This window comes from Streptomyces sp. NPDC001904, assembly GCF_040297005.1.
In the GTDB taxonomy this organism is placed as follows: domain Bacteria; phylum Actinomycetota; class Actinomycetes; order Streptomycetales; family Streptomycetaceae; genus Streptomyces.
On the sequence record NZ_JBEOYI010000032.1, the window covers coordinates 1 to 56,557 of the forward strand.

At 72.2% G+C, this 56,557-nt stretch carries 51 protein-coding genes (1 of these 51 cut by a window edge); 35 read left to right on the forward strand and 16 right to left on the reverse strand.

From position 1 onward, the window contains the following. Positions 1-144 precede the first annotated feature (144 nt). On the reverse strand, positions 145-1,665 hold the full coding sequence (locus ABT127_RS34260; RefSeq protein WP_351458810.1) for an esterase: 1,521 nt from the start codon (positions 1,663-1,665) through the stop codon (positions 145-147). 189 nt (positions 1,666-1,854) lie between these two features. Beyond that, a complete protein-coding gene (locus ABT127_RS34265) occupies positions 1,855-4,137 on the reverse strand; it encodes a (Fe-S)-binding protein (RefSeq protein ID WP_351458813.1) in 2,283 nt (760 codons plus the stop codon). 304 nt (positions 4,138-4,441) lie between these two features. Here ABT127_RS34265 and ABT127_RS34270 point away from each other — a divergent pair, with 304 nt between their 5' ends. The 10 genes from ABT127_RS34270 (at position 4,442) to ABT127_RS34315 (ending at position 14,056) form a co-directional block, all read left to right on the forward strand. After that, positions 4,442-5,545, forward strand: coding sequence for an NAD-dependent epimerase/dehydratase family protein (locus tag ABT127_RS34270; RefSeq protein ID WP_351458816.1), 1,104 nt, complete (start codon positions 4,442-4,444; stop codon positions 5,543-5,545). 1 nt (position 5,546) lies between these two features. Further along, complete coding sequence (locus ABT127_RS34275) at positions 5,547-6,614, forward strand: MraY family glycosyltransferase (RefSeq protein WP_351458819.1); 1,068 nt, start codon at positions 5,547-5,549, stop codon at positions 6,612-6,614. Beyond that, a complete protein-coding gene (locus tag ABT127_RS34280) occupies positions 6,608-7,078 on the forward strand; it encodes a hypothetical protein (protein ID WP_351458821.1) in 471 nt (156 codons plus the stop codon). Before ABT127_RS34275 ends, ABT127_RS34280 begins: the two co-directional genes overlap by 7 nt. Beyond that, complete coding sequence (locus ABT127_RS34285; RefSeq protein ID WP_351458822.1) at positions 7,075-8,004, forward strand: glycosyltransferase; 930 nt, start codon at positions 7,075-7,077, stop codon at positions 8,002-8,004. The genes ABT127_RS34280 and ABT127_RS34285 overlap by 4 nt, the downstream gene beginning before the upstream one ends. After that, entirely contained in the window at positions 8,001-8,624 is a 624-nt protein-coding gene (locus tag ABT127_RS34290) for a glycosyltransferase (RefSeq protein ID WP_351458824.1), read from the forward strand. The genes ABT127_RS34285 and ABT127_RS34290 overlap by 4 nt, the downstream gene beginning before the upstream one ends. Beyond that, positions 8,611-9,636, forward strand: a complete 1,026-nt coding sequence (locus ABT127_RS34295) for an LCP family protein (protein ID WP_351458827.1) — start codon at positions 8,611-8,613, stop codon at positions 9,634-9,636. The genes ABT127_RS34290 and ABT127_RS34295 overlap by 14 nt, the downstream gene beginning before the upstream one ends. A 159-nt stretch (positions 9,637-9,795) precedes the next feature. After that, entirely contained in the window at positions 9,796-11,646 is a 1,851-nt protein-coding gene (gene dnaK / locus ABT127_RS34300; RefSeq protein WP_351458830.1) for a molecular chaperone DnaK, read from the forward strand. After that, positions 11,643-12,341, forward strand: coding sequence for a nucleotide exchange factor GrpE (grpE, locus tag ABT127_RS34305; protein ID WP_351458833.1), 699 nt, complete (start codon positions 11,643-11,645; stop codon positions 12,339-12,341). Before dnaK ends, grpE begins: the two co-directional genes overlap by 4 nt. 57 nt (positions 12,342-12,398) lie before the next feature. Further along, positions 12,399-13,592 carry a molecular chaperone DnaJ gene (gene dnaJ, locus ABT127_RS34310; RefSeq protein WP_351458836.1) on the forward strand — a complete coding sequence of 398 codons (1,194 nt, stop codon included), beginning with the start codon at positions 12,399-12,401 and terminating at the stop codon, positions 13,590-13,592. Positions 13,593-13,597: 5 nt separating this feature from the next. Further along, positions 13,598-14,056 carry a heat shock protein transcriptional repressor HspR gene (locus tag ABT127_RS34315; RefSeq protein WP_351458839.1) on the forward strand — a complete coding sequence of 153 codons (459 nt, stop codon included), beginning with the start codon at positions 13,598-13,600 and terminating at the stop codon, positions 14,054-14,056. A gap of 68 nt (positions 14,057-14,124) precedes the next feature. On the opposite strand, the gene ABT127_RS34320 is transcribed toward ABT127_RS34315, so the two are convergent. Beyond that, positions 14,125-15,564 (reverse strand): hypothetical protein, encoded by a 1,440-nt coding sequence (locus tag ABT127_RS34320; RefSeq protein WP_351458842.1) that lies wholly within the window; start codon positions 15,562-15,564, stop codon positions 14,125-14,127. 168 nt (positions 15,565-15,732) lie between these two features. On the opposite strand from ABT127_RS34320, the gene ABT127_RS34325 reads away from it, so the two are divergent. Then, positions 15,733-16,251: a GNAT family N-acetyltransferase gene (locus tag ABT127_RS34325; protein WP_351458845.1), complete on the forward strand. Its 519-nt coding sequence runs from the start codon at positions 15,733-15,735 to the stop codon at positions 16,249-16,251. Between the two features lie 7 nt (positions 16,252-16,258). On the opposite strand, the gene ABT127_RS34330 is transcribed toward ABT127_RS34325, so the two are convergent. After that, entirely contained in the window at positions 16,259-18,004 is a 1,746-nt protein-coding gene (locus ABT127_RS34330; RefSeq protein WP_351458848.1) for a DUF2207 domain-containing protein, read from the reverse strand. Between the two features lie 69 nt (positions 18,005-18,073). Here ABT127_RS34330 and ABT127_RS34335 point away from each other — a divergent pair, with 69 nt between their 5' ends. Beyond that, the gene (locus tag ABT127_RS34335) at positions 18,074-18,922 is read left to right on the forward strand and encodes a hypothetical protein (RefSeq protein ID WP_351458855.1); all 849 of its coding nucleotides are present in this window, start codon (positions 18,074-18,076) and stop codon (positions 18,920-18,922) included. A 262-nt stretch (positions 18,923-19,184) separates the two neighbouring features. Here the strand turns inward: ABT127_RS34335 and ABT127_RS34340 are convergent, their stop codons facing one another. Next, positions 19,185-20,294, reverse strand: coding sequence for a hypothetical protein (locus ABT127_RS34340; RefSeq protein ID WP_351458858.1), 1,110 nt, complete (start codon positions 20,292-20,294; stop codon positions 19,185-19,187). Positions 20,295-20,538: 244 nt separating this feature from the next. Here ABT127_RS34340 and ABT127_RS34345 point away from each other — a divergent pair, with 244 nt between their 5' ends. Then, positions 20,539-20,913, forward strand: coding sequence for a nuclear transport factor 2 family protein (locus ABT127_RS34345; protein WP_351458862.1), 375 nt, complete (start codon positions 20,539-20,541; stop codon positions 20,911-20,913). Positions 20,914-21,174: 261 nt separating this feature from the next. Then, positions 21,175-22,296: a substrate-binding domain-containing protein gene (locus ABT127_RS34350; RefSeq protein WP_351458864.1), complete on the forward strand. Its 1,122-nt coding sequence runs from the start codon at positions 21,175-21,177 to the stop codon at positions 22,294-22,296. Positions 22,297-22,315: 19 nt separating this feature from the next. Here ABT127_RS34350 and ABT127_RS34355 read toward each other — a convergent pair whose 3' ends face one another. Next, positions 22,316-23,242 (reverse strand): LuxR C-terminal-related transcriptional regulator, encoded by a 927-nt coding sequence (locus ABT127_RS34355; protein ID WP_351458867.1) that lies wholly within the window; start codon positions 23,240-23,242, stop codon positions 22,316-22,318. A 47-nt stretch (positions 23,243-23,289) separates the two neighbouring features. Next, positions 23,290-24,300 (reverse strand): helix-turn-helix transcriptional regulator, encoded by a 1,011-nt coding sequence (locus ABT127_RS34360; protein WP_351458870.1) that lies wholly within the window; start codon positions 24,298-24,300, stop codon positions 23,290-23,292. A 143-nt stretch (positions 24,301-24,443) separates the two neighbouring features. On the opposite strand from ABT127_RS34360, the gene ABT127_RS34365 reads away from it, so the two are divergent. After that, positions 24,444-24,884 carry a hypothetical protein gene (locus ABT127_RS34365; protein WP_351458873.1) on the forward strand — a complete coding sequence of 147 codons (441 nt, stop codon included), beginning with the start codon at positions 24,444-24,446 and terminating at the stop codon, positions 24,882-24,884. Beyond that, positions 24,881-25,240, forward strand: coding sequence for a hypothetical protein (locus tag ABT127_RS34370; protein WP_351458876.1), 360 nt, complete (start codon positions 24,881-24,883; stop codon positions 25,238-25,240). Before ABT127_RS34365 ends, ABT127_RS34370 begins: the two co-directional genes overlap by 4 nt. Positions 25,241-25,341: 101 nt before the next feature. Here the strand turns inward: ABT127_RS34370 and ABT127_RS34375 are convergent, their stop codons facing one another. After that, positions 25,342-25,764 (reverse strand): pyridoxamine 5'-phosphate oxidase family protein, encoded by a 423-nt coding sequence (locus tag ABT127_RS34375; protein ID WP_351458879.1) that lies wholly within the window; start codon positions 25,762-25,764, stop codon positions 25,342-25,344. A gap of 140 nt (positions 25,765-25,904) precedes the next feature. Here ABT127_RS34375 and clpB point away from each other — a divergent pair, with 140 nt between their 5' ends. From clpB to ABT127_RS34390, 3 genes are all read left to right on the forward strand, one after another. Next, on the forward strand, positions 25,905-28,514 hold the full coding sequence (gene clpB, locus ABT127_RS34380) for an ATP-dependent chaperone ClpB (RefSeq protein WP_351458992.1): 2,610 nt from the start codon (positions 25,905-25,907) through the stop codon (positions 28,512-28,514). 235 nt (positions 28,515-28,749) lie between these two features. Continuing rightward, positions 28,750-31,962 (forward strand): hypothetical protein, encoded by a 3,213-nt coding sequence (locus ABT127_RS34385; RefSeq protein ID WP_351458881.1) that lies wholly within the window; start codon positions 28,750-28,752, stop codon positions 31,960-31,962. Between the two features lie 127 nt (positions 31,963-32,089). After that, on the forward strand, positions 32,090-32,629 hold the full coding sequence (locus ABT127_RS34390) for a YbjN domain-containing protein (RefSeq protein WP_351458884.1): 540 nt from the start codon (positions 32,090-32,092) through the stop codon (positions 32,627-32,629). A gap of 7 nt (positions 32,630-32,636) precedes the next feature. Here ABT127_RS34390 and ABT127_RS34395 read toward each other — a convergent pair whose 3' ends face one another. Together ABT127_RS34395 and ABT127_RS34400 are read right to left on the reverse strand one after the other, a co-directional pair. Next, positions 32,637-33,809: a putative hexosyltransferase gene (locus ABT127_RS34395; protein WP_351458887.1), complete on the reverse strand. Its 1,173-nt coding sequence runs from the start codon at positions 33,807-33,809 to the stop codon at positions 32,637-32,639. Between the two features lie 108 nt (positions 33,810-33,917). Then, positions 33,918-35,102, reverse strand: coding sequence for a pyridoxal phosphate-dependent aminotransferase (locus ABT127_RS34400; protein WP_351458889.1), 1,185 nt, complete (start codon positions 35,100-35,102; stop codon positions 33,918-33,920). A 968-nt stretch (positions 35,103-36,070) separates the two neighbouring features. Between ABT127_RS34400 and ABT127_RS34405 the strand changes: the two genes are divergently transcribed. The 10 genes from ABT127_RS34405 to kynU all read left to right on the forward strand — a co-directional run bounded on the left by ABT127_RS34405 (position 36,071) and on the right by kynU (position 45,468). After that, a complete protein-coding gene (locus ABT127_RS34405; RefSeq protein WP_351458892.1) occupies positions 36,071-36,595 on the forward strand; it encodes a DUF2617 family protein in 525 nt (174 codons plus the stop codon). Between the two features lie 80 nt (positions 36,596-36,675). Continuing rightward, positions 36,676-38,211 carry a polyamine aminopropyltransferase gene (locus ABT127_RS34410; RefSeq protein ID WP_351458894.1) on the forward strand — a complete coding sequence of 512 codons (1,536 nt, stop codon included), beginning with the start codon at positions 36,676-36,678 and terminating at the stop codon, positions 38,209-38,211. An 89-nt stretch (positions 38,212-38,300) separates the two neighbouring features. Continuing rightward, entirely contained in the window at positions 38,301-39,053 is a 753-nt protein-coding gene (locus tag ABT127_RS34415; protein ID WP_351458896.1) for an SRPBCC family protein, read from the forward strand. A 36-nt stretch (positions 39,054-39,089) separates the two neighbouring features. Next, positions 39,090-39,878, forward strand: coding sequence for an aldose epimerase family protein (locus ABT127_RS34420; protein ID WP_351458899.1), 789 nt, complete (start codon positions 39,090-39,092; stop codon positions 39,876-39,878). 10 nt (positions 39,879-39,888) lie between these two features. Then, entirely contained in the window at positions 39,889-40,443 is a 555-nt protein-coding gene (gene pyrE, locus ABT127_RS34425; protein WP_018529249.1) for an orotate phosphoribosyltransferase, read from the forward strand. Between the two features lie 174 nt (positions 40,444-40,617). Further along, entirely contained in the window at positions 40,618-41,649 is a 1,032-nt protein-coding gene (gene fbaA / locus ABT127_RS34430; RefSeq protein WP_351458903.1) for a class II fructose-bisphosphate aldolase, read from the forward strand. Between the two features lie 78 nt (positions 41,650-41,727). Next, complete coding sequence (locus tag ABT127_RS34435; protein ID WP_351458905.1) at positions 41,728-42,903, forward strand: MalY/PatB family protein; 1,176 nt, start codon at positions 41,728-41,730, stop codon at positions 42,901-42,903. Continuing rightward, positions 42,900-43,313: a DUF3151 domain-containing protein gene (locus tag ABT127_RS34440; RefSeq protein ID WP_351458908.1), complete on the forward strand. Its 414-nt coding sequence runs from the start codon at positions 42,900-42,902 to the stop codon at positions 43,311-43,313. Before ABT127_RS34435 ends, ABT127_RS34440 begins: the two co-directional genes overlap by 4 nt. Positions 43,314-43,460: 147 nt before the next feature. Next, a complete protein-coding gene (locus ABT127_RS34445) occupies positions 43,461-44,285 on the forward strand; it encodes a tryptophan 2,3-dioxygenase family protein (protein WP_351458910.1) in 825 nt (274 codons plus the stop codon). Further along, positions 44,278-45,468 (forward strand): kynureninase, encoded by a 1,191-nt coding sequence (gene kynU, locus ABT127_RS34450; RefSeq protein ID WP_351458913.1) that lies wholly within the window; start codon positions 44,278-44,280, stop codon positions 45,466-45,468. Before ABT127_RS34445 ends, kynU begins: the two co-directional genes overlap by 8 nt. On the opposite strand, the gene ABT127_RS34455 is transcribed toward kynU, so the two are convergent. Next, positions 45,461-46,069: a TetR/AcrR family transcriptional regulator gene (locus tag ABT127_RS34455; protein WP_351458916.1), complete on the reverse strand. Its 609-nt coding sequence runs from the start codon at positions 46,067-46,069 to the stop codon at positions 45,461-45,463. The two genes, kynU and ABT127_RS34455, sit on opposite strands and share 8 nt — an antisense overlap. Before the next feature lie 153 nt (positions 46,070-46,222). Between ABT127_RS34455 and ABT127_RS34460 the strand changes: the two genes are divergently transcribed. From ABT127_RS34460 to ABT127_RS34475, 4 genes are all read left to right on the forward strand, one after another. Further along, entirely contained in the window at positions 46,223-47,098 is an 876-nt protein-coding gene (locus ABT127_RS34460; RefSeq protein ID WP_351458919.1) for an alpha/beta hydrolase, read from the forward strand. 201 nt (positions 47,099-47,299) lie between these two features. Beyond that, positions 47,300-48,619, forward strand: a complete 1,320-nt coding sequence (locus ABT127_RS34465) for a sensor histidine kinase (protein ID WP_351458921.1) — start codon at positions 47,300-47,302, stop codon at positions 48,617-48,619. After that, on the forward strand, positions 48,616-49,290 hold the full coding sequence (locus ABT127_RS34470) for a response regulator (protein WP_351458924.1): 675 nt from the start codon (positions 48,616-48,618) through the stop codon (positions 49,288-49,290). Before ABT127_RS34465 ends, ABT127_RS34470 begins: the two co-directional genes overlap by 4 nt. A 183-nt stretch (positions 49,291-49,473) precedes the next feature. Then, positions 49,474-50,685 carry a cytochrome P450 gene (locus ABT127_RS34475; RefSeq protein ID WP_351458927.1) on the forward strand — a complete coding sequence of 404 codons (1,212 nt, stop codon included), beginning with the start codon at positions 49,474-49,476 and terminating at the stop codon, positions 50,683-50,685. Here ABT127_RS34475 and ABT127_RS34480 read toward each other — a convergent pair. From ABT127_RS34480 to ABT127_RS34490, 3 genes are read right to left on the reverse strand one after another with little or no spacing between them, the layout of a single operon-like run. Continuing rightward, positions 50,648-50,908 carry a hypothetical protein gene (locus ABT127_RS34480; protein WP_351458930.1) on the reverse strand — a complete coding sequence of 87 codons (261 nt, stop codon included), beginning with the start codon at positions 50,906-50,908 and terminating at the stop codon, positions 50,648-50,650. The two genes, ABT127_RS34475 and ABT127_RS34480, sit on opposite strands and share 38 nt — an antisense overlap. A 42-nt stretch (positions 50,909-50,950) precedes the next feature. Then, positions 50,951-52,531, reverse strand: coding sequence for an ABC transporter permease (locus ABT127_RS34485; RefSeq protein WP_351458933.1), 1,581 nt, complete (start codon positions 52,529-52,531; stop codon positions 50,951-50,953). Further along, on the reverse strand, positions 52,528-53,433 hold the full coding sequence (locus ABT127_RS34490; RefSeq protein ID WP_351458936.1) for an ABC transporter ATP-binding protein: 906 nt from the start codon (positions 53,431-53,433) through the stop codon (positions 52,528-52,530). The genes ABT127_RS34485 and ABT127_RS34490 overlap by 4 nt, the downstream gene beginning before the upstream one ends. A gap of 102 nt (positions 53,434-53,535) precedes the next feature. Here ABT127_RS34490 and ABT127_RS34495 point away from each other — a divergent pair, with 102 nt between their 5' ends. Next, positions 53,536-54,039, forward strand: coding sequence for a GbsR/MarR family transcriptional regulator (locus tag ABT127_RS34495; protein ID WP_351458938.1), 504 nt, complete (start codon positions 53,536-53,538; stop codon positions 54,037-54,039). Here ABT127_RS34495 and ABT127_RS34500 read toward each other — a convergent pair. Further along, positions 54,036-54,794 carry an SDR family NAD(P)-dependent oxidoreductase gene (locus ABT127_RS34500; RefSeq protein ID WP_351458941.1) on the reverse strand — a complete coding sequence of 253 codons (759 nt, stop codon included), beginning with the start codon at positions 54,792-54,794 and terminating at the stop codon, positions 54,036-54,038. The genes ABT127_RS34495 and ABT127_RS34500 overlap by 4 nt on opposite strands. Before the next feature lie 55 nt (positions 54,795-54,849). Further along, on the reverse strand, positions 54,850-56,307 hold the full coding sequence (locus ABT127_RS34505) for an MFS transporter (protein WP_351458944.1): 1,458 nt from the start codon (positions 56,305-56,307) through the stop codon (positions 54,850-54,852). A 222-nt stretch (positions 56,308-56,529) separates the two neighbouring features. On the opposite strand from ABT127_RS34505, the gene ABT127_RS34510 reads away from it, so the two are divergent. Continuing rightward, positions 56,530-56,557, forward strand: partial view of a MarR family winged helix-turn-helix transcriptional regulator gene (locus ABT127_RS34510; protein WP_351458995.1) — the beginning only. It continues 392 nt past the right edge of the window; 28 of the gene's 420 nt are visible here — the first part of the coding sequence; the start codon lies at positions 56,530-56,532; its stop codon lies off the right edge, out of view.

Below are 56,557 nucleotides of genomic sequence, written 5' to 3' on the forward strand. Positions count from 1 at the left end.
CGCGCAGTTCCCCGCGCCCCTGAAGCGAGCTCCGCTCGCTAGGGGAAGGCTGCGCGCAGCGCATGCCTTCAGGGGCGCGGGGAACTGCGCGAGAAGCTCCGCCGGGGCGGCACTCGACACGGAACCCCGCGCCCTCGGTGGTGGCTAGTCGTCGATCGCCGAGCCGTAGCGGGACGCCTTCGGTGGGGCGTTCAGGGAGGACGGGCCGTAGGTCCAGGAGCCGGTCGCGGTGACTCCGGAGGACGTCGCCGAGAAGACCCAGACGATGCCCTCGGAGGAGTTCTCGCCGGGGGCCGCCGCCAGCAGGCCGGAGCGGCCGTCGGCGTTGGGGTCCGTGAAAGCGACCTGCGCGCCGAACTTGTCGCCCTTCTCGGGGACCCCGCTCACCCCGGCCGTGTCCTGGTTGAAGTCCCGGACGCCGGTGGCCGTGAGCCCGCCGGAGGAACCCCGCAGGACCCACACGGCACCGGCGTCGGCCACCGTCCCGATGTCCTCGCCCGGGGCGCCCACGGCGACATCGGCGAACCCGTCCCCGTCGGAGTCGCCGACCGACAGGTCACCGCCCCACTTGTCACCGCGCTCGTGCGCGCCCGGCACCCCGGGGCTGTCCTGCGTCCACCACTGGGCGTCCCCGGCGGGCCCCGCGTCGGAGCCGTAGTAGATGCCGATCATGCCTCCGGCGGTGGACTCGCCGCCCTCGTCGGGCCCTTGGGGTTCACCGGTGACCAGGTCGTCCTTGTGGTCGCCGTCGATGTCACCGGAGGCGACGACCGGCCCGCCGCGCAGGGCGAGCACGGGCAGCGGTTCGGCGTCGGAGGCGGAGCCCTGAAGGACGTAGGACCAGCCGTGGTTGCTGTCGTCGTCGGCGGAGATGCCGGAGACGACGAGGTCGGCGAAGCCGTTGGCGTCGTAGTCGCCGGTGCTCAGGCCCGTGGGGTCGATGCCGGGCGGTTCCTCGGCGGCGGAGCGGGCCCTGGGCGCCTTGTGCGCGAAGTCGGTGCGGGAGTGGCGTTCGAGGTGCTTGGCGGCGCCGGAGGCACCACGCGCGGCGGGCGCGGCCTCGTACTGGAAGAGCGCGACGCCGACGGAGTCGAGGACGGCGACCAGGTCCCCGTCGGTCGTGTCGGTGAAGCGCGCGGCGGCGAGGGCCGAGCCGAAGTGGCGGCCCGTGCCGGGTTCGTCGGCCTCCAGGCCGGTGGACTCGGTGCCGACGAGGCCTCTGGGCGTGCCCCACAGGACGACGGCGCCGCCGGAGTCGGCGACGGTGCCCAGGTCCTCGCCGGGCACGCCGACGATCGCGTCGTCGTAGCCGTCGCCGTCGAGGTCACCGGTGGCGACGGCCTGTCCGAAGGCGTCGCCGTTCTCGGCGCTGCCCGGTACTCCTGCGGTGTTCTGGCTGATCACGGCGGCGCGGGACGTGCCCATCCCGTTGGGGCCGCCGTACTGGACGGTGACGAGTCCGGCGCCCGTGTGCCCGCCGACGGCCGCGCCGGGGGCGCCGACCAGCACGTCGTCGTAGCCGTCGCCGTTGAAGTCGGTGTTGCGGTCGGCGGCGCTGGTGCCGCCCGGAACGCCCGCGTACGCGGACGGGGCGGCGGCGATGAACGCGCCGGACAGGAGGAGGAACGAGGCCGCCGCGAGGGCGGCCGTACGGTTCTTGCGCACGTGCGGCTCCTGAGTCTCTCGTGGAGAAGGAAGGCCGGGCAGCGCGGGGGTATGACCGGCGAAGGGCCCGTTCCTCTGCCGGTGCCTGGTTCGACACGGGATCAGCCGCGAGGGTTGTACGGGACGGGACGAACGAAAGGGCACCCCGTCGGAACGGGGTGCCCTCGCGTGACGTACGGAGATCCGCGGTTACTTCACGGGCTCCGGCTCCGGCGCGTCCTCGGTCTCCGGCTCGCCCGCCGGGTCGGCCGGCGTCCTGACCGAGTCGAGCAGCAGCTGGGCGACGTCGACGACCTGGACGGACTCCTTGGCCTTGCCGTCGTTCTTCTTGCCGTTGACCGAGTCGGTCAGCATGACGAGGCAGAACGGGCAGGCGGTGGAGACGATGTCGGGGTTGAGGGAGAGGGCTTCGTCGACGCGCTCGTTGTTGATGCGCTTGCCGATCCGCTCCTCCATCCACATCCGCGCGCCACCGGCGCCACAGCAGAAGCCGCGCTCCTTGTGGCGGTGCATCTCCTCGTTGCGCAGGCCCGGGACCTTGCCGATGATCTCGCGCGGCGGCGTGTAGATCTTGTTGTGGCGGCCCAGGTAGCACGGGTCGTGGTACGTGATGATGCCCTCGACCGGGGTCACCGGGACGAGCTTGCCCTCGTCCACCAGGTGCTGGAGCAGCTGGGTGTGGTGGATGACCTCGTAGTCGCCGCCGATCTGCGGGTACTCGTTGCCGATCGTGTTGAGGCAGTGCGGGCAGGTCGCGACGATCTTCTTCGCCGTCTTCGGCTTCTTGGAGTCCTCGGTGACCTTGCCGTCGTCGTCGTACTCCTCGCCGAACGCCATGTTCAGCGCCATGACGTTCTCCTGGCCGAGCTGCTGGAACAGCGGCTCGTTGCCCAGGCGGCGGGCGGAGTCACCGGTGCACTTCTCGTCGCCGCCCATGATCGCGAACTTGACGCCCGCGATGTTCAGCAGCTCGGCGAAGGCCTTGGTGGTCTTCTTGGCGCGGTCCTCGAGGGCGCCGGCGCAGCCGACCCAGTACAGGTACTCGACCTCGGTGAGGTCCTCGATGTCCTTGCCGACGACCGGCACCTCGAAGTCGAGCTCCTTGAGCCACTCCAGGCGCTGCTTCTTCGCCAGGCCCCAGGGGTTGCCCTTCTTCTCCAGGTTCTTGAGCATCGTGCCCGCCTCGGACGGGAACGCGGACTCGATCATCACCTGGTAGCGGCGCATGTCGACGATGTGGTCGATGTGCTCGATGTCGACCGGGCACTGCTCGACGCAGGCGCCGCAGGTGGTGCAGGACCACAGGACGTCCGGGTCGATGACGCCGTTCTCTTCGTGCGTGCCGATCAGCGGGCGCTCGGCCTCGGCGAGGGCCGCCGCCGGTACGTCCTTCAGCTGCTCCTCGGTCGCCTGCTCCTCGCCCTCCATCGACTTGCCGCCACCGGCGAGCAGGTAGGGGGCCTTGGCGTGCGCGTGGTCGCGCAGCGACATGATCAGCAGCTTCGGGGAGAGCGGCTTGCCGGTGTTCCAGGCGGGGCACTGCGACTGGCAGCGGCCGCACTCGGTGCAGGTGGAGAAGTCGAGCAGGCCCTTCCAGGAGAACTGCTCGACCTGGGAGACACCGAAGACGGCGTCCTCGGCCGGGTCCTCCCAGTCGATCGCCTCGCCCTTGGAGGTCATCGGCAGCAGCGCGCCCAGCGACGTGTCGCCGTCGGCCCTGCGCTTGAACCAGATGTTCGGGAAGGCGAGGAAGCGGTGCCAGGCGACACCCATGTCGGTCTTCAGGGCGACCGTGATCATCCAGATGAAGGAGGTCGCGATCTTCAGGCCGGCGAAGAAGTACGTGAGGTTCTGGAGCGTGCCGATGCTCAGGCCCTTGAGGCCCGCGACCACCGGGTACGAGATGAAGAACGACGCCTCGTAGCCGTCGACGTGGTGCTGGGCGCCTTCGAGGGCGTGCAGCATGAAGATGCAGACGCCGACGATGAGGATGACGGCCTCGACGAAGTACGCCTGGCCGAAGTTCGACCCGGCGAAGCGGGACTTGCGGCCCGGCCTGTCGGGGCGGCTCAGCTGGCGGATCACGATGAGGACCGCGATGCCGAGGATCGTCATGGTGCCGATGAACTCGACGAACATGTTGTACGGCGCCCACTCGCCGATGATCGGCAGCAGCCAGTCGGCCTGGAACAGCTGGCCGATGGCGTTGACGATCGTCAGCAGCAGCGAGAAGAAGCCCACCGCCACGAACCAGTGCGCGACACCGACGACGCCCCAGCGGTTCATCCGGGTGTGGCCGAGGAACTCCTTGGCCACGGTGACGGTGCGCTGGACGGGCTCGTCGGTGCGGGTGCCTGCGGGAACGTTCTGGCCGAGCCGCATGAAGCGGTAGATCTGCGCGATGGCCCGGACGAACAGGGCCACGCCGACCACGATCAGGGCCAGCGACACGATGATCGCGGCGAGTTGCATTTTGGGGGCTCCTCGGGCCTGCGAGGGGAGTCTTCTCGGGACACGTACTCGAACGGTGCTGATTACTAAGCGGTAACTTATGCAGTCCGTCTGAGACTACCCACTTACGCAATCGCAATGTAGTCGGCCCCATGGTGATCTGCGTCGCTGAGGGTCCCCTCACGTCGCGCCGGGGCGGGGGCCAAAGCTGATCGTGTTATTCGCGCCATATTTGGACATAACGGAATAACTTATGTAGGGCTCCAGGTGGGCGCGACCCACCGTTGTCACCCCGATACCGCACCCGCAACTCACCGAGGGGCCCATGACGACCGCACCTCTGACACATCTGGTCACCGGCGGCGCGGGCTTCATCGGCTCGCATCTGACGGACGCGCTGCTCGCGCAGGGCCACACCGTCGTCGTCCTGGACGACCTGTCCACCGGGGACCGCGCCAACCTCGCCGTCGCCTGGCCCGACCCCCGGCTGCGCTTCGTGCGCGGCTCCGTCCTCGACGCCCGGCTCGTCGACGAACTGACCGCCCGCTGCGACCGCGTGACCCACCTCGCCGCGGCCGCCGGGGTCCGGCGCACCGCCGAGCAGCCGCTGCGCTCCTTCACCGCGACCGTCCGCGGCACCGAGCACGTCGTCGAGGCCGCCCACCGCCACGGCCGCCCGCTGCTGCTCGCCTCCACCAGCGAGATCTACGGGAAGAACGGCGCGGACCCGGTCGCCGAGACCGCCAACCGGGTCCTCGGCCCGACCACCGTCGCCCGCTGGGCCCACCCCACGGCCAAGGCCGTCGACGAACTCTTCGCGCTCGGCCACCACCGCGAGTACGGCCTGCCGGTGACCGTGGCCCGCCTCTTCACCACCGCGGGCCCGCGCCAGTCGCCCGCGTACGGCACGGTCGTGCCCCGGCTCGCCGCGCAGGCCGTCGCCGGGCAGCCGCTCACCGTCCACGGCGACGGCACCCAGCGCCGCTGCTTCGCGCACGTCGCGGACGTCGTCGACGCGCTGCTGCGACTGCTCGACCACCCCGGCGCGAACGGCGAGGTCTTCAACGTCGGCAGCCAGGAGGAGACCACCATCGGCGACCTCGCGGGCATCGTCGTCGAACGCGCGGGCTCCCCGTCGCCGCTGCGCTTCATCCCCTACGAGGAGGTGTACGGCGGCGCCGGGAGCGGCTTCGACGAACCGGACCGGCGCATCCCCGACACCCGCAAACTGCGCGACCTCACCGGCTGGGAGCCGCGCCGGAGCCTCGTCGACATCGTGGACGCGGCGCTGCTCGACGCGGGCGGCGCCTTCCCCGGCCCCGCCGCCCCGGCCCTCTTCCCGCCCGCCGAGGCGTTCCTCCCGCCCGCCGAGGCGTTCCTCCCGCCCGCCGAGGCGTTCCTCCCGCCCGCCGCCCAGGCACGGGCCTGACGTGCTGTACGGAGCGGCCGCCGCCGCGACCGCGCTGCTGGTCACCGCCGCCCTCGCCGCGGCCCTGCGCACCCTGGCCCTGCGCGTGGCCCGGCCCGTGCGGACCACCCGGACGAGGTCCAGGCCCGCGCCGCGCGTCGGCGGCGTCGCCGTGGCCGCGGCCACCGGCGCCGTCGCGGCGGTGGGCGCCGCCACCGGGCTCGCGCCGCTCGGCTCCGGCACCGCCACGCTGCTGCTCGCCGCGGGCGCCGTCGCCGTGCTCGGCCTGCTGCACGATCTGCGGCCGATGGGGGCGCGGGCCCGGATCATCGTGCAGGCGGGAGCGGCGACCGCGGTCGTGCACGGCACCCGGCTCGGCCTGGTCACCGGCGCCCTCGCGGTGCTCTGGATCGTCCTCGTGACCAACGCCTTCCAGCTGCTGGACAACTGCGACGGGGTCGCGGGCACGGTCGGCGTCGTCACCGCGCTGGGTCTGTGCCTGTGCGCCGGTGCGGCCGCGGGCGGGGCGCCGGCCCTCCTCCTCGCGCTGTTCGCCGCCTCGCTCACCGGGTTCCTGATGCACAACTGGCATCCCGCGCGCGTGGTGCTGGGGGACAGCGGCGCCCTGTTCACCGGGTTCCTGCTCGCGGGCGCGGCGCTGGTCGTGACCGACGGATCCGCCGCGCCCGCGCCGCCGGCCGCACTGTTCACGCTGTTCGCGCTGACCGCGGTGCCCACCACCGACACGGTGCTCGTCATGGTCTCCCGCCGCCGCGCCGGGCGCGGGCTGCTGCGCGGCGGCACCGACCACATCGCCCACCGGCTGCGCCGCCTGGGCCTGACCGCGCGCGGCGTCGCCGTCGTGCTCGGCGCCGCCACGGCCCTGTGCACGGCGACCGGGGTGCTGCTGCACCGCGGTGCCGTCGGCGCGGCGGTGGCCTGGTGGCCGTTGGCCGCGGCCGCCGTGGCCGTCGTGCTGCTGCTGCGTGTGCCGGTGTACGCGCTGGTCCGGCGGGCCGGACCGGGGGTGACCTGGGAACTGAGGGGAACCGGGGGAGCCATGGGACGCAAGGGAGCAGAGAGATGCTGAGTTTCGGCCGGACGCGCCGCCTGGTGCGCCAACTCGACCGCCACGAGATCGACCTGGTGCTGGAGTCGGGCCGCCCCGACGGGGCCTTCGGCCGCGCGCTGCGGCGGGCGGGCTACCGGGGCCGGATCGTGTCGTTCGAACCGTTCGGCGGGGACCGGGCCGGGGTGCGCAGGGCCGCCGCCCGCGACACCGCCTGGCAGGTCCTGCCGTACGCGCTCGGGGACAGGGACAGCGCCTGGATCCGGCGGCTCGACGGGATGTGGGAGGACGTCGTCGCGCCCGGCGAGCGGGTGCTGCTGCACGTCGGCCACCGGCCCGAACTGCCCGAGGCCGTCGCGGGCGCCGGTGAGTTCGGGGACGACCTCACCCTCGTACGGTCGGAGTCCGGGGACGATCTGACGCTCGCGCGGTTCGGGTTCGGGGACGGTCCGACGCGCGTACCGACCGGGGCGGCCTGCGTATGAGAGTCGCGCTCGTCCACGGCTTCACCGGGGCGTCCGTGCCCGGCGGCGAGGACGACGCCGTCCTCGACCAGGCCGCCGCCCTGACCCGCGCCGGGCACGAGGTGCGCGTGGTCAGGGCCGGTGCCGGACGGGACGTGCCGGCCGAGCTGCGGGCGTTCGCGCCGGACGTGGTGCACGTCCACCAGCTGTCCCCCGGCGCCGACCGGGCGGGCGTCGCCGCCTGGGCCGGACCGCTGGTGGTGACCCTGCACCGGCACCGGCCGCCGCTGCGCGACCCGCTGCTGCGCCGCGCCGACCGGGCGGTGGTGCTGACCGAGCCGAGCCGGGACGGCTGGCTCGCGGCCGGGATGCCGCCCGAGCGGCTCGCCCTGATCCCCGGCCACGTCCCCCCGGTCCCTGACCCGGGCCGGCAGGAGCGCACGGCGTGGGTGTGCGTGGGACGGCTCGCCGTGGAGCGGGGCATCCTCGGCCTGCTGCGGCGCTGGCCCGCCGGGACCCGCCTCGACGTCGTGGGCACGGGCCCGCTGGAGCGCGAGTGCCGGGCCGCGGCGCCGCCGTCCGTCCGGTTCCGCGGGGTGGGCGAGCGGGGCGCGCTGCGCCGGTCGCTGACCGGGTACCGGGGCCTGGTCCTCCCCGGCCACTGGCACGAGGGCACCGTCCCGCTGATCTATCTGGAGGCGCTGGCGGCGGGCCTGCCCGTGCTCGCCTTCGAGGGCTCGGCCGTGCCCCGCGCGGTCCGCGCCGAGGGCACCGGCACCGTCACCGCCCCGGACGCCCCGCTCCCCGCCGCCCTGGCCGCCGCCGACCACATCTTCCCGACCCTGCGCGAACACTGCCGCTCGGTCCACGCGAAGCGGTACGGCGAAGCGGCATGGGTGGAGCGCACCGAGCGGCTGTACGCCGCCGTCGTACGGGAGCGCGCGTGAGCGCCCCGGGGGCTCTGGCGGGCGCCCGCGAGCGGGTCACCGGGGCGCAGGTGCGCCGGGAGCGGGTGCGGTACGGGCTGCGGCCCGGGCTCACCGGGCTGTACGCGGGTGCGCTCGACGGCGCCGCACGGGTGCCGTTCCTGCTGGCCGCCGCCGACCGGACCGCCGCGCTGCTGCCCGGGTTCCGGCTGCTCGTCGCCGGGGACGGGGAGCTGCGGGCGGCCGTCGAAGGGCACGGGGCGCATGTCGTGCCGGTGGCGGACGCCGAGGGGGACGCCGACCGCACGGCGCTGCTCGGGGCCGTGGCCGACGTGCTGCTCGCGCCCGGCGCCCTGGGCACGCTCGCCGCCGACTCGTTCGCGCTGCGCACGCCGCTGGTGACCACCGACCGGGCCGACCACGGCCCCGGGTTCGGCTGTCTGGAGGACGGCCGCAACGCCGTCGTCGCCCCCGACGACCCGGGCGCCTACGGCGCCGCCGTCGCCGAACTCCTCACCCGGCCACGGCGGTTGGCGTGTCTGCGGCGGGCCTGCCGGGCCGAGGCGCAGCGGTACACGGTCGGGGGGAGGACGGCTCGGGCGGCGTACGGCGTGGAACACCTTGTCCATGGCATTCCGTGATCTCCTCCCGGCCCGGCGCTGGGTGCGCCGCACGCTGCTCGTCCTCGTCCTGCTGCTGACCACCGCGGCGGGCGCGGGCGCGTGGGCGTACGCACGCCTCGACGGCAACATCCGCACCGACGAGGCCACCGACCAGGCCCTGGACGCGGACCACCACCGGCGCCCCGCGGCGCTGCGCGCGGGGGCCCAGAACATCCTGATCATGGGCTCCGACATCGAGGCCACCAAGGACAGCCAGCGTTCCGACACCACGATGCTGCTGCACCTGTCGGCCGACCGGAAGCGGGCCGCCCTGGTGAGCGTGCCGCGTGACCTCATGGTCGACATCCCGGACTGCAAGCTGCCCGACGGGGAGCGCAGCGAGCCCGAGTACGCGCAGTTCAACTGGGCCTTCGAGCGGGGCGGCGCGGCCTGTGCGATCCGTACCTTCGAGGACCTGACGGGCGTCCGCGTCGATCACCACATGGTGCTGGACTTCACCGGGTTCGAGAAGGTCGTGGACGCGCTCGGCGGCGTCGACGTGAGGGTGCCGCAGCGAATGCGGGTCCCGGGCGGCAAGGTCGTCCTCGACGAGGGCGAGCAGCACCTGACCGGTGAGCAGGCGCTGGTCTTCGTCCGGGGCAGGACCGGGGTCGGCGACGGCAGCGATCTGCAGCGCATCGAGCGGCAGAAGGAGTTCGTGCGGCTGCTGCTCGGGCAGGTGCGCAGGGCGGGGCTGCTCGACCACGGCTCCCGGCTGTACCCGGTGCTGGACGCGGCGACCTCCTCGGTGACCGCCGACCGGGGTCTCGACTCGCTGGGCGAGCTGTACGGGCTGGCCGAGGCGGCGGGCCAGGTGCCGGCCGCGCGGACCGCGATCGTCACCGTGCCGAGCGTCGAGCACCCGGACTACTGGGGCCGCTACATGCCGGTCGAGGACCAGTCGGAGGCCCTGTTCGAGGCGCTGCGGGAGGACGAGGAGCTGCCCGCCCACCTCTACAACGCCTATGACCCGGACAACGACGAGCTCTGAGCCGCTCTGAAAACCGCAGGTCGGAGGGGTTATCCGGCCGCATTGCGGATAAGGAGGAGATAAAAGTTGAGTGGGGTCGACTCAGGTCTGTTGACTCTGGGACGAGTGTCGTGCACTCTTGAGTCAGATCCACTCAAGTAAGCATCTGGAGGAACCGAAATGGCACGTGCGGTCGGCATCGACCTGGGCACGACTAACTCCGTCGTCAGCGTTCTGGAAGGCGGCGAGCCCACCGTCATCACGAACGCGGAGGGCGCCAGGACCACGCCGTCCGTCGTCGCCTTCGCGAAGAACGGCGAGGTGCTGGTCGGCGAGGTCGCCAAGCGCCAGGCGGTCACGAACGTGGACCGGACCATCCGCTCCGTCAAGCGCCACATGGGCACTGACTGGAAGATCGACCTGGATGGCAAGACCTTCAACCCGCAGCAGATGAGCGCCTTCATCCTGCAGAAGCTGAAGCGCGACGCCGAGGCCTACCTGGGCGAGAAGGTCGCGGACGCGGTCATCACCGTCCCCGCGTACTTCAACGACTCGGAGCGCCAGGCGACGAAGGAGGCCGGCGAGATCGCGGGCCTGAACGTCCTGCGTATTGTCAATGAGCCGACGGCCGCCGCCCTGGCCTACGGTCTCGACAAGGACGACCAGACCATTCTCGTCTTCGACCTCGGTGGCGGCACCTTCGACGTCTCGCTCCTCGAGATCGGCGACGGCGTCGTCGAGGTGAAGGCCACGAACGGCGACAACCACCTCGGTGGCGACGACTGGGACCAGCGCGTCGTCGACTACCTGGTGAAGCAGTTCAACAACGGCCACGGTGTGGACCTCGCCAAGGACAAGATGGCGCTCCAGCGTCTGCGCGAGGCCGCCGAGAAGGCGAAGATCGAGCTCTCGTCCTCGACGGAGACCACGATCAACCTGCCCTACATCACGGCGTCCGCCGAGGGCCCGCTGCACCTGGACGAGAAGCTCACGCGCGCCCAGTTCCAGCAGCTCACGTCCGACCTGCTGGAGCGCTGCAAGACGCCGTTCCACAACGTCATCAAGGACGCGGGCATCAACCTGTCGGAGATCGACCACGTCGTTCTCGTCGGTGGCTCGACCCGTATGCCGGCCGTCGCCGAGCTGGTCAAGGAACTGACCGCGGGCAACGAGGCCAACAAGGGCGTCAACCCGGACGAGGTCGTCGCCATCGGCGCCGCGCTCCAGGCCGGTGTCCTCAAGGGCGAGGTCAAGGACGTCCTGCTCCTCGACGTCACCCCGCTGTCCCTCGGCATCGAGACCAAGGGAGGGATCATGACGAAGCTCATCGAGCGCAACACCACGATCCCGACCAAGCGCTCCGAGATCTTCACGACGGCCGAGGACAACCAGCCGTCGGTGCAGATCCAGGTGTACCAGGGCGAGCGCGAGATCGCCGCATACAACAAGAAGCTCGGGATGTTCGAGCTGACGGGCCTTCCCCCGGCGCCGCGCGGCGTGCCGCAGATCGAGGTCGCCTTCGACATCGACGCCAACGGCATCATGCACGTGACCGCGAAGGACCTCGGCACGGGCAAGGAGCAGAAGATGACCGTCACCGGTGGCTCCTCGCTGCCGAAGGACGAGGTCAACCGGATGCGCGAAGAGGCCGAGAAGTACGCGGAGGAGGACCACGCCCGCCGCGAGGCCGCCGAGTCGCGCAACCAGGGCGAGCAGCTCGTCTACCAGACGGAGAAGTTCCTCGCCGACAACGCCGACAAGGTCCCCGGCGACGTGAAGACCGAGGTCGAGGAAGCCGTCACCGAGCTGAAGGAGAAGCTCAAGGGCGAGGACCCGGCCGAGATCCGCACCGCCACCGAGAAGGTCGCCGCCGTCTCGCAGAAGCTGGGCCAGGCCATGTACGCCGACGCCCAGGGCGCGCAGGCCGCCGGTGGCGCCGAGGGTGCCCCGCAGGGTGACGCCAAGGCCGCTGACGACGACGTCGTCGACGCCGAGATCGTCGACGAGGACCGCAAGGACGGTGCCGCGTGACCGAGGAGACCCCGGGCTTCGAGGAGAACGAGAAGCCTGACGTCCCCTCCGGCGCCACCTCCGACGACGCCGAGCCGAAGACCGCGCCCTCCGAGAAGGAGGGCGCGGCCCCGGCCGGGGACTCAGCTTCCAGCGACCAAGGTGCCCGAGACACCCAGGACGTCGCCCTGACGGCGCAGCTGGACCAGGTGCGGACCGCGCTCGGCGAGCGCACCACGGACCTCCAGCGCCTCCAGGCCGAGTACCAGAACTACCGTCGCCGGGTGGAGCGGGACCGCGTCACGGTCAAGGAGATCGCCGTCGCGAATCTCCTGTCCGAGCTGCTTCCCGTCCTCGACGACATCGGCCGCGCCCGTGAGCACGGCGAGCTCGTCGGCGGCTTCAAGTCCGTCGCCGAGTCGCTGGAGACGGTCGCCGCCAAGATGGGCCTGCAGCAGTTCGGCAAGGAGGGCGAGCCCTTCGACCCGACCGTGCACGAGGCCCTGATGCACAGCTACGCGCCGGACGTCACCGAGACGACCTGCGTGGCGATCCTGCAGCCGGGCTACCGGATCGGCGAGCGCACCATCCGCCCCGCGCGGGTGGCGGTCGCGGAGCCGCAGCCGGGCGCGCAGACCGTCAAGACCGAAAGCGCCGACGACGCGTCCGAGACCAAGGACGCCGAGAAGGAGACCGGTGGCCCGGACGAGGGCTGACCGAGACCAGGTGCCGACCGATGTGAGTGAGCCCGGTAAGGAGGGACGTCGAGGCCGATGAGCACGAAGGACTTCATCGAGAAGGACTACTACAAGGTCCTCGGCGTCCCCAAGGACGCCACCGACGCCGAGATCAAGAAGGCGTACCGCAAGCTCGCGCGGGAGAACCACCCCGACGCCAACAAGGGCAACCCCAAGGCGGAGGACCGCTTCAAGGAGATCTCCGAGGCGAACGACGTCCTCGGCGACCCCAAGAAGCGCAAGGAGTACGACGAGGCGCGTGCCCTGTTCGCCGGCGGCGGGTTCCGGCCCGGCGGCGCGGGCGGGGGCGGCACGTTCAACTTCGACCTCGGTGACCTCTTCGGCGGCGGTGCCCAGGGCGGCACCGCCGGCGGCGGGGCCCAGGGCGGGTTCGGCGGAGGCATCGGCGATGTCTTCGGCGGCCTGTTCAACCGGGGCGGCGCGGGCGCGGGCACCCGTACCCAGCCGCGCCGCGGCCAGGACATCGAGTCCGAGGTGACGCTCAGCTTCACCGAGGCGGTGGACGGGGCCACGGTCCCGCTGCGGATGTCCTCCCAGGCGCCCTGCAAGGCGTGTTCGGGCACCGGCGACAAGAACGGCACGCCGCGCGTGTGCCCGACCTGCGTCGGCACCGGACAGGTCTCGCGGGGCGGCGGTGGCGGCTTCTCGCTCACCGACCCGTGCGTGGACTGCAAGGGCCGCGGCCTGATCGCGGAGACCCCCTGCGAGGTCTGCAAGGGGTCGGGCCGCGCCAAGTCCTCGCGCACGATGCAGGTCCGCATCCCCGCCGGAGTCTCCGACGGCCAGCGGATCCGCCTCCGTGGCAAGGGCGCGCCCGGCGAGCGGGGCGGTCCGGCGGGCGACCTGTACGTGGTCGTGCACGTCGACAAGCACCCGGTCTTCGACCGCAAGGGCGACAACCTCACGGTGACCGTGCCCGTCACGTTCACCGAGGCCACGCTCGGCGGCGAGGTGAAGGTGCCGACGCTCGGCGGCCCCGCCGTCACCCTGAAGCTGCCCGCGGGCACGCCGAACGGGCGGACGATGCGGGCCCGCGGCAAGGGAGCCGTGCGCAAGGACGGCACCCGCGGGGACCTGCTGGTCACCGTGGAGGTCGCGGTCCCCAAGGACCTGTCCGACGAGGCCCGTTCGGCCCTCGAGTCGTTCCGCGAGGCGACTGAGGACACCGATGTGCGGGCAGAACTGTTCCAGGCCGCGAAGGGAGCTTGAGCCAGATGGACGGGCAGCATTCTCGACGGCGCACGAATCCGTACGAACTGACCGACGAGACACCGGTGTACGTGATCTCGGTGGCGGCCCAACTGTCCGGCCTGCACCCTCAGACCCTGCGCCAGTACGACCGCCTCGGCCTGGTCTCCCCCGACCGCACGGCCGGGCGCGGCCGCCGCTACTCGGCCCGTGACATCGAACTGCTCCGTCAGGTGCAGGAGCTGTCGCAGACCGAGGGCATCAACCTGGCGGGCATCAAGCGCATCATCGAGCTGGAGAACCAGGTCGCGGCGCTCCAGTCCCGGGTGGCGGAGCTGTCCGCCGCCGTGGAGGGAGCCGCCGCGGCCATGCAGCAGCGGGAGGCGGCGGTGCATGCCTCGTACCGCCGCGACCTGGTCCCGTACCAGGAGGTGCAGCAGACCAGCGCGCTGGTGGTGTGGCGGCCGAAGCGGCCGCAGGACTGAACCGCGTGTGCGAAGGGCCCCGGAGACATCATGTCTCCGGGGCCCTTCGCATGTCCTGCTGGGCGCGGTCAGCCGTTGATCGTGAACGTGGTGCTGTTGTTCTTCAGGTTCGGGTCGAAGGCGCTGATGGACAGCTCCGGGTCGTTGTTGCGGGTGGCCGCGGTGCCGGTCGCGCCGAGGGCGTCGGCCGAGTCGATCCGCAGCTTGAAGGGGAAGACCGTACGGTCCTTCTCCCACTGCAGGATCGGCGTGCGGCACACGTAGTGCAGGCCGCCTGCCTCGTCGCACATGGCGGGCTTCCTGGTGACGGTCGTCCCGGCGGGCAGGGTGACGTCGACGGTGGCGACGCTCGCGCCGGCGCCGAGGGAGGCGACCCAGGCCGGGCCCCGGTTGAGGACGCCGATCCGCGCGGTGACGGTCGTGCCGACGACGGCACCGGTGATGTTCGGGGCGGTGGCCCTCAGGTCGGCGGTGTTGTCGGCCGTCAGCGTCCTCATCCGGTAGTTGTCCTCCGGATTGAGGTCGTCGGTGTCGGCCGAACGCAGCGCCGCGGGGGCGACCGGCGCAGGGACGAAGTCCTCGCCGCTGCCCTGGACGAACGGCCGCCCCGCGAGGGCCTGCTGGTAGGCCTCGTCGGTGTACGTCGCCACCTGGTAGTCGAAGCGCTCGTACAGTGCGGCGCCGGTGGTGCGCACGGCGGTCGCGGGCGACAGGTCGTACGCCTGGCCCGGCGCGACGGCCCGGTCCAGGACGCACACGGCGGTCGTGCCCATCGGGTTGGAGACGCGGTCGCCGTCCAGGTACGTGCAGTTGCCGTAGCGGTGCGCGAGGTCCAGGCCGTGCGAGGCGAAGAGGGTGAGGATCGTGCGGTCGGCCGTCCGGTTCCCGGAGTTCGTCAGGCGCACCGGCTGCGCGACGTCGCTGTCGACGGCGACCTTTGTGTTGAACGGCAGCTGGTTCAGGCCCAGGTCGGGGCCGTTGGCCACGGTGACGTGGGTGTCCGTCGGGTACGCGTCGAGGGTGCCGAAGGCGCTGTCGGCGCTCGCCGCGTAGTGCAGGTACGCGGACGCGTCGGCCGGGGCGTCGGCGTCGGCGCGGATGCCGAGGGTGGCGGCGGTGATCCAGGGCGTGCCGTCGAGGCTGCCGAAGGAGCACGTCGCCTTCAGCGGACTGGCGGCGTCCTCGGCGCAGTTGGCGGGCCAGGTCACCGTAGCGATCCCGGCCAGCTCACCCGCGTCGACGGTGAGCGTGCCGCCGGAGACGGAGTTGCCGGTGTTGTCGTGGGAGAGCTGCACGTCGACGGACTGGGCGGCGGCGTCACCGTCGGCGTCGGCCCCCGGCAGCACCAGGTCGTACGGGGTCGAGATCCACAGGGTGTCGTTCTCGGCCGGCTCGTCGGCGACGGCCGGGGCGGCCGCGGCGGCGGTGAGCAGGGCGGCGGCCGCCAGGGCGGTGAACGTCGCCGCGGCGCGGTTGCGGCGCGGGGAGGCGGCGGTGGGCTGGCGCATCGGGGTCAGCGGTTCCTTATTACGGGGAAGGAGAGGTGGGCTCTTCGGACGCCAAGATGACTGCCGGGACCGGGGCGGGGTTGCCCTCGCCGGGCGAATTCGATCTAGGAGTTGTCTCCGGGCCGGCTGTGGCGGTCCGTCCCCGCCGCCATGCCTCAGGATGGATCCATGACCGAGATCCGCACCCCCCGCCTCCTCCTGCGCCGCTGGCTGCCCGACGACGACCTGGTTCCGCTCTCCGAGATCCAGGCCGATACGGCGGTGATGCAACGCATCGGGGACGGCACCCCGCGCTCCCTCGACGACACCGCCGAGGACATCGAGCGCTGGGAGGAGGAGTGGGACGACGAGGGCTTCGGGATCTTCGCCGTCGAACTGCTCGGCTCGGGCGAGCTGGCGGGCGCGGTCGGCCTGTACGTTCCCGAGGCGCCCCCGAAGATCGCGGACCACATCGGCATCCAGTGGCGGCTCGGCCGTCAGTTCTGGGGCCAGGGGTACGCGGCGGAGGCGGCGCAGGCGTCCCTGGAGTTCGCGCTCCAGGACCGCGGCATCGACCGGGTCGTGGCGGCCGCCGCCCCCGAGGACGCCTCCTCGATGAAACTTCTCCACAAGCTGGGGATGACGGCGACCGGGGAGGACGAGGGGCTGCGGCTGTACGCGATCGATCTGAGCGAGTACGAGGGCTAGCCCGGGGTCACCACGAGCCGCCGCCGCCTCCGCCCGTGCCGCCCCCGACCCCGCCGCCGGAACTGCTGCCTCCGCCGGAGCCGCCGCTCCCGCCGCTGGAGGACGGGGCCGTGGCGGAGGCCGCCGAGGCGGCGATGAGGCCCACGGCGAGGGCCGGGCCGAGGCGGGTGAGGGTGGAGGTGCGGCGCGCGGTGCCGGGGGCGTCGGGAGCGGTCGACTCCTCGATGCTGTGCTCCCAGCGCGTCGCCAGGCCCAGCGCCACGGCCCAGGCGGTGAGCAGTTCGAACCGTTCGGCGTCCTCGGTCTGCGCGGTGGCGTCGGCCTCGGCGAGCCACTGCCGGAACGATTCGACCTGGAGCCGCAGCGCCGCTCCCCGCGCGGTACGCCGCTTCAGCTCCCACGAGCACAGGCACAGGGCCATGCCGACGCCGGTCAGGACGGCGCCCGAGATCGCCGTCGGCGGACCCCCGGCGTTCACGTGACTGATGAGCGCGCTGCCGGTGATGGCGGCGACGACGCCCGCCAGAGCGGCGCCGAGTCCGGTCAGCAGCCCTGCGTGCGCACGTCGTTCGGCGGCCGGGTCCCAGAGATCACTGGTCCGCTGCCACACGGCCAGCCGGGCCCCGAGGGTCTGCCAGGCCGACCGGAACCACGGGTCGTACGTTCCCAGGACGAAGTCCTTGCGGCCCGCGAACATGTCGTCGAGCACGGCTGTGGTGTCCTCGTCCGCCGGGGCTCCGGCGCTTCCACGGGTGCGGCGCAGCACGGGGTGCCGGCCGCTGCCGGTGATGCTGAGGTGTCCGCGGGCCGCGGTGCCGAGCAGCCAGGCGACCTGGTGGTGGGGCCGGATGTGTTCGGTGAGCAGGATGCCGCCCTGGGCGGGGGTCAGCCCTTCCGGAGGTGTTCCCGGCAGGGGCCGCGCCAGTTCGGCGGCCCGCCGGTCGCGGCCGAGCAGCCGCAGGGCGGCGATGGTCGACAAGCCGCAGACCAGGGCGAGTACGGCCACCTTCCAGCCGGTGCGGAAGGGGTTCGGGGCGGCTTCGGCGTCGGGCCGCGTGCCCGCGGGCGGTGCCGGGTCGGCGGCCTGCACGGCACCGGACCGGTCGGCGGAGGCGTACAGCGTGACCCCGTGTCCGGACGGGACCGTGCCGGGTGCGGCGACGAGATGCCCGGACTCGGGCTGTGCGGCCCGGCAGCTCTGCGTGGACGCGGTCCTGCCCCGTACGCACCGGACCCCGTCGAGCCCGTACGGCGCCGCGACGTGGATCTCGACGTCGTGCAGGTCGACCTTCCAGCCCGTGCCGACCGCGTCCCAGGCCAGCTTGCCGTTCTTGACGACGTCCGGCAGCGGGTACGTGATCCGGTAGCGGTGCGGCCCGGTGACGGTCCGGTCGGCGTCGCCGACGCGGATGCTGCGGTCCGAAGTGTTCCCGTACGACAGCTCGTAGGGGGCCGGGCGGCCGTCCATCGTGGCGGTGACGTCGTCGTCCTCGACGGCGTACGTCAGACCGGGGATGTCGCGCCAGATGCCGTGCAGGCCCTCCAGCGGATGCCCGAAGTCGTAGTCGATCACCTCGGTGACGCGGGCGCTGCCGTCCTTGCGGACCTCGGCGCTCACCCACATCCGGGTGACCCGCTCGCTGTTCCCGGCGGCCCCCGCGAACCAGGTGACGCAGCCGAGCACCAGCACGGAGAACACCAGCCAGACGAGCCCGCGAATCCGGCGGCCTCCGGCCCCACTCTTGTCGCTCAAGACAACCCCCCAGTCGCCGTCGCGGAAATAGGATCTTAGTGCCATTGATCGCCGCATTCAGGGGAACGCATGAGCGAGCGGAAGCAGGGTGCCGAAGCGCGGGTCGAGGGACTGGCGCGGGAGCTTCGACGGCTGGGCGGTGGGCTGCTGGAGGTCGCCGCCGACCATCCGGATCCGGCGCGGGCACGTGAACTGTCAGCTGCCGCACGGGTGTTGATGAACTCCGTCCTGGAGCGGCTGGAGAGCGACGGCGGCACGGCGGAACCGCGGGACGCGGTGCCCGTGCCCGTGCCGGTGGCTTCGACGGAGTCGGGCGACGCCCTTCAGGAGCTGGTGGGGATGTACACGTCGGAGTACGACCGAGAGCTGGGAGCGCCGGTGATGACCGATCCCTCGCTGTCCTGGGAGGAGCAGAAGCCGCTGAGGCGCTTCGGGTACGGGGACGAGGCGTACTTCAGGACCGCGCCCCTGTGGAACGACGCCGTGCCCGGCCGGGGGAAGGGCGTGGTGCGCGGCATGACCTCCAAGACGGAGGTGCTGCGCCGCATGCATCACCGGTACGTGCTCGCCCGTGATCTGACCGGCTCCGAGGGGGAGTTGGCCGTACGGGTGCTGCTCGGCGGCAAGGCCGTCCTCAACGCCCGGGTGATCCGGGACGGCGGCTTCATCGACAGGTACGACCTGGAGCGCGAGCTGGCCCCCTTGCAGTGGCGGGCCCTTGTCCTGGCGGCCGAGCGCGGCGCGGGGGCGGAGGACCGGCTGAGGGAGGTTCTGACACAGCTGGAGACCCTGGCCGCGGCCGTCCTGGACCTGGACGTCCTCTTCCGCAGACAGACCATCGACCCGTCGCTGGCCGCGGCGATCCCCGGCGCCGTGCAGGTGGTGCAGGCCATCGTGAAGGACTGGCCGGTCCGGTGAGTACGACCGGGGTACGGAAACCCGTGCTCCGGTGGTCCCGGCGGCAACTCCAAAGACACATCACTCAGGGCAAAGCAACCAGACCAAGCCCACCCCGCCCTCCACGCCGGAGGCGTTCACCCGCAACGGTGAACATCGGCAACTCGACTGGCTATTGCCCCAGTTGCTTGCCTTACGCTCGGCGCCACACAGCACAACAACCGCAGACGTACGTCGGCCCCCGTACGCCACCCCCAGCCCGGCCGCGAAGAACGCCCCGCCGTCACGCGATCTCCGGATCCGACTCCTCCCGCACCGTCCACTCGGTGTCCCGCAGGATCGTGTGCTGGACCTCGCCGGCTCCGTTCAGGGCCGCCCAGATCAGCGCCACCCCCGCCAGGATGCACAGGGGGTAGGCGACCAGGCCGGGGACGTCGGCCGTGTCGAGGAGGAGGACCGGGAGGCAGAGGAGGGACGCCAGGAGGGCGCCGGCCGCGATCCGGCCGTGGACCGGGAGGCGGAACTTCGCCGTGCGGGGCACCTTGCGGGTCGCCCGGTCACGGGAGGTGGGGCGCAGCTCGCGGGCGGCCGCGGTCGCCGTGCGGTACGTGACCTCCTCCGGGTTGGTCAGGCCCAGGACCGTCGTGCCGCCGTGGTCGGCGACGAACGCCACCGGCTGCCTGCCCTCGATCAGCTTGTAGCGGCGGGCGAACAGCAGCCAGCCCTCGGTCCCCCTCAACACGGCTCCCGCGCGCGCGACTTCGGTGCGGTCCCCCGTGCCCAGCGGGATCTCCTCGCCCTTCGCGTCCGTCAGGACGAGGCAGTGCTGCTGCGTGGTGGACAGCTTGCCGGGCTTGTCGCCGCGTTCGTGGTAGCGGTACACGAGGGGGCCGTCCACCCGGGCCCTGATCGCGTGCACCTCGCCCGCCGCCGCGTCCTCGACCAGGACCTTGTACTTGGCGCGGGCCTCCTTCCGCGAGACATCCGTGCGCAGGCTCCAGGCGAACCTGATCGTGAGGAACAGGACGGTGAAGAAGAACACCGCGCCGAAGAGTCCGTTCCGCTCGGCCAGCCTCGCGAGGACGACCGGGGAGAGCGCGACGAGGACGAAGCCGGTCGCGCGGCCGGCATCCCGCACGTCGGAGGGGAGCCGCGCCGGTATCGCGGGCACCTCGGACGCGGGGTCCGCGGCAGCGGGCGGGGGCAGGGGCGGCGCCACCCGGCAGGCCAGGGCCCAGGCCGCCGTGAGGACCGCCGCCGCGGCGAGGCAGCCGACGACGTCCAGCCTCGGTGCCGACGTGTCGAGCCCGGCAAAGGCCAGGGCCAGCGCCGCCGCCGCCGCGAGGAGTGCCCCCGCTCCCAGGGCGCGGGTGAGCAAGGTCGAACGTCGCATGGCCCTTCCTCCGGTGTGCTCGCTCGTGCTCTCTTCCGTGATCGTGATCGCGGCGATCAGTGTCCAACCGGGCCCGCGTGTACGTAAAGAGGCGGCGACGGATCGCCTCCGCCCTTACCTGTCACGTAATCGACCGGCCCCGCCCGGCCCGGCAGTCTGGCGTCACCGGAACCCGGGCGGCGCACTCCGTCCGGGCTCCGGGGCCCACGAGTTCAGACGTACGTGACTTCAGGAGGCACCTGGAATGACCGCCGACACGCCCTACGACACCGCCGCCGCCCGCTACTTCGACGCCTGGAACGCCCGTACTCCGGAGGAGCGCGCCAAGGCCGTCGCCGCCGCCTGGACCGAGGACGGCACCTACACGGACCCGCTAGCCGACGTCACCGGCCACGACGGGATCGGCGCCGTCATCGGCGCCGCGCACGAGCAGTTCCCCGGGTTCTTCTTCCGGCCGCTCGGCGCCGTCGACGGGCACCACCGGCTGGCCCGCTTCGGCTGGGAACTGGTCTCGGAGGCGGACGGCAGCACGCCCGTCGCCGGGTTCGACGTGGTCGAGCTGGACGACGACGGACGGATCCGCGCCGTCCACGGATTCCTCGACCGCGTCCCCGCCTGAGCACCGCCTGGGCACCGCCTGGGCACCGCCTGGGCACCGCCTGGGCACCGCCTGGGAACGTGGCGGAAAAGTGAGCATCCTGTGAACACGGAACGGATGTCCAGTATTCGCCCCTTGGGGGGACTTCCGACTTCATGTGGGGAAGTAACGGACGCGGTTTCGTTGCGGTATTGGTTCACCTCTTGACGATGCATGGGGCGCCGAGTTGGCTTCGAGCCACCTCGGCCGCACCGTCGCGGCCACGTCAGGGAGGTATCCGTAATGAACACGCGAATGCGATGTGCCACGAAGGCGGGCGCCGCATCCGTCCTGCTGGTCTCGCTCACGGCCTGCGGTGGTGTGCTGCCCGGGGGGAGCAGCGACAGCGGCGCGCCCGTGCGCAAGGGCAACGATGTCAAGATAGGTCTGCTCCTGCCGGAGAAGGAGACCGCGCGCTACGAGAAGTTCGACCGGCCGATCATCGAGAAGCAGGTTTCCGAACTCACCGGCCGTCAGGGCAAGTTCGTATACGCCAACGCGGACCAGGACGCCGATCTTCAGAACCAGCAGATGCAGAAGATGATCGACGAGAAGGTCGACACGGTGATCGTCGACTCCGTGGACGCACACACGATCCGCGCATCGGTGCAGAAGGCGAAGGACGCGGGCATCCACGTCATCGCCTACGACCGCCTCGCCGAGGGCCCGGTCGACGCGTACGTCGGCTTCGACAACGACCTCGTCGGGCAGACCCAGGGCAAGGAGCTGGTCGCCGCCATCGGCGCGGACCAGGGCAAGAAGGCCAAGGTCGTCATGATCAACGGCTCGCCGACCGACCCGAACGCCGCCGCCTACAAGAGCAGCGCGCGCGAGGAGCTGGAGAACACGGTGACGGTCGCGAAGTCGTACGACACCGTGGCCTGGAAGCCGCAGAACGCCAAGGCCAACATGCAGCAGGCCATCGCCGCGCTCGGCGCCTCGAACATCGCGGGCGTCTACTCGGCGAACGACGGCATGGCCGCCGGTGTGATCGCGGCGCTCAAGGAGGCCGGTGTCACCAAGATGCCGCCCATCACCGGCCAGGACGCCGAACTTGCCGCCGTCCGCCGCATCCTCACCGGCGACCAGTACATGAGCGTGTACAAGCCCTACCCGGACGAGGCGGCGACCGCCGCCGAGATGGCGGTCCGCATCGCCCAGGGCCGCGACATCGAGTTCGAGGCGCTGGCCACCAGCCGCACCGACAGCCCGACCACCAAGCAGATCCACACGGCGAGCATCAGCGTCGTGGCGCTGAAGCGGTCCAACATCAAGCAGACGGTCGTCAAGGACAAGATCTACACCGTCAAGCAGATCTGCTCGGGCGGGTACGCGGACGCCTGTGCCGCGGCCGGCCTGAAGTGACGGAAGGCCCGGGCGGGTCTCACGTCTCGTCGTCCAGGATGCCCGACCGGCCGATGAGATAGCCCAGTTGGGCCCTGCTGTCACTGCCGAGGGTCGCCGCGAGCTTGGCGATGTGGACCCGCACGGTGCGGATGTTCACGCCGAGGCGCTCCGCGATGACCGCGTCGGTGTGGCCCTCGGTGAGCAGGGTCGCGATGGTGCGCTGCCGGGTGGTGACACCGCCCGGCGACGGCTCCTCGCCCAGATCCAGCGGGAACATGGGGGTCGCCAGCCGCCACAGCCGCTCGAAGGTGGTGGCGAGATAGCTGATCAGCGCCGGGTGCCGGATCTCCAGCGCGACCGTGCGGTCCGGGTTCGCCGGGATGAAGGCCACGGTCCGGTCGAGCATGACGAGCCGCTCGGTGACCTCGTCGAGGGTGCGGACCTGGACGTCCCCGCTCAGCTCCTCGTAGTGGGCGAGGACGGCCGGGGAGTGGCGCGAGGTGTGCTGGTACAGCGTGCGCATGCGGCCGCCGCGGCTCAGCAGCTCCTGCTCGCGCGGCAGGGTCGTCGCGAGGAGGGACGCGGGGCGGGCCGGTCCGGGCTGGATGGTCAGCAGTTCGCTGCACGACTCCGTGGTGGCCTCGGCGATCGCGTCGTTGATGCGCCGCAGCCCGAGCAGCACGCTGATCAGCGGGGCGTTGGGCACCGCGGCCCGCTCCGCGTCCAGCGCCATCAGCGAGGCGAACGTCTCGGCGAGCTTCGCCTCCTGGCTGCGCCGCTGCACGATGTCCTGCTCGATCGCCTTCAGCAGCCCCGGCAGCGCGATCGCGGGCGGCACGGGCCGCAGCCACTGCGGGTCCTCGGTGTCCGTGTGCAGCAGCCCGTACGCCTCCAGACACGGGGTCGGGGCGGTGTCCCGGCGCAGCACACGGCCTTCGCGCAGGGTGCGGGTGTACAGACTCATCCCGGCTTCGCACAGTTCGCCGACGCCGTGGGGGTGGCCCTGCCCAGTCACGAATGACTCTCTCTGTTCGGTTCGGGCGTATCTGACTCCAGCAGCCCCGAGCGGGCGATGAGATAGCCGAGCTGGGCCCGGCTGCCGCTGCCCAGGGCCGCCGCCAGCTTGGCTATGTGCGCACGGCAGGTACGGACGTTCATCCCGAGCCGGCGGGCGATCGCCTCGTCGACATGGCCGTCGACGAGGAGCTTCGCGATCGAGCGCTGCACCCCGGTGATGCCGTCGGTGGGCGGAGCATAGGGCGCTTCCTCCAGGAGGGGCACGGCGCGCCCCCACAACTGCTCGAAGACCGTGGTCAGATACTCGACCAGACCGGGATGCCGCAGTTCGAGGGCGACTTCGGTGTCTCCCCGGGTGGGGATGAAGGCCACGGTACGGTCGAAGATCATCAGTCGTTCGATGAGTTCCTCAAGAGTCCTGATCTCGACGTTTCCGCGCGCCATGTGCTCGGCATAGACCAGCGTGCCCTGGCTGTGGCGGGCGGTGTGCTGATACAGGGTGCGCATGGTGATGCCGCGCGCGATGACGTCCTGGCCGCGCTCCAGCGCCTCGGTGAGGGAGTGTTCGCTGCGGCCGCCGCCCGGCTGGACGGTGAGGATCTCGGAGGTGCACTCAGCTATCGCCAGCTCGATGGCGGAGTTGATCCGGTTGATGCCTTCGAGCACGGTGATCGCATGGGTTGTCGCCGGATCCTGTGCGCTGATCGCCATGAAAGGTTCGAAATAGTTGGCGAGGTCGACGGCGAGGCTCCGGCGCTCCTGTATCTCGCGCTCGATGGGGTGCAGCCGCTGGGCCAGCGCCGCCGCGGGAGGCACCGGCCGCAGCCAGTTGGCGTCGTCCGGGTCCGGGTGGAGCAGGGCGAAGTCCAGCAGACATGGAGCGGGCACCACTTCCGTGCGCGCGATACGCCCGGAGTGCAGGGCATGGGCGTACAACCGCCTGCCCTCGTCACACAATTCGGCCGCAGCATGGGGATGTGTCCCATGTGGATGTTTTGGTATCACTTGCTCACCCCCCAGGGTCCTGAACGTGCAGGAACATGATGCATCGATCCTGTGGTGTTTGCGTGGCCGAATGAGCCATCGTCTTGGGGAGCCGGGGGAGAGTAGCCATGGAAGTGAGGACGAAGCCCACTATGCGCAAGGAAATGCTTCGCTCGATACTGGTGGGTGCCTTCTCCGCCGGGCTGGCCTTCGGCGTTGCCGGCGCCCTGGATCTGTCCTGGAGTTCGGCGCCTTCCGGTACGGGCACTTCGGTGTCGCAGGCCGTGGCGCCGCCGGACCTCTCCTGGAGTTCGGCCCCGGCCGGTGCGACGGCGGTGCGGCCCGCGGACCTGTCGTGGAGCAAGGCGCCCGCCGGCTCGGTCGTGCGGCTCGTGGACCTGTCGTGGAGTTCGGCCCCGGCCGGTGCGACGGCGGTGCGGCCCGCGGACCTGTCGTGGAGCAAGGCACCCGCCGGCGTGACGTCGGTGCGGCCCGCCGACCTGTCGTGGAGCACGGCGCCCGCCGGCTCGGGAACGACGGTGACGCAGGCCGTGGCACCCCCCGACCTCTCCTGGAGCACCGCCCCCGTGGCAGGTGCTGCATGATCACCCCACCGGACGACAGAACCCTGCGCCGCGAGATGGCGATCGCCTACCGCTCCGGTTGGCACACCATCGACCTCGTGACGGCGATCCCGAACGCCGGTGACTCCCTCATGGTCACCCTGTTCGGAGAGCCGATCGTCGTGGTGCGGGAGGACGACGACGACATCCGGGCCTTCCGGTGTCTGCGTCGGCCGCGCGGCGCCCCACAGCCGGTGCGGTCGGTCGTCCGGTACGGGATGATCTTCGTGAATCTGGACCAGCGTGACCACCAGCTGGTCGGCGAGGCAGGACCCGAGGCCTCGCGGGCGCCCCGAGGGGCGTCCCCCCGCACCACAGCCACCCCCCGCAGTGCCTGACGCGATGCCCCCGTCGTTGTAGATCGCGCAGGTGCTTCCCCCCGCAGCGGCGTCACCGTGGACCTGAAACACGGTGGCGCCGCTGCAGTTTTGCGTGCGCCCTAGCCGGCGTCGGAGTCGTCGAAGACGGCGTTGCCCGTCGCGCGGGTCACCGCGATCTCGATGACCACCCGGTCCGGGTTGGGCCGGGGCGTCCGGTAGCGCTCCGCGTAGCGGCGCTCGGCGTCGGCCACGCTTTCCGGATCCGTGCGCACGGTGGCCCGCCCCTCCAGCGTGGCCCAGCGCCGTCCGTCGACCTGGCAGACCGCGACCGGCCCCGGCCCGTCGAGAAGATGCGCGGCCTTGCGGGTCCCCTTGCCGGTGATCACCCGGGCCACCCGCGCCTCGGCGTCGTAGGTCACGCCGACCGGGACGACGTGCGGTGTGCCGTCGCCGCGCAGGGTCGTCAGGGTGCACAGATGCCGTTCTCGCCAGAAGCTGAGAAAGGCGTCGGGAGGATTGTCGAGGTCGATCCGCTTGGCCATGCCCCGGAACCTACCGCGAACCCGCCGGGCGGCCTTCCGACTCCTGGGTTGAGTGGAATAGACTCAACTTTGTCTACGTTGGTGAAGTCAGAGTTAGTACCCGAACCCGTAGTACCGAGGACGTGGAGGAGAACAGGCACGTGGACGCCGAGCTGACGAACCGGAGCCGCGACGCGATCAACGCGGCGAGCAGCCGGGCCGTGTCCGGGGGGCACCCGGATCTGACCCCGGCACATCTGTTGCTGGCCCTTCTCGAAGGGCGGGCCGATGAGAATGCGAACATCGTCGACCTGCTGGCCGCCGTCGACGCCGACCAGGCGCAGGTCAGGGCCGGTGCGGAGCGCGTACTGGCGTCGCTGCCCAGCGTGACCGGGTCGACGGTCCCGCCGCCGCAGCCCAGCCGCGACCTGCTCGCGGTGCTCGCGGACGCCAATGAGCGTGCCAAGGAGCTGGGCGACGAGTTCCTCTCCACCGAGCACCTGCTGATCGCCATCGCCGCCAAGGGCGGCGCCGCCGGTGAGGTGCTGACCGAGAATGGGGCCAGTGCGAAGAAGCTGGCCGAGGCGTTCGCGAAGATCAGGGGAGGGCGCCGGGTGACGACACCCGACCCCGAGGGGTCCTACAAGGCGCTGGAGAAGTTCGGGACGGACTTCACCGCCGCCGCCCGCGAGGGCAAGCTCGACCCCGTCATCGGGCGTGACCAGGAGATCCGCCGGGTCGTCCAGGTGCTGTCGCGCCGCACCAAGAACAACCCCGTGCTCATCGGCGAGCCCGGCGTCGGCAAGACCGCCGTCGTCGAGGGCCTCGCCCAGCGCATCGTGAAGGGCGACGTGCCGGAGTCCCTGAAGGACAAGCGGCTCGTCTCGCTCGACCTCGGTGCGATGGTTGCGGGTGCGAAGTACCGCGGCGAGTTCGAGGAGAGGCTGAAGACCGTCCTCTCCGAGATCAAGGAGAGCGACGGCCAGGTCATCACCTTCATCGACGAGCTGCACACCGTCGTGGGCGCGGGCGCCGGCGGCGACTCCGCGATGGACGCGGGCAACATGCTGAAGCCGATGCTCGCCCGCGGTGAGCTGCGGATGGTCGGCGCCACGACGCTCGACGAGTACCGCGAGCGCATCGAGAAGGACCCGGCGCTGGAGCGCCGCTTCCAGCAGGTGCTGGTCGCCGAGCCGTCCGTCGAGGACTCCATCGCGATCCTGCGCGGGCTCAAGGGCCGCTACGAGGCCCACCACAAGGTGCAGATCGCGGACAGCGCGCTGGTGGCCGCCGCCACCCTCTCCGACCGCTACATCACCTCCCGCTTCCTCCCCGACAAGGCCATCGACCTCGTCGACGAGGCGGCCTCCCGGCTCCGCATGGAGATCGACTCGTCCCCGGTCGAGATCGACGAGCTCCAGCGCTCCGTCGACCGCCTGAAGATGGAGGAGCTGGCGATCGGCAAGGAGACCGATCCGGCCAGCAGGCAGCGCCTGGAGAAGCTGCGCCGCGACCTCGCCGACAAGGAGGAGGAGCTGCGCGGACTCACCGCCCGCTGGGAGAAGGAGAAGCAGTCCCTCAACCGCGTCGGTGAGCTGAAGGAGAAGCTCGACGAGCTGCGCGGACAGGCCGAGCGGGCCCAGCGCGACGGCGACTTCGACACGGCGTCCAAGCTGCTCTACGGCGAGATCCCCACCCTGGAGAGGGACTTGGAGGAGGCCTCCGAGGCCGAGGAGGAGGCCGCCCGGGACACCATGGTGAAGGAGGAGGTCGGCTCCGACGACATCGCGGACGTCGTCGCCTCCTGGACCGGCATTCCGGCCGGGCGCCTGCTGGAGGGCGAGACGCAGAAGCTGCTGCGCATGGAGGACGAGCTCGGCAAGCGCCTCATCGGCCAGTCCGAGGCCGTCCGCGCCGTGTCCGACGCCGTCCGCCGCACCCGCGCGGGCATCGCCGACCCCGACCGCCCCACCGGCTCGTTCCTCTTCCTCGGCCCGACGGGCGTGGGCAAGACGGAACTGGCCAAGGCGCTCGCCGACTTCCTCTTCGACGACGAGCGGGCCATGATCCGCATCGACATGAGCGAGTACAGCGAGAAGCACAGCGTCGCGCGGCTCGTCGGTGCCCCGCCCGGCTACGTCGGCTACGAGGAGGGCGGCCAGCTCACCGAGTCGGTGCGCCGGCGCCCGTACAGCGTCGTGCTGCTCGACGAGGTGGAGAAGGCCCACCCCGAGGTCTTCGACATCCTGCTCCAGGTGCTCGACGACGGCCGTCTCACCGACGGTCAGGGCCGCACGGTCGACTTCCGCAACACGATCCTGATCCTCACGTCGAACCTGGGCAGCCAGTTCCTGACCGACCCGATGACCTCGGCGGACGAGAAGAAGCAGCAGGTCCTGGAGATCGTCCGGGCCTCCTTCAAGCCGGAGTTCCTGAACCGGCTCGACGACCTGGTCGTCTTCTCCGCCCTGGACAAGGACGAGCTGCGCCGCATCGCGGGGCTCCAGCTCGACCGCCTCGCCAAGCGCCTGGCGGACCGCCGCCTGACGCTCGACGTCACGGACGCCGCGCTGACCTGGCTCGCGGACGAGGGCAACGACCCGGCCTACGGCGCCCGCCCGCTGCGCCGCCTGATCCAGACGGCCATCGGCGACCGCCTGGCCAAGGAGATCCTGTCCGGCGAGATCAAGGACGGGGACACGGTCCGGGTGGACGTCTTCGGGGACGGGCTGATCGTGGGGCCCGGGGCGGCTCCCGGGAAGACGCTGTAGCGGGGGCCCGTCCAACGACAGCCCCGGGCACCGGAATTCGAGCCCGTCGCTCCCGAGCGACGGGCTCGAAAACGTGTGCGCATCCAGTGAAGTTTCTGTGGGATGATCGCGCGATCGCGCAGGCCGCTTGAGGCCCGCGAGGCCACTCACGTCACTCCCGGCGCCGATGTCGCAGGCACTCACATCGCGTACGGCCGGGCGGCGTTCAGCCACTTCACCGGTCCGGGGGGACTCCATGCCACACCCCACGGGTACGACCGCGAGACCTGTCGCCGCGGCCCGTACCACGCTCCTGCTCGTCCTGTCCGTGCTCGTCGCCCTGCTGGTCCCCGGCGCGTCCCGCGCCGTCGCCGACGGGACGGACGCCGCGGCCGGCCAGTGCGCCGCGCTGCCGCTCGCCGGTTTCGGCGACCCCGGCGACGGAGTGGGCTCCGGGACGGTCGACGCCGACCAGAGCACCTGCTTCACCGTCACCACCGAGGCGGCGGGCCTGCACCGGGTGCTGCTCGGCGGCCTCCCCGAGGGCTACGTCCAGGTGTACGACGGCGACACCGAGATCGACTGCTACGACGCGGACTGGGGCGCGGGCTGGTGCGACCTGCCGCGTGCCGCCGCGTACACGGTGAAGGTCGTCAACAACGGCTGGGCCCCCGCGGACTTCACGGTCGGCGTCTTCCCGCTCGGCACGACGGACGGGTGCGGCTCCCCGGTCTCCACCGCGTGGGACACGAAGCCCGTCACCGGCTCGCTGTCCGGCAAGGTCGCCCTGCTGTGCCAGGCGTTCGAGGGCAAGCCCGGTGAGCGGATCACCGTCGACCTGGATCTGCCCAAGTACGGCGAGTCCGTCAACTGGATCACCGACGCGACCGGCGCCCACATCTGCCCGCACTTCAACGACGACGACAGCGAGGGCTGCGTCCTGCCCGGTGACGGCCCCTACCGCGTCATCGGCCAGATCACGGAGATCGAGGACGGCTACCCGGCCTCCTACGAGCTGAAGGTGCGCCGCCTCTCCGACCCGGCGGGCTGCGCGCCCGCCCCGGTCGACTCCTTCGGCGCCGCGCCGTCCCCGGCCCGGGAGGGCGTCGGCTGCCGGACCCTGACCGTCCCCGCCGACGGCTCGTACAGCCTGTACGAGATCTCCGACAGCACGCGCACCGCGCTCTCCGTCTACGACCACGACGGCAAGACCGTGTGCCGCGGCGGCGGCGAGACGTCCCTGTGCCGTCTCACGGCCGGGACGTACACGCTGTTCACCGACCGGCCGACGCTGATCCTCGACCGGGCGTCCACGAAGGGCTGCGAGCCCGCCGCGTCCGGCACCGTCAAGGGCCGCTTCGACGCGGCCGGCGAGATCGACTGCCTGACCCTGCCGTTCCCGAAGGACGCCCGGGTCGCCGTGCTCAAGGCGTCCGGCGCGGACCCCTACCCCGACGCCACGGTGGTGGACGCCGTCGGCGCCCAGCGCTGCGACTACGAGACCCTGTCGGGCGGCACCTGCGCGCTGGCCGGGGACGGCCCGCACCGCGTGCTGGTCTCCACCGACAGCCAGGACCCGGCCACCGGGCCGTACAACCTGACCGTGCTGCGCACCGACGCGGCCAACGACTGCCGGGCGTTCCCGGCCGGTGACTTCACCGCCGACGGCCCGACGGCCGCGGTGCGCACCGGCGACGGTGTCTTCGCGACCTGCCTGGCCATTCCCGCCGACGCCCACAGCGCGACGGAGAACCTGCAGCTGCGCGCCGACACCGGTACCACCGCCACCGCCTCCTTCTCCGTCCTGGACCCGGACGGCAAGCAGGTCTGCTCGGTGTACGCGTCGTTGTCCACCTGGACCACCTGCGGGCTCAAGCCCAAGACCGCGTACACCGTGCTGTTCACCGGCCGCGACACCACCGCCTCGTACACCCTGGCCCGCCGCGATGTCACCGCGGACGCCAAGGGGTGCACGTCGGCGCCCGCGAGCGCGGTCGGCGGCCCCTCGGTCGGCGGCGACCTGGGCGCGCCCGGCACCCTGAGCTGCCGTCAGGTCACCACGGCGGACGCCGCGGACGTGCTGCACCTGAACGTCCGTGACGCGCTCGGCACCGCGAACATCCTCGCGTACAAGGCCGACGGCAGCACCGCGTGCAGCTACCAGAACAAGGCGTGCGCCGTCACCGGCTCCACCCGCTACCAGGTGATCGCGACCGTCCCGACGAACCTCAGGTCCGCCTCCTCCTACCGGCTCGACGCGCTGCGCATCGCGACCGCGGACGGACCGGCGAAGGAGTGCGAGCGGGTCCCGAACGTCAGTTACGGCTACGGGCCGGTCACCGGCACCCTGAACGAGCAGCACACGGCCGTGTGCGCGGTGCTGCCGACGGCGTACGCCGACTACTTCGAGACGAAGATCTCCGACACGGCCGGTGCGGCCGACACGGCGGTGCCCGCCCTCTACAACTCCAAGCTCGCCAACGGATGCTCGTCCGCCGGCTCGGGCGGGTACCGGTGCGGGGTCAACGAGCCGTACACCTCGGCGACCACCCCGACCACGCTCGTCCTCGGACTGCCCGAGAAGACGTCGAGCACCGCGTACCGGGCCGAGCTGATCTGCAGGTCCGTGTTCTGCGGCACCGAGAAGGTCTCCGTCGCCCAGGTGACCCCGCTCACCGGGACGAGCGGATCCAAGGCCACCCTCAAGGTCACCGGCACCGCGCTGCACGCCGACGACGAGGTGCGCATCCAGCTGAACGGCAAGACGGTGACGGCGAGGACGACCGAGGTGTCGGCGGACCGTACGTCCCTGACCGCCGTCCTCGACCTCACGGGCGTCGCACCCGGCGCTTGGAACCTGAGCGTGTTTCCGCACAACGGCTGGGAGTACCCGCGCGGCACCTTCACCGTCACCGCGGCGGCCGCGGCGCGGAACACCACGGCGCCGAAGATCACCGGCACCCCGAAGGTGGGGGAGAAACTGACGGCCGGGCCCGGCACCTGGACGCCCGCGCCGGCGTCGCTGACGTACCAGTGGCAGGCGGACGGCACGCCGATCGCGGGGGCGACCGACGCCACGTACACCGTGCCCGCCGCCCTGCTGGGCAAGAAGGTCACGGTCGCCGTCACCGCGAGGCTCACCGGGGCGCCCGCCGCGACGGCGGTGTCCGCCGCCGTGACCGTGGCCGAGGGCAGCGCACCCCACGCACTGCGCAATCCCGCGGTCACCGGCAGCGCGAAGGTGGGCAGCGTCCTGACGGTGAACCCCGGGCTCTGGTCACCGAAGCCGACGGCGCTGCGCTACCGCTGGTTCGCGGACGGCAAGGCGGTCGACGGCGCCACCGGCGCGACCCTGCGCCTCACGTCCGCCCAGCTCGGAAAGAGGGTCTCCGTGACGGTCACCGCGGTCCGCACCGGGCACGCCTCCCGGACGCTGCGGACGGCGGCGACCGCCGCGGTCGTGCGCTGAGACGGGGCCCGTCGCGATCGATTCCGGTCAGCCGACAGCGGACACCGACAATGGAACCGGGCGGGGGTTGCGGCACCCCGCCCGGGATGGGAGAGGATGACGGAATCCATACGAAGGGAACAAGCGCGTGAGCATCGACCCGTCCTCGATTCCGAATTTCGGGGGACAGCCTCAGCAGCAGGGGGCGGGACCGGCGGGCCCCGTCATTCCCGACCAGGACCTGGTCAAGCAGCTGCTCGACCAGATGGAGCTCAAGCACGTCATCGACGACGAGGGTGACCTCGCGGCGCCGTGGGAGGAGTTCCGTACGTACTTCATGTTCCGCGGCGAGGGCGACCAGCAGGTCTTCTCGGTGCGGACGTTCTACGACCGCCCGCACGGCATCGAGGCCAAGCCTCAGCTCCTGGAGTCGATCGACGACTGGAACCGCCGCACCCTGTGGCCGAAGGTCTACAGCCACACCCACGACGACGGCACGGTCCGCCTCATCGGCGAGGCCCAGATGCTGATCGGCACCGGAGTCTCCCTGGAGCACTTCGTGTCGTCGACCGTCAGCTGGGTGCGCGCCGCGATCGAGTTCGACCGCTGGCTGGTGGAGGAGCTCGGCCTGGAGGCCGACGTCGACTCGGCCGTGGACGACGAGAAGCCCGGCGACGACGCCGAGTGACACCCCGCTACAGCGGCCTGTGGGCGTAGACCAGCAGATACGTCCCGTACGCCACCGAGAGCCCGGCCAGCGCACCCACCACCAGGAGGGCCTGCGCGGGTCGGGTTCTCGCCGTTCTGGCCAGGGCGCACGCCAGCGGCAGCAGCAGCGGGAACGCGGGCAGCAGGAAGCGCGGCTTGGACTCGAAGAAGCCGGAGCCGCACACCGCGATCGACAGCAGCACGCCGCTGTACACGACCAGCGGCAGCGGGGCCCGGTCCAGGAGCAGCAGCGCGAACAGCAGCACGCCCGCCGCCACGATCACCAGCGCCATCGGGAACACGAAGGCGTCCCCGCGCAGCAGCATCCGCTTGGCGAACCGCGCCGACCCGATCCCCATGTCGAACGTGGAGCCCCAGGCCCGCTGCACCGCGAAGTAGCCGCCGAGCAGATCGCCCTCGCGCCGGCCCACCCACAGGACGTACGCGGCCCAGCCCGCCGGGGCGAGCAGGGCGCCCGTCCACAGCCTGTGGGGAACGCGGCCGCGCCGCCGCACGAGTTCCCAGGCGGCGGTGGCCAGCACGGCGGCGGCGACCGCGAAACCGTTCGGCCGGGCGAGGCCCGCGAGTGCGGCCAGGGCGCCCGCCCAGACCCAGCGCCCGGTCAGCACCGCGTACAGCGACCAGGCGGCCAGCGCCGTGAGCACCGGTTCCGTGTAGCCCATGGACAGCACCACCGAGTGCGGCAGCACCCCCCACAGCACGACGAGCAGCGCGGCCACGGTCGGGCCGTGCAGCCGCAGCCCGATGCGGTGGATGCCGAGCGCGGCGGCGCCCGTCGCGGCCCAGGCGATCAGCAGGCCGCAGGCGCCGGCGTCGAGCATCGGCAGCAGGGTGTGCGCGGCGCGGATCAGGGCCGGGTAGAGCGGGAAGAAGGCGAGGTCCTGGTAGCGGAGGCCGGGGCCCGGGTGCAGGGTGTGGGCGCCGTAGCCGTCCGCGGCGATGCCGAGGTACCAGATCGAGTCCCAGGAACGGCCGAGCAGCGCCCAGGACTTCTCACCGGTGAGCGCGAGGGCGGCGCCGCCGGCCATGCGGACGACGACGAACAGGGCCAGGGCCCGCAGCGCCGTATCCGTCGTGCGGGGCCGGGCGATGGTGGCTGAGGGGGCGTCAAGTAGGGCGGTGGTGCTCGGCTCGGTCACATCCGAACCCTGCGGTGCGGCTGCCGCCGCCGCGACTCGGGCTGCGCCGACCGGGTTCGTCCTTCGGGTGCAGCCCCCACCGGCCGTCAGACGAGCGACGACACCGCTCTACAGTCCCTTCAGGCGGCCCACGGCGTCCGCCAGCACCTTCTCCTGCTTGCAGAAGGCGAACCGGACGAACGGCGCCCCCGCCTCCCGGTCGTCGTAGAACACGGCGTTCGGAACAGCCACCACCCCGCACCGCTCGGGAAGCGCCCGGCAGAACGCGAACCCGTCGTCGAACCCGAGCGGCCGGATGTCGGTCGTCACGAAGTACGTGCCCCGCGGCCGGAACACCCCGAACCCCGCGTCGGTGAGCCCCGCCACCAGCAGATCCCGCTTGGCGGTCATCTCGGCGCGGAAGTCCGAGAAGTAGGAGTCGGGCAGGGCGAGGGCCTCGGCGACCGCGTACTGGAACGGCCCGGCCGAGACGTACGTGAGGAACTGCTTGGCCGAGCGCACGGCCGTCACCAGCTCCGGCGACGACGTCACCCAGCCGACCTTCCACCCGGTGAACGAGAACGTCTTGCCCGCCGACCCGATCGTCACGGTCCGCTCCCGCATCCCGGGCAGCGTGGCCAGCGGCACGTGTGCGGCGTCGTCGTAGGTCAGGTGCTCGTAGACCTCGTCGGTGACGACGAGCAGGTCCCGCTCGACGGCCAGCTCGGCGATGGCGGTCAGCTCGGCGCGGGTGAGGACGGTGCCGGTCGGGTTGTGCGGGGTGTTCACGAGGAGCAGCCGGGTGCGCGGGGTGACGGCGGCCCGCAGCTCGTCGAGGTCGAGGCGGAACGCCCCGCCGTCCGGGCGCAGGGTCACCGGCACCCGCGTACCGCCGGCCAGCGCGATGCTCGCCGCGTACGAGTCGTAGTACGGCTCAAGGGCGATCACCTCGTCGCCGGGCTCGACCAGGGCGAGCAGCGAGGCCGCGATGGCCTCGGTCGCGCCCGCGGTGACCAGCACCTCGCGGTCGGCGTCCAGCTCGATGCCGTACCGGCGCTTCTGGTGATCCGCGATGGCGGTACGCAGCTCGGGGACGCCGGGCCCCGGCGGGTACTGGTTGCCGCGCCCGTCCCGCAGCGCCCGCACCGCGGCCTCGCGCACCTGCTCGGGACCGTCGGTGTCGGGGAACCCCTGTCCGAGGTTGATGGCTCCGGTGGAGACGGCCAGCGCGGACATCTCCGCGAAGATCGTGGTCCCGAACTCGGCGAGACGGCGGTTGAGGAGGGGGCGGGTGCGGGAGGTCATGGGCGTCATCCTGCGCCGGGAGGTGCGGCTTCCTCAACCTGCGTCCGGCGGAGATTCCCACACGCCTCGGTCCCGAAATCGCGAGAAACGGGCAGGTGGGGCGTATGGCCAGGGAGGTGCGAAGAGTTTCTGAAAGGCACTTCTGCGCAGGTCAGCACCTCCTTCGACGGGAGAAAGCTCTGGAGTTCCTCAACTCTGCTTTGACCGTGTGCGGGCACGGGCATCCCCCTGTCACGCCCGCACGGGGCGCCCCTCGGGGGATTCGGGGGAAGGGAAAGGAGGACCGGTGATGGGAGCAGTTTTCATCGGGGTCTTCGTGGTGCTGGTCGTCGCCATCGTCGTCGGAACGGCCAAGGCGGGCGGCAGCGGTCGTGCGCCCAGTACGTCGCTGCGGAAGAAGAAGTCGCGCTCGCGGGGTGCGAGCAGCAGTTGGTGGGCCGGGGGCGGGGCCGCGAGCTCCGGTGGGACCTCGTGCTCGTCCGGATCGTCCGGCCATCACGGCCACTCCTGCGGGGGCGGCCACTCGTGCGGCGGGGGGAGTTCCTGCGGGGGCGGCTCGTCGTGCGGAGGCGGAGGCGGGTGCGGCGGCGGCAGCTGACGCCGCACCGCTCACGGGGAGGCGGGCGGCCCGCGCGGAGGCGACTGACACGGGGCAGTCGGTCCACGCGGGCCGTCCGCATGTCGGGACGCGGGCGGGGCCGGATCGTCCGTACATGTGTCCAGGAAGGACCCGAAGGGTGTGCGCCGGGCGCATTCCGGCGGTCGCGGAGGTTGAACAGTTGAGCTGTGCAGCGCTCGGGGGGATGGAAACCCCGTCAAGTTGGGTAAAAACGCTGTGACCGCGCCATCGCCCATGATTCCCTTTTAACCGTCAACTCAGCCCTCGTACTGCGTATTCACAGCGTTCGCGTGGGCACGAGCCGGTCCCTTTGCCACAGCCGGCCCCACCTCCCTTTGCGTGCTAGCGGAGCCGACCCATGCTCACGACCCTGAACACCGCCTACACCGACACCAGCGCGGACGACCTGGCCTGGACCCTCGGCCGTGAGCCGCTTCCCGCGCTCGCCACCCTCGATCTGGAACTTTCCGGCGCCACGCTCCAGTTGAGGCTGCTCGGCGCCTCCCACCAGGTGCTCCTGGAGGAGGAGAACGGCAGCTGCTCGGAGACCGTGGCCTGTATTCCGGGCAGCAGCACCCCGCTGCCGCTCGGTGTCGCCGAGCGCGTCGGCGACTGGGAGTACGAGTTCGCCGCCCGGGTCGAGGACCTGACGCCGGGCCAGTTCGCCGGGCGGGCGCAGGAGCTGCTCGCTCTGGTGTCCGACCATCCGAACGGTCTGGCCGGGGTCTTTCCGGGCAGCCCGCACGCCTTCACCGCGATGCTCGCCCAGCGGCACGAGGGCCAGGTGCACTGGCGCACCTGGCACGCGTACCCGCAGGACGGTCAACTCGTCGCCACCCGCACCCGGGTGGGAGTGCGGAGGGCCGCCCCCGTGCTGATGTGACCCCCGTGTATGCCTGTGCGCCGGTTTTCCACACGTGTGGGTGACGGGACGGAGTTGTGCGGTGACGTAGCGTTCCCTGAGTGATCGATCCGCACGCCCCTGCCCCGCGCTCGGGGGTCCCGCGGTCCCGGGGCGAGCCGGGCCGGGCCCCGCTCCCGGTCAAGCCGGGCACCGGCCGGTTCCTGGTCCTCGCCGGCGTCTTCGTCTGCGCAGCCTGCGGACTGGTGTACGAACTCGAACTGGTGGCCCTCGCCTCGTACTTGATGGGCGACTCGGTCACCCAGGCGTCCGTGGTGCTGTCCGTCATGGTCTTCGCGATGGGCCTCGGCTCGCTCGCCGCCAAGCGGCTGCGCTGCCGCCCCGCGGCGGGCTTCGGCATGCTCGAGGCCCTGCTCGCGCTGGTCGGCGGGTGCAGCGCCATGGCCCTGTACGCCGTGTTCGCCTGGACCGGCGGCTGGGGCGGGGTCTGGGGCGACGGGCCGAGATACCTGCTGGTCGGCTTCTCGCTCGCCATCGGGGTGCTGATCGGCGCCGAGGTGCCGCTGCTGATGGTGCTCATCCAGCGGATCCGGCGGCAGGACCCCGGTGGCGCGGTCGCCGACCTGTTCGCCGCCGACTACGTGGGCGCGCTGGTGGGCGGGCTCGCCTTCCCGTTCGTCCTGCTGCCGCTGCTCGGGCAGTTGACGGGAGCGCTGCTGACCGGCGCGGTCAATGCCGTGGCGGGCGGGGCACTCGTCCTCGGGCTGTTCCGGCGGGACCTGAGCCGGCGGGGGCGCTGGCTGCTGCTCGCCGCCAATGTCACGGTGCTCGCGGTCCTGGCCGCCGCCTGGGTCCTCGTCGACGACTTCGAGCGGGCGGCGCGGCACGCCATGTTCGGCGCGCAGGTGCGGGTCGCCGTGCAGAGCGAGGTGCAGGAGGTCGTGCTGACCGGCGGTGAGCACGGGCGGCCCCTCGGTCTCTACCTCGACGGCAGGCTGCGGGTGCGCGGCGACGCCGCCGCCCGCTACCGCGCCGACCTCGTCGACCCCGCGCTGCGCGACGGGCCGCGGGGCCGGGTGCTCGTGATCGGTGGCGGGGACGGGATCGCGGCGCGCGAGGTGCTGCGCTTCGGCGGGGTGCGGCGGGTCGACGTCGTCGACACCGACCCCGAGGTGGTGCGGCTCGCCCGCCGCGACCCGGGGCTCAGCGCGGTGAACGGGCGGGCGCTGAGCGATCCGCGCGTGCGGGTGGTCACCGGGGACGTGTTCGGGCTGCTGCGGGGCGGGGAACCGCTCGGGGGCCCGTACGACGTGGTGATCTGCGATCTGCCCGATCCGGCGCTCACCAGCAGTACGAAGTTGTACTCGCAGGAGTTCTACGGGCTGGTGGCGCGGGTGCTGGGGGAGCGGGGGCGGGTCGTGGTGCACGGGGGGCCGGTGTCGGGGCGGTTCTGGACCGTCGCGGAGACCGTGCGGTCGGCCGGGTTCCGGATCGTCTCCTACCGGGGGAGCGGGGGCGCCGCCTTCGTCCTGGGCGCCCGGCAGGCGCCGCCGTCCGCCGGGGGCGCCAGGGTGATCCGCCCCGACCGCCCCTACGCCCCCTCGACCCTGGTGCACCCGCGCTACACCGCCGACTAGCCCGCGCCCACGAGCGCCTGGCCACGAATCGCCCCTCGCTGGGGTGAACCGGGACCATGGCCGGGACGGAGTCGGTAGGGTCGGCTGGCATGGAGCATGAGGTGTTCGTTCCGGTTCCGGCGGAGTCCGTCAGGGCGGTGCTCGGCGACCCCCTTCGGGTGGCCCGGGCCCTGCCCGGTTTCCAGCGCGACGCGTCCGGCGACGGCGGCCGCCTCAAGGTCCGGATCGGCGGGCACACCATCACGTACCGCGGCACCGTCACGGTGGACCGCGCCCCGGACGGCTCTCTCGCGGTGAGCGGCGACGCCGTCGAGGCCCGCGGCACCGGCACCGTGACCTTCGCCCTGACCGCCCGCGCCGCCGCCACCGACGGCGGCACCACCCTCACCTTCACCGGCACCGCGGCCGGCGACGGCCGCGTCGCCGAACTCCCCGGCGACGCGGTGGAATCGGCGGCCCAGCGCCTGCTGACCCGATTCGCGGAGAACCTCGCGGCCGCCGGACAGGAGCCCGGCAGCGACCCGGAGCCCCTGGACACCACCGACGACCCCGGGATCCCGGACGCGCCGGAGCCGTCCGTGTACGAGGTCGAGGTGCCGCCCCCGTCCCTCGACCCCGAGACGGACCTGCCCGCCGAGCCGGCCGCCGCCCACGCCCGCCGCACGATGATCGGCCGCAGCGCGGAGGAGGTCGACCACGCCCCGCCGCGCGGCCGCTACGCCCCCGTGCCCGCCCCGGCGGGCAGCACGGCGAGCGCCACCCTGCGCTGGGCGGCACCCGCAGCCGCCCTCGCCGTCGCCTCCGCGATCGTGGTCGGCCGGGCGCTGCGCAGGCGCCGCTGAGCGCTCAGGCCCCCGCCCCGCATAGGGTCAGTGGTCGTGACGACACAGGAAACGACGCTGACCGCGGGCGACGCGGAAGTGACCGTGGCGCCGGGCAACGGCTGCCGCATCAGCAGTCTGAAGATCGCCGGGACCGAACTGCTCCGGCAGGGCGAGCGCTACGGCTGCTTCCCGATGGTGCCCTGGTGCGGCCGGATCGCGGACGGCCGGTTCAGGGACGGCGGCCACGTCCACCAGATGCCGCTGAACTCCCCGCCGCACGCCATCCACGGCTTCGCCCGGGACGCCGAGTGGACCACGGCGCGGGCATCGGCGGCCGAGGCCGTGTTCACGTACGACCTCACCGACCCCTGGCCCTACTCCGGCCGGGTCACCCAGGTCGTCGCCCTCACCGAGGACGCGCTGACGCTCACGCTCGGCATCGAGACGTACGGCGACTCGTTCCCGGCGCAGGTGGGCTGGCACCCCTGGTTCAACCGGAAGCTGGGCGAGAGCGCTGTCGAGATCGCCTTCGACGCCGCCTGGCAGGAGGAGCGGGGCGAGGACCACCTGCCCACCGGCCGGCGCATCGACGTGCAGCCGCAGCCGTGGGACGACTGCTTCGGCATGCCCGACGGGGTGGACGTGACCCTGACCTGGCCCGGAGCGTTCGCGGTGAACGTGAAGAGCCGTGAGCCGTGGGTCGTCGTCTACGACGAGCAGGACGCCGCCGTGTGCGTCGAGCCGCAGACCGGGCCGCCGAACGGGCTCAACACCGCCCCGCGCCTCGTCACGCCCGTGGAGCCGCTGGAGGCCAGCACCACGTGGACCTGGCAGCGCCTTTAAGCTCATAGGCATGACGACGAACGACGTGCGGGACGCCCTGCTCCAGCAGATCAAGGACAAGGCCGTGGTGCACGGCAAGGTGACGCTCTCCTCCGGGCTCGAGGCCGACTACTACGTCGACCTGCGCCGCGTCACCCTCGACGGCGAGGCCGCCCCGCTCGTCGGCCAGGTGCTGCTCGACCTCACGAAGGACCTGGAGTTCGACGCGGTCGGCGGACTCACCATGGGCGCCGACCCCGTCGCCGGCGCCATGCTGCACGCCTCCGCCGCCCGCGGCGAGCGGCTCGACGCCTTCGTCGTCCGCAAGGCCGCCAAGGCGCACGGCATGCAGCGCCGCGTCGAGGGTCCCGACATCAAGGGCCGCCGCGTCCTGGTCGTCGAGGACACCTCCACCACCGGCGGCTCCCCGCTGGAGGCCGTGCAGGCGGTGCGCGAGGCGGGTGCCGAGGTCGTCGGCGTCGCCACCATCGTCGACCGCGCCACCGGCGCCGCCGAGAAGATCACCGAGGGCGCCGGGGTCCCGTACCTCTTCGCGTTCTCCAAGGACGAGCTGGGCCTGGACTAGCCGGGACGTACGTCCCGCCGAACCGGGCCTTCCCCGGACTGGAGCATTCGCACAAGTCTGGAAAGATGGGGCCGACGATGATGTCACCCCATGGTGCTTGGTGAGGTCGGACCACCGGTCAGGACACCAGAACAACCTCAACCCGCAATCCCGCGCTTCACGAGGAGACGGCAGATGCCCATCGCAACCCCGGATCAGTACAACGAGATGCTCGACCGGGCCAAGGCGGGGAAGTTCGCCTACCCGGCCATCAACGTCTCGTCGACGCAGACCCTGAACGCGGCGCTGCAGGGCTTCGCCGAGGCCGAGTCCGACGGCATCATCCAGATCTCCACCGGTGGCGCCGAGTACCTGTCGGGCCAGGGCGTGAAGGACATGGTCGTCGGCGCGCAGGCGCTCGCCGAGTTCGCCCACGTCGCCGCCGAGCGCTACGGCAACAAGATCGCGCTGCACACCGACCACTGCCCCAAGGGCAAGCTGGACGGGTACGTGCGCCCGCTGCTCGACATCTCCGCCAAGCGCGTCGAGGCCGGCGGCCTGCCGCTGTTCCAGTCGCACATGTGGGACGGCTCGGCCGAGACCCTCGCCGACAACCTGGAGATCGCCCAGGAGCTGCTCGCCAAGGCCAAGGCCGCGCACATCATCCTGGAGATCGAGATCACCCCGACCGGCGGTGAGGAGGACGGCGTCTCGCACGAGATCAACGACAACCTCTACACCACGGTCGACGACGCGGTGCGCACCGTCGAGGCCCTCGGCCTGGGCGAGAAGGGCCGCTACCTCCTGGCCGCCTCGTTCGGCAACGTGCACGGCGTGTACAAGCCGGGCAACGTCGTGCTCCGCCCCGACCTGCTCGCCGAGCTGAACTCGGGCATCGCCGAGAAGTACGGCAAGCCGGCCGGCTCCAAGCCGTTCGACTTCGTCTTCCACGGCGGCTCGGGCTCCACCCTCGAGGAGATCCGCACCGCGCTGGAGAACGGTGTCGTGAAGATGAACCTCGACACCGACACCCAGTACGCCTTCACGCGGCCGATCGCGGGCCACATGTTCGAGAACTACGACGGCGTCCTGAAGGTCGACGGCGAGGTCGGCAACAAGAAGACGTACGACCCGCGCGTGTGGGGCAAGAAGGCCGAGGCCGGCATGACCGCCCGCATCGTCGAGGCCTGCGAGAGCCTGCGCTCCACGGGTACCCGCATCAAGTAGGCGGACCGAGAACGAGCCTACGGCCGGGCCCGGCCCCCTCGGGGTGCCGGGCCCGTGTCATGTCTGGAGGACTCAGCAGTGACGTACGACTTCGACACCGTCGTCGACCGGCGCGGCACCTGGTGCGTGCAGTGGGACGGCATCACGGACCGGTTCCCCGTGCCGGACCTGCTGCCGTTCACCATCTCCGACATGGACTTCCGGTCGCCGCCCGAGGTGCTCGACGCCCTCACCGAGCGCATCGGGCACGGCGTGCTCGGCTACACGGACTGGCAGCACGACGACTTCCGCGGCGCGATACGCGACTGGTACCGCGACCGGTACGCGACCGAGGTGGACGTCGAGCAGCTGGTGTACGCCCCCTCGGTCCTGAACCAGATCGCGCAGCTGCTGCGCATGTGGACGGCTCCGGGCGACGCCGTGGTCGCGCACACTCCGACCTACGACGGGTTCCGCAAGTGCGTCACCGGGCTCGGCCGCGAGCTGCGCACCGTCGGCGTCGACGACTGGGCCGGACTGGAGCGCGAGCTGGCCCGCCCGGACGCCCGCGCCCTCTTCCTGTGCTCGCCGCACAACCCGACCGGGCACGTGTGGACCGACGCCGAGCTGCGGCGGATCGCTGCTCTCGCGCGCGCCCATGACATCGCTGTCATCAGCGACGAGATCCACTCCGACCTCACCCACGACGGATACGTCCACCGGCCGTTCACGGCGTACGGCGAGGGGCTGCGCTGGGCGCTCGTCACCTCCGGCAGCAAGTCCTTCAACTTCCCCGCGCTGAGCGGCAGCTACGGCTTCGTCGGCGACCCGGACGACCACGCCGAGTTCGTCCGCAGGATGGGGCACGACGAGGGCCTGGAGTCACCGGCCGTGCTCGCGCTGACCGCGCACATCGCCGCCTACCGCGAGGGCGGCGCCTGGCTGGACGGGCTGCGCGCGTACACGTACGCGAACCTGCGGCTCCTGGAGGACCGGCTCGAAGAGAGCTTCCCCGAGCTGGGCTGGCGGATCCCGCAGGCCGGATATCTCGCCTGGATCGATCTGCGGCCGCTCGGCATCACGTCCGACGAGGAGCTGCAGCGGGTCCTCGTCGAGCGGGAGCGGGTGGCGGTCATGCCGGGCGGGACGTACGGCGAACCGGGGTTCGTGCGGCTGAACCTCGGCTGTCCGCGGAGCAAGGCGGAGGCCGGGATCGAGGCGCTCGTGAGGGCCGTCGCGAGCGTCCGCGCCGATGGCGCAGACTGGAACCCATGAGCCTTCACGAGAACCTGCTCGGGGGACCGCCCCCGACCCATCTGCCCGACGACCCGGAGCCCCGCGAGCTGCTGGCGGGCGGCACCGCCCCTGCGGACGTCGCCGCGAAGTACCCGACCTCCTCGCTCGCCTGGGCGCAGCTCGCCGACGCGGCCTTCGAGCGGGGCAGCGTCGTGGAGTCGTACGCGTACGCCCGCACCGGCTACCACCGCGGCCTGGACTCCCTGCGCCGCGCCGGCTGGAAGGGCCACGGGCCCGTGCCGTGGGAGCACGAGCCCAACCGCGGCTTCCTGCGCGCCCTGCACGCCCTGGCCCGCGCCGCCGGTGCCATCGGCGAGCAGGAGGAGTACGAGCGCTGCACGCAGTTCCTGAAGGACTCCTCGGCGACGGCCGCGCAGACCCTCGGCTAGAGCCCGCTGTCCCGTGAGGCCCGCCTGTGATCAGGCGGGCCTTGCCGTTTCGGGGCACGATTGTGAAGGATGCGAGGTGGGGACCGGGGCCCCGTGCCGGTAACGGCAGGGCGGACCGCTACCCGTAGTACGCAACAGGAGACAGCGATGTCCCACGACGCGGAAGCGATGCCGCATCTCGACTTCGCGGGCACCACGCCCTACGAGGACTACGTCCAGGCCGACGTCCTCACCCACCTCCAGACCCTGCGCTCGGACGATCCCGGCGAGATGGTCTTCCTCGTGACGACCCAGGTCATGGAGTTGTGGTTCACCGTCATCGTGCACGAGTGGGAGACCGCGAGCCGGGCCCTCGCCGCCGACGACGTGCCCGCCGCGATCGCCGCGCTCAAGCGGTCGGTGCGCGAGCTGGAGGCGCTGAACGCCTCGTGGCGGCCGCTCGCCCAGCTCACCCCGGGCCAGTTCAACTCCTACCGGGCCGCGCTCGGCGAGGGCTCCGGATTCCAGTCGGCGATGTACCGGCGCATGGAGTTCCTGCTCGGCGACAAGTCCGCCTCGATGCTGGTCCCGCACCGCGGCGCCCCGCGCGTCCACGCCGAGCTGGAGAAGGCGCTGCACGAGCCGAGCCTGTACGACGAGGTGCTGCGGCTGCTCGCCCGGCGCGGCCACGACGTGCCGCGCGCCGTCCTGGACCGTGACGTCTCCCGCCGCTACGAGCCGTCGCCGGAGGTCGAGGCGGTGTGGACGGCCCTGTACGCGGGCGACGAGAGCGCCGAACTCGCCCGGCTCGGCGAGGCGTTGAGCGACGTCGCCGAGCTGGTGTGGCGCTGGCGCAACGACCACCTGGTGGCGACCCGGCGCGCGATGGGCGCCAAGACGGGCACCGGCGGCTCCGCCGGGGTCGCCTGGCTGGAGAAGCGGGCGCGCGGCAATGTCTTTCCCGAACTCTGGACGGCGAGGTCCCATGTCTGATCTGCGAGAGCGCGCACGGGAGCTGGACGCCGCCGACGAACTGGCCGCGGTGCGCGCGGAGTTCGTGCTGGACGACGTGGTGTACCTGGACGGCAACTCGCTGGGCGCGCTGCCCGTGAACGTGCCGGGCGCGGTCGAGGACGTCGTGCGCCGCCAGTGGGGCGAGCTGCGCATCCGGTCGTGGACCGAGTCGGGCTGGTGGACGGCGCCGGAGCGGATCGGCGACCGCATCGCCCCGCTGCTCGGGGCGGCCGCCGGTCAGGTCGTGGTCGGCGACTCCACCAGCGTCAACGTGTTCAAGGCGCTGGTGGGCGCGGTACGCCTCGCCCCCGAGGGGCGCGACGAGATCGTGGTGGACGCCGCGACGTTCCCCACGGACGGCTACATCGCCGAATCGGCGGCCCGGATGACGGGGTGCACGGTGCGGGCGGTGGACCCGGGCGCGGTGCCGGAGGCGCTCGGCCCGCGGACGGCGGCCGTGCTGCTGAACCAGGTCGACTACCGCACCGGCCGCCTGCACGACCTGCCCGGACTGACGGCGGCGGTCCGCGCGGCCGGTGCCGTCTCCGTCTGGGACCTGTGCCACAGCGCGGGCGCGCTGGAGGTGGGGCTCGACGAGCACGGCGTGGACCTGGCGGTCGGCTGCACCTACAAGTTCCTCAACGGCGGCCCGGGCGCACCCGCGTACCTGTACGTGCGCGCCGCGCACCAGGAGCGCTTCGACTCGCCGCTGCCGGGCTGGAACTCGCACGCCGAACCGTTCGGGATGCGCCCCGCGTACGAGCCCGCCGACGGTGCGGTGCGCGGCCGGGTCGGCACCCCGGACATCCTGTCGATGCTCGCCCTGGAGGCGGCTCTCGACGTCTGGTCGCGGCCGGACGTCTCGGTCGCCGCGGTGCGCGCCAAGTCCCTCGCGCTGACGGACTTCTTCCTGGAGTGCGTGGCGGGGTACGTGCCCGAGGGCCGGGTCGAGGTCGTCACCCCGGCCGCCCACGCCGAGCGGGGCAGCCAGGTCGCGCTGCGCTGCGCGGACGCCGGTGAGGTCATGGGGCGGCTGATCGCGGCGGGCGTCGTCGGCGACTTCCGGGCGCCCGACGTGCTGCGGTTCGGGTTCACCCCGCTGTATCTGGGGTTCGCCGAGGTGGAGCGGGCGGCGCGGGTGCTGGCCGGCGAGCTCAGCTGACGTAGGCGCCGGCCTCGGCCGCTGCTGCTGCGGCGGCGACGGCCCGGTCCGCGTCCGCCTCGGTGGGCGCGGCGCCGGTCGTCAGCATCCGGTAGTAGAGCGGGGCGGACACGGCCCGGACGACCTCGCCGGCATCCGTCCCCGAGGGCAACTCGCCCCGGTCGACGGCCTCTTCGACGGCGGGCGCCCACTCGGCGACCCGGACCTCGTAGAACTGCCCCAGGGCCTGCGCGGTCCGTTCGTCGCAGGTCGCGGCGGCGATCACCGCGCGGAACAGCGGGCCCTGCCGGGGATCGGTCAGGGTCCGCTGCACCAGCCGGGCGTTGGCGGTCAGGTCGCCGCGCAGCGAGCCGGTCGCCGTGCGCGGCAGCGACTCCTCGGCCATCTCGGCCAGCAGGTCCGTGACGAGTCCCGTGGGGGAGGACCAGCGCCGGTACACGGTGGTCTTGCCGACCTCCGCGCGGCGCGCGATGTCGGCGAGGTCCAGCCCGGCGAAGCCCCGCTCCGCCAGGACGTCACCGGCCGCCGCGAGCACCGCGGCGCGGACCCGGGCGGTGCGGCCGCCCGGGCGGAGGGTGCCGGGTTCGGGTTCACTGCTCATGCCGGAAGAGTAACGGAACCGCAGGACCGTTTATCCGGTCGATGTGGTGACTGTGCGTGTCGGCCGCCGTGATCATCCTGGTAGCGTCCGCTTACCCCGCTGGTTCCCCTGTTGTTTCTCTGCTGGTTCCCCTGCGCGTTGAGAGGTCGGAGCATGCCGGACGAAGCCGCCGCCCGCGACGAGGCCGAGGAGACGTCGGCCTTCTCGCACCCCGCCGTCCCCCCGGACGTCACTGTCGCGTACGGCGATCACCCGGATCAGGTCGTCGACTTCTACACGCCGCGCGGCGGGACGGGCCCGGCCCCGCTGGTCGTCGCCCTGCACGGTGGCGCGTGGCGGGCGCCGTACGACCGGACGCACCTGAGCCCGCTGTGCGACTTCCTGGCCCGGCGCGGGTTCGCCGTCGCCAACGTCGAGTACCGGCGCGGCAGTTCGCTGCCGCACCAGGGTGCGGACGGGCCGGTGGCGGGGCGCTGGCCGGAGACGTTCGACGACGTGGCGGCCGCCTTCGACGCGCTGCCCGCGCTGGCCGCCGAGCACCTGCCGACGGCGGACGCCCGGCGCGTCGTCGCCGTCGGGCACTCGGCGGGCGGGCAGCTCGCGCTGTGGGCGGCGGCGCGGCATGTGCTGCCCGAGGACGCGCCCTGGCACACCCGGGCCGCGGCCGCCCTGCGCGGTGTGGTGGCGCTCGCTCCGATCGCGGACCTCGCGCTCGCCGAGGAGCTGGGCGTGTGCGGGGGTGCCGCCGGTCAACTCCTGGGCGGTGAGACCGGGTTGTTCGACGAGCGGCGGCCGTACGCGGATCCCTCGCTCCTGCTGCCGACGGGGATCGCCACCACGCTGGTCCAGGGCCGCACCGACACCACGGTGCCGTTCGCGCTGGCCGAGGCGTATGCCGATGCGGCGGCGAAGGCCGGTGAGGTCGTGGGGGTCACCTTCCTGGAGGGAGTCGGCCACTTCCCGCTGATCGACCCGGCGGCGGACGCCTGCGCGGTGGTGGCGGAGGAGATCGCCCAACTGGCCTGCTGATCCGCCGGGTGCGCGTGGATGGGCGGCTGATCGCGCAGCTCGCTTCAGGGGCGCGGGGAACTGCGCGAGAAGCCCCACCGGGCCGCACCCGCACGACCGGCGGAAACCCCGCGGACGCGGACGCGTAGTACTCAGGACGGACCCGCAGCACCCGTCTCCCTGGGGACGACCGGAGAGCGGCCCGAGCCGTACCGTCGGGGCATGACCGAGACGACCCCCGCCACGGGCCCCAAAGAGCGCAGCCCCGAGTTCAGCTTCGTGCAGTCGGCGCTGCGCGGCCTGCGCGCGGACCTGTTCCAGGACGTGCGGGCCTACCGCCCGCTGCCGCGCCTCGCGACGGACGGCCCGCTCGCCCAGCTCTTCCCCGAGCAGATACGGCGTGAGCTGGACATCCTGCCGCACATCGTCGTCGTGTGCCTGGCCCTGATCAGCCTGGCGGTCGGCGCGACGGCCACCGTCGGAGAGTTCGGCTCGCTGGCGCTGGGGACGATCGCGGCCGCGCCTGTGGCGCTGACCCTGGTGCGCCCGGTGCTCGCCTGGTGGATCTCGCTGGCCGCCGCCCCGGTCCTCGTGATCGAGGGCGGCGATCTCTACCCGTGGGCGAGCGGCAGCATCATGGCGCACACGGTGGTGATGGCGATCGTCGCCGCCCGCACCCGCCCGCGCACGGCGGCCTGGATGTGGGTGATCAGCGGGCTGTACGGGGTGTTCGCCGGGGAGGCGCTCGGCGGCTGGTACGACAGCGACGCGGTGCTGATGGCGCTGTTCTCCGGCATCGTGCTCGCCCTCGTCGTCCTGATCCAGGCCAACCGCACCACCAGGCGCCAGGTCGTCGCCGAGCGCACCGTCACCGCCGTCGAGCGCGACAAGCGCACCCTCCTGGAGGAGCGCACGACCATCGCGCGCGAACTGCACGACGTCGTCGCCCACCACATGTCGGTGGTGGCGATCCAGGCGGAGGCGGCCCCCTACCGCGTCGAGAACCCGCCGCCCGAGCTGGAGCAGGCCTTCGTCACGATCCGGGAGAACGCGGTGGCGGCCCTCACCGAACTGCGCCGGGTCCTGGGCGTCGTACGGGTGGACTCCGCCGCGTACCCGACGGCGCCGGACGCGCCGCAGCCCACGCTCGCCGACCTCGACCGGCTCCTGGAGAACGTGCGGGAGGCGGGCCTGACCGTCACCAAGACCGTCACGGGCGCGGTCCGCGACCTGCCGCCCGGCGTCGAGCTGTCGGCGTACCGGATCGTGCAGGAGGCGCTGAGCAACACCCTGCGCCACGCGCCCGGCGCCGAGGCCGCCGTCGACATCGGCTACGTCCTGGGCGGGCTCGGCCTGCGCGTCGTCAACGGCCCGGCCACCGGCCTGCGCAAGGCCTCGCCCGGCGCCGGTCACGGCATCACCGGCATGCGCGAGCGGGTCTCCATGCTCAGCGGCGAGATGACGGCGGGCGAGACGGAGGACGGCGGCTACGAGGTCACGGTCTTCGTGCCGGTCGTCACCGCGCCGGAGGCCGGCGCATGATCAAGGTGCTGATCGCGGACGACCAGATGATGGTCCGCGAGGGCTTCTCGGTGCTGCTGAACGCGATGCCCGACATCGAGGTCGTCGGCGAGGCGGTCAACGGTATCGAGGCGGTCGCCCGGGTCCGCGACCTGAACCCCGACGTCGTCCTGATGGACATCCGCATGCCCGAGATGAACGGCATCGAGGCGACCCGCGAGATCGTCGCCGCCGGGACGGCGACAAAGGGCCCCGCCGTCCTCGTGCTGACCACCTTCGATCTCGACGAGTACGTGTACGAGGCGCTGCGCGCCGGCGCCTCCGGGTTTCTGCTCAAGGACGCCTCCGCGCGCCAACTCGCCGACGGAGTGCGGGTGGTGGCGGCCGGCGAGGCGCTGCTCGCGCCGACCGTGACCCGCCGCCTGATCACCGAGTTCTCCAAGCTGTCCGACACCCCGAAGCTCCCGGCGGCGCAGAACCCGGCCGCGTACGGCGAACTCACCGACCGCGAGACCGAGGTCCTGGTCCTCATCGCGCAGGGCCTGTCGAACGTGGAGATCGCCGAGCGGCTCGTGGTCGCCGAGTCGACGATCAAGACCCATGTCAGCCGGATCCTGGTGAAGCTGGGCCTGCGCGACCGCACCCAGGCGGCGGTCTTCGCCTACGAGGCCCGCCTGGTGACCCCCGGTTGAGACGACTCGTACGACTCCGGTGGGGGCCGGCCGCGCAGTGATGAGATGGCGCACGAAGTGCGCATCTCAGGGGCGCGGGGAACTGCGCGAGAAGCCCCACCGGGCCGCACCCGCCCACCCACGCAAACCCGGCAGACGATCAGGCCCTACCCGCACCCCGACCCCGGGTACTAACGTCACGCCATGAACGACACCGCCCCCTTCGACCCCTGGTCCCCGGCCTTCCTGGCCGACCCGTACCCCGCGTACGCGGAACTCCGCGCGAGGGGCCGGGTGCACCGGTTCGAGCCCACGAACCAGTACCTCGTCCCGCACCACGCCGACGTGTCCGCCCTGCTCAGGGACCGCAGGCTGGGCCGCACCTATCAACACCGGTACGCCCACGAGGAGTTCGGGCGGACCGCGCCGCCGCCGGAGCACGAGCCGTTCCACACCCTCAACGACCACGGCATGCTCGACCTGGAGCCGCCGGACCACACCCGGATCCGCCGCCTGGTCTCGAAGGCGTTCACCCCGCGCACGGTGCAGCGGCTCCAGCCGTACGTGGAGAAGCTGGCGTCCGAGCTGGTGGCCGGGCTCGTCGCGGACGGCGGCGGCGATCTGCTCACCCGGGTCGCCGAACCCCTCCCCGTCGCGGTCATCGCCGAGATGCTCGGCGTGCCCGAGGCCGACCGGGCTCCGCTGCGGCCCTGGTCGGCGGCGATCTGCGGGATGTACGAGCTGAACCCGCCGGAGGAGGTCGCCCGGGCCGCCGTACGGGCCTCGGTCGACTTCAGCGCGTACCTGCGGGAGTTGATCGCCCAGCGGCGCGCGGACCCGGGCGACGACCTCGTCTCCGGGCTGATCGCGGCCCATGACGACGGCGACCGGCTCACCGAGCAGGAGATGATCTCGACCTGCGTCCTGCTCCTGAACGCGGGCCACGAGGCCACGGTCAACTCGACGGTGAACGGCTGGGCGGCCCTCTTCCGCCACCCCGACCAGCTCGCCGCCCTGCGCGCCGACCACTCCCTGGTGCCGTCCGCGATCGAGGAGCTGATGCGCTACGACACCCCGCTCCAGCTCTTCGAGCGCTGGGTCCTGGAGGACATCGAGATCGCGGGCACCACCGTCCCGCGCGGCTCGGAGGTGGCCCTCCTCTTCGGCTCGGCCAACCACGATCCGGAGGTCTTCGCCGACCCGGCCCGGCTCGACCTGACCCGCGCCGACAACCCGCACATCTCCTTCTCGGCGGGCATCCACTACTGCATCGGGGCGCCGCTGGCCCGGCTCGAACTCGCCGCGTCGATGCGGGCGTTGCTCACCCAGGCGCCCACGCTGCGGCTCGCCGCCGAACCGGAGCGCAGCCCGAACTTCGTCATCCGGGGTCTGGCGGGCCTTGCCGTCGAGGTCTGAGGCGAGGCCCGAGCAGCCGGTGCAGCAGCAGCCCGCCGAGGACGCCGACGGCGATGCCCCCGATGAGGCAGGCGGGCAGCGCGAGGGAGACCAGCCGCCAGTCCGGGCCCGCCTCGAAGCGGTGGACGCGCCCCTCGGTCAGCTCCCGCCACACGGCGAGCCCGAGACCGAGCCCGGCGAGCGCGGAGAGGCAGCCGGCGGTGGCCTGTGTGCGTTGGCCCATGCCCGTAACGGACGCTGAAGCCTTTCTTCCGGGTTCCCGGGCTCAGGCGGACAGGTCGCGCCGCCCGAGCCCGGCGAGCCCCGCCGCGACCAGCACCGCCGCGAGCGCGCAGAGCGCCGGCACCGGCCCCCACGCCATCTCCCCGCCCGGGAGCTTCGGCAGGTGCCCGAAGGGGGACAGGTTCAGCACGGCCCGCGGCAGGTCGAGCGCCGGGCCGATCCAGCCGAGCAGCAGCGCCGCGCCCGCCACGCCCCAGCCGCCGCCGACGGCGGCCCGCGGGACGAGGCCGTAGAGGAACACCGCCACCGCACCGAGCGCCCAGATCGCGGGGAGCTGGACCAGACAGGCGCCCAGGATCGCGCCGAGGTCGTGCCCGTAGCCCGCCGCCAGGCCGAGCCCCCCGAGCAGCATGACGAGGACGGCACCGGCGAACGCGACGGTCAGATGGCCCGCAGCCCAGCGCAGCCGGCCCACCGCGCCGGACAGCACCGGCTCGGCGCGCTGCGCGGTCTCCTCGGCGTGCATCCGCAGGACCGCCTGGACGACGTAGAGCGCGGCGACCATGCCGAGCAGGCCGGTCATCCCGGCGAGGAACGCGTCCGTCAGCCCGGACTGCCCGCCCATCCGCTCGATGATCCGCCGGGTGTTCTCGCTGCCGCCGACCAGGTCCGTCGCGCCGTCGGTCACCGCGCCGAGCACCGCGCCCGAGGCGAGGAAGGCGAGGGACCAGCCGATGAGGCTGCCGCGCTGCAACCGCCGGGCGAGCGCACCGGCCGACCCGAGGCGTCCCCGGTCGGGCCCCGGCCGCGACGGCCAGAAGCTCATGCCGATGTCGCGCCGCCCGGCCAGCACGTACGCCACCGCGCCCTGGGCGACCGCGGCCGCCGCGAACAGCAGCAGCACCCACCAGCGTTCGCCCGCGTAGGCGCGGGTGTTCTCCAGCCAGCCGATGGGGGAGAGCCAGGTCGGCACGGAGGAACCGTCGGCGCTTCCCGCGTCCCCGGCCGCCCGCAGCACGAACGCGGCGCCCAGCAGGCCCGCGCTCAGCCCCCGGGCGAGCCGTGCGCTCTCGGTGAACTGGGCGACGATCGCCGCCAGCGTCGCGAAGACCATCCCGGTGCCGCCGGTCGCGAGGCCGAGGGCGAGCGCGCCCGCGAACCCCGAGTCCGCCGTCAGCGCCATGCCGGCCGTGATGAGCACCGCCACCGCGGCGTCGGCGACGAGCGCCGCGAGCAGCGCCGAGGTGAGCGGCGCCCGGCGGCCCACGCTCGCCGCGGACACCAGCTCCTGACGCCCGCTCTCCTCCTCGTCACGGGTGTGCCGTACGACGATCAGCAGGCTCATCGCCGCCGCGAACAGGCCCGCGTACGCGCCCACGCGCCAGACGGTCAGCCCGCCCAGCGAGTCGTCGAGCGCCGGGCCGTACAGGGCGCGCAGCGAGCCGTCGGCCCGCATCGTGGTCAGCACCCCGGCCCGCTCCCCGGCCGTCGCGTACAGGCCCTTCAGCGTCCTCGGCATGGAGATCACGGTCAGCGCGACGACGTAGACCCACAGCGGGAGCATCAGGCGGTCGCGGCGCAGCGCGAGCCGCAGCAGCGTCCCGGTGCCCGCCGTCGCGGTCATCGGGCGGCCACCCCCTCTTGGGCGTAGTGGCGCAGGAACAGCTCCTCCAGGGTGGGCGGGGCACTGGTCAGCGACCGCACGCCCGACGCGGTCAGGGACCGCAGTACGGCGTCGAGCCTGTCGGTGTCGACCTGGAGCCGGACCCGGTGGCCCTGCACGTCGAGGCCGTGGACGCCGGGCAGGGTGGCCAACTCACCTGGTTCCGCTGTCAGTTCCGCGGTGATGCTGGTCCGGGTCAGGTGGCGCAGCTCGGCGAGGGTGCCGCTCTCGACGGTCCGTCCGTTCCTGATGATGGAGACCCGGTCGCACAGCTCCTCGACCTCGCTGAGGATGTGGGACGACAGCAGCACGGTCCGGCCGTGCTCGCGGGCGGCCTCCCGCACGTACGCCTGGAAGACCTCCTCCTTCAGCGGGTCGAGCCCGGAGGTGGGCTCGTCGAGGATGAGCAGGTCGATGTCGGCGGCGGCGAAGGCGGCGACGAGCGCGACCTTCTGCCGGTTTCCCTTCGAGTACGTGCGGCACTTCTTGGTGGGGTCCAGCTCGAACCGCTCGATGAGCTCCGCCCGGCGCTTCCGGTCGAGCCCGCCCCTCAACCGCCCGTACAGATCGATGACTTCACCGCCGCTGAGGTTGCGCCACAGGGTCACGTCACCCGGGACGTACGCGATCCTGCGGTGCAGCTCGACCGCGTCGGCCCACGGATCGCCGCCGAGCAGTCGCACGGCTCCGGAGTCGGCGCGCAGCAGGCCGAGCAGGACGCGGAGGGTGGTCGACTTGCCCGCCCCGTTCGGCCCGAGGAAGCCGTGCACCTCTCCCGCCCCGACCTCCAGGTCGAGACCGTCGAGGGCGCGCGTCCTGCCGAACGACTTGTGCAGCCCGGAGACCGCGATTGCCTTCGTCATGCTTCTGAAGCTACGCGCACTTCACAAACTTGTGAAGTTAAGGAAACGTATAAACTCGGGGGCACGGAACGGGGCACGCCGGACAGGGGAGATGATCGGGACATGGACACGGCAGAGGCTGCGGCACAGGCCCGGGCCCGCTTCGTCGAGCGGTTCGCGGCGCAGCTGGCCGAGGCCGGGATGGCCCGGATGCCCGCGCGGATCTTCGCGGCGCTGCTCGCCTCCGACTCCGGCGCGCTGACCTCGGCCGAGCTGGGGGAGCGGCTCCGGGTGAGCCCGGCCGCCGTCTCGGGGGCCGTGCGCTATCTGACCCAGCAGCACATGGTCACCAGGGAGCGTGAGCCGGGGACCCGGCGGGATCTGTTCCGGGTGCACAACAACCAGTGGTACGAGGCGCTGACCAGCCGCGACACCGTGCTCAAGCGGTGGGAGGACGCCCTGCGCGAAGGAGTCGACGCCATCGGCGCCGACTCCCCGGCCGGCCGGCGGCTCGCCGAGACGCTGGCCTTCTTCGAGTTCGTCCAGACCGAGCTGACCGGAATGATGGAGCGCTGGCGGGAGCACCGCAGGACGCTCGATCTGGACGGAGCGGGTGACGGGTTCTAGACGGCGGACCAGCCGCCGTCCACCGGAAGGACGGCCCCGCTGATGTTGCTCGCCGCGTCCGAGGCCAGGAACACGATGGCCGCGGCCTGGGTCTCGGCCCCGGCCGGGGTGCCGACGTTGCCCAGGTAGGCGCCGAGCGCCTGCGGGCCCGCCGCGGCCGGGTCGACGTTCAGCTGGATGTTGGTGATCGTGCCGCCGGGCGCGATGGCGTTGGCCCGTATGCCCTTGCCCCGGTACATCACGGCGATCGACCTGGTCAGCCCCACGATGCCGTGCTTGGCGGCGGTGTAGGCGGCCCCGGCGGCCGAGCCGCGCAGCGCCGCCTCCGACGCGGTGAAGACGATCGCGCCCCGCCCGGCGTCGAGCATGTGCGGCACCACGGCCCGGGACAGCAGGAACGGCGCCGTGAGGTTGATCCGCAGCAGCCGCTCCCACTCGGCGTCGGTGACGTCGGCGACGGCCGACATCGAGTCCATGATCCCGGCGTTGTTGACGAGCACGTCGATCGCGCCGAACCGCGCCAGCGCCGTCGCGACGACCTCGTCGACGACCTTCTGGTCGCTCAGATCGCCCACGACGGCGACGGCGGTGCCGCCCGCGCCCTCGATCTCGGCGACCACCGCGGCGGAGGCCTCGGCGTTCAGGTCGGCGACGACCACCCGGTCGCCCTGCCCGGCGAAGGCGAGCGCGGCGGCCCGCCCGATGCCGGAACCGGCTCCGGTGACGACGACGGCGCGGTTGTTCTCGGTGCTCACGTGGTGCTCCTCGGTGGTGCGGCGGTGCTCGGTGCTGCTGGGTGCGGGCGGCCGGTCAGGACTGCGGGGACGGGGCGAGGTCCGCCGGGGCCGGCTCGGCCGCGGTGACGGTCTGCGCCTTGCGGTACGGGATCGTCAGCGTGATCAGCGCGGCGACCACCGCGACGCCGCAGCCGAGGAGCATGCCGGTGCGGAAGGCGTTCTCCGACGGCAGGGTGACCGGGCCGAGCTGTGTGGTCATCTGGGCCAGCACGACGCCGATCACGGCCGCCGACACGGAGGTGCCGATGGAGCGCATCAGCGTGTTGAAGCTGTTGGCCGCCGCGGTCTCCGACTGCGGCACGCCACCCATGATCAGTGCGGGCATGGCCCCGTACGCGAGCCCGACACCGGCGGTGATGACGCACATCGCGACCATCAACTGCCAGGCGGCGCCCATCAGGAAGACCGAGACGCCGTAGCCGGCCGCGATCACGAGCGTGCCGAGCAGCAGCGTCAGCTTCGGCCCGTGCTTGCCGGTGAGCTTTCCGCCCAGGGGCGCGACGACCATCATCATCAGGCCGCCCGGCATCATCCACAGGCCCATCGCCATCATCGACTGCCCGAGCCCGTAGCCGGTCGCCTTCGGCAGCTGGAGCAGCTGCGGCACGAGCAGCGACGAGGCGTACATCGCGAAGCCGACGACGACCGAGGCCGCGTTGGTCAGCAGCACCTGCGGGCGGGCCGTGGTGCGCAGGTCCACCATCGGCTCGGCGGTGCGCAGCTCCCACAGGCCCCAGCCGCCGAGGACCACGACGGCGGCGGCGAAGAGACCCAGCGTGGTGCCGCTGCCCCAGCCCCAGTCGGCGCCCTTGGACACGGCGAGCAGCAGGGCCACGAGTCCGGTGCCCAGACCGGCGGCGCCCGCGTAGTCGAAGCCGCCCGCGGTCTCCCGGCGCGTCTCGTTGTCCGGCACGACGACCTTGTAGAGCACGCCGATGACCACGCTCAGCGCGGCCGACACCCAGAACAGCACGCGCCAGCTGCCGTAGTCCGCGATGGCGGAGGCGAAGGGCAGGCCGAGCGCGCCGCCGATGCCGAGCGAGGCGCTCATCAGGGCGATGGAGGTGCCGAGCTTCTCCGGCGGTACGAGGTCGCGCAGCAGGCTGATGCCGAGCGGTACGAGACCGACGCCGAGGCCCTGCAGCGCACGGCCGGTGATCATCGTCGCCAGGTTCGTGGAGAGCGCCGCGACGACCGAGCCCAGGACCAGCGGCACGGTCGAGACGAGCAGCATCCGCCGCTTGCCGTACAGGTCGCCGAGGCGGCCCATGATGGGCGTGGCCACGGCGGCGGCGAGCAGGGTGACGGTGGCCACCCAGGTCGCGTTCGACGCGGAGGTGTCGAGGATCGTGGGCAGTTCGCCGAGCAGGGGCACGACCAGCGTCTGCATGATCGAGGCCACGATGCCGCCGAACGCGAGGACGGCGACGATGCGCCCGGAGCCCTCGGCTTCGGGCTTGCTTGCTTCCATGACTGACAGCGCTCCTTGTCGACGAGGCCCTCCGCGTTCCTGCGGTCCGGGCATGTGCACCGTACAGCTGATATGCATGATGCACAACGTATGTATGGTGCACATCTCGCGTGATATACCTGCTGACGAGGTCGGATTGCGAGAAAGGTGAAGGTGGACGTGGACGAGGTGGGCAAGGGCACGGGCAAGGACAAGACCACGCGCCAGGTCGAGTTCGAGACCATGCTGCTCGGCCGGCACGGCTACCTGT

What these genes read in the sequence shown, in the direction of transcription:
- ABT127_RS34365 (WP_351458873.1), top strand. Translation starts at nt 24,444, where the DNA reads ATGCTTCGCTCGATACTGGTGGGTGCCTTCTCCGCCGGGCTGGCCTTC.
- fbaA (WP_351458903.1), top strand. Translation starts at nt 40,618, where the DNA reads ATGCCCATCGCAACCCCGGATCAGTACAACGAGATGCTCGACCGGGCC.
- dnaJ (WP_351458836.1), top strand. Translation starts at nt 12,399, where the DNA reads ATGAGCACGAAGGACTTCATCGAGAAGGACTACTACAAGGTCCTCGGC.
- ABT127_RS34445 (WP_351458910.1), top strand. Translation starts at nt 43,461, where the DNA reads ATGTCCCACGACGCGGAAGCGATGCCGCATCTCGACTTCGCGGGCACC.
- ABT127_RS34315 (WP_351458839.1), top strand. Translation starts at nt 13,598, where the DNA reads ATGGACGGGCAGCATTCTCGACGGCGCACGAATCCGTACGAACTGACC.
- ABT127_RS34485 (WP_351458933.1), bottom strand. Translation starts at nt 52,531, where the DNA reads ATGACCGCGACGGCGGGCACCGGGACGCTGCTGCGGCTCGCGCTGCGC.
- ABT127_RS34370 (WP_351458876.1), top strand. Translation starts at nt 24,881, where the DNA reads ATGATCACCCCACCGGACGACAGAACCCTGCGCCGCGAGATGGCGATC.
- ABT127_RS34320 (WP_351458842.1), bottom strand. Translation starts at nt 15,564, where the DNA reads ATGCGCCAGCCCACCGCCGCCTCCCCGCGCCGCAACCGCGCCGCGGCG.
- ABT127_RS34405 (WP_351458892.1), top strand. Translation starts at nt 36,071, where the DNA reads ATGCTCACGACCCTGAACACCGCCTACACCGACACCAGCGCGGACGAC.
- ABT127_RS34490 (WP_351458936.1), bottom strand. Translation starts at nt 53,433, where the DNA reads ATGACGAAGGCAATCGCGGTCTCCGGGCTGCACAAGTCGTTCGGCAGG.
- ABT127_RS34400 (WP_351458889.1), bottom strand. Translation starts at nt 35,102, where the DNA reads ATGACGCCCATGACCTCCCGCACCCGCCCCCTCCTCAACCGCCGTCTC.
- ABT127_RS34415 (WP_351458896.1), top strand. Translation starts at nt 38,301, where the DNA reads ATGGAGCATGAGGTGTTCGTTCCGGTTCCGGCGGAGTCCGTCAGGGCG.
- ABT127_RS34270 (WP_351458816.1), top strand. Translation starts at nt 4,442, where the DNA reads ATGACGACCGCACCTCTGACACATCTGGTCACCGGCGGCGCGGGCTTC.
- ABT127_RS34385 (WP_351458881.1), top strand. Translation starts at nt 28,750, where the DNA reads ATGCCACACCCCACGGGTACGACCGCGAGACCTGTCGCCGCGGCCCGT.
- ABT127_RS34495 (WP_351458938.1), top strand. Translation starts at nt 53,536, where the DNA reads ATGGACACGGCAGAGGCTGCGGCACAGGCCCGGGCCCGCTTCGTCGAG.
- ABT127_RS34285 (WP_351458822.1), top strand. Translation starts at nt 7,075, where the DNA reads ATGAGAGTCGCGCTCGTCCACGGCTTCACCGGGGCGTCCGTGCCCGGC.
- ABT127_RS34265 (WP_351458813.1), bottom strand. Translation starts at nt 4,137, where the DNA reads ATGCAACTCGCCGCGATCATCGTGTCGCTGGCCCTGATCGTGGTCGGC.
- ABT127_RS34475 (WP_351458927.1), top strand. Translation starts at nt 49,474, where the DNA reads ATGAACGACACCGCCCCCTTCGACCCCTGGTCCCCGGCCTTCCTGGCC.
- ABT127_RS34345 (WP_351458862.1), top strand. Translation starts at nt 20,539, where the DNA reads ATGACCGCCGACACGCCCTACGACACCGCCGCCGCCCGCTACTTCGAC.
- ABT127_RS34335 (WP_351458855.1), top strand. Translation starts at nt 18,074, where the DNA reads ATGAGCGAGCGGAAGCAGGGTGCCGAAGCGCGGGTCGAGGGACTGGCG.
- ABT127_RS34355 (WP_351458867.1), bottom strand. Translation starts at nt 23,242, where the DNA reads ATGAGTCTGTACACCCGCACCCTGCGCGAAGGCCGTGTGCTGCGCCGG.
- ABT127_RS34480 (WP_351458930.1), bottom strand. Translation starts at nt 50,908, where the DNA reads ATGGGCCAACGCACACAGGCCACCGCCGGCTGCCTCTCCGCGCTCGCC.
- kynU (WP_351458913.1), top strand. Translation starts at nt 44,278, where the DNA reads ATGTCTGATCTGCGAGAGCGCGCACGGGAGCTGGACGCCGCCGACGAA.
- pyrE (WP_018529249.1), top strand. Translation starts at nt 39,889, where the DNA reads ATGACGACGAACGACGTGCGGGACGCCCTGCTCCAGCAGATCAAGGAC.
- ABT127_RS34325 (WP_351458845.1), top strand. Translation starts at nt 15,733, where the DNA reads ATGACCGAGATCCGCACCCCCCGCCTCCTCCTGCGCCGCTGGCTGCCC.
- dnaK (WP_351458830.1), top strand. Translation starts at nt 9,796, where the DNA reads ATGGCACGTGCGGTCGGCATCGACCTGGGCACGACTAACTCCGTCGTC.
- ABT127_RS34460 (WP_351458919.1), top strand. Translation starts at nt 46,223, where the DNA reads ATGCCGGACGAAGCCGCCGCCCGCGACGAGGCCGAGGAGACGTCGGCC.
- ABT127_RS34455 (WP_351458916.1), bottom strand. Translation starts at nt 46,069, where the DNA reads ATGAGCAGTGAACCCGAACCCGGCACCCTCCGCCCGGGCGGCCGCACC.
- ABT127_RS34375 (WP_351458879.1), bottom strand. Translation starts at nt 25,764, where the DNA reads ATGGCCAAGCGGATCGACCTCGACAATCCTCCCGACGCCTTTCTCAGC.
- ABT127_RS34350 (WP_351458864.1), top strand. Translation starts at nt 21,175, where the DNA reads ATGAACACGCGAATGCGATGTGCCACGAAGGCGGGCGCCGCATCCGTC.
- ABT127_RS34465 (WP_351458921.1), top strand. Translation starts at nt 47,300, where the DNA reads ATGACCGAGACGACCCCCGCCACGGGCCCCAAAGAGCGCAGCCCCGAG.
- ABT127_RS34440 (WP_351458908.1), top strand. Translation starts at nt 42,900, where the DNA reads ATGAGCCTTCACGAGAACCTGCTCGGGGGACCGCCCCCGACCCATCTG.
- ABT127_RS34470 (WP_351458924.1), top strand. Translation starts at nt 48,616, where the DNA reads ATGATCAAGGTGCTGATCGCGGACGACCAGATGATGGTCCGCGAGGGC.
- ABT127_RS34295 (WP_351458827.1), top strand. Translation starts at nt 8,611, where the DNA reads ATGGCATTCCGTGATCTCCTCCCGGCCCGGCGCTGGGTGCGCCGCACG.
- ABT127_RS34505 (WP_351458944.1), bottom strand. Translation starts at nt 56,307, where the DNA reads ATGGAAGCAAGCAAGCCCGAAGCCGAGGGCTCCGGGCGCATCGTCGCC.
- ABT127_RS34340 (WP_351458858.1), bottom strand. Translation starts at nt 20,294, where the DNA reads ATGCGACGTTCGACCTTGCTCACCCGCGCCCTGGGAGCGGGGGCACTC.
- ABT127_RS34280 (WP_351458821.1), top strand. Translation starts at nt 6,608, where the DNA reads ATGCTGAGTTTCGGCCGGACGCGCCGCCTGGTGCGCCAACTCGACCGC.